This window comes from Hydrogenophaga sp. (assembly GCF_018780385.1).
In the GTDB taxonomy this organism is placed as follows: Bacteria; Pseudomonadota; Gammaproteobacteria; order Burkholderiales; family Burkholderiaceae_C; genus Hydrogenophaga.
On sequence record NZ_JADMJO010000003.1, the window covers coordinates 736,094 to 789,565 of the forward strand.

The following is a 53,472-nucleotide window of genomic DNA, read 5'->3' on the forward strand; positions in this document are numbered from 1 at the left end:
ACGGTTTTCAACAACGAGTACAAGTCTGTGCCGGCAGGCGATGTGTTCAACGCGGCCGCTCGCTCCAGCGCAGAACGTTTCCTGCGCCAGTCGGGCAAGTACGAGGTGAAGCAGATCGAGGTCGACGTTGCGCCCATGGCCAAGAGGCTCAACGGCCGCAGCATGGTGATGTCACAAAACATCGAGCGCATTGACACCGAGATCGTCGAGTTGGCCAAGTCGAATGGGGTGGACGCGGTGATCGTGGTGGGCGAAAACTTTGACGCGGAAAGAGGCGTCTTTGGTCTGGTGATGGGCCTGCGAGCCGGCCTGGGCGACGTGCGATCCGCCGGGGCCATGGCAGGGCTGCAGGTGGCGGGCATCACGGCTCGCAAGGAGATCTTTCTGGGTTGGTACCCGTCGGTGGGTATCGGCAGGGGGGTTTCCCGCCCCGAGGGCAAGCCCTGGGCTTACAAGCTGGAAGACAACCTGGATGAAGCCACTCACCGAGAGGTGATGAGGGTGATGCAGGCCGCCATCGAGAGCGAAGTCGCCGCGGCGCTGGCTGCCACGCCCCTCTGACAGGCTCGATGCCTGGCCATAGCGCATCAGCACCGCAAGCCTGGCTACTGGCAGGGCCGCGGCAACTGATGCCGTATGCGTTGGCGGAGGCTGTTGATGCCGCCGCTCTCAGTGCAGCGTGTTCGCCATGATCTGGTGCACTTCCTGCTCCAGACCCTGCGACGGTATGACCACCATTTGCTTGCCGCCGAATTTTGCCGAGTAGCGCGGCGTTTCGCTGGCATGCTGATAGGCCTCGCCAAGCCGGAAGATCAACTCCCCGACTTCGACTTGCGTTAGGTGGTGTTCCTTGGCCATGTCGTTGAGGCTGGAGACCTTGCCGTCATGAATCCAGGCAATGCCAAAGCTCGCGGGTGGCTTGCCGAGGAAGACAAAGGCTTCATGCTCTGCCGGCACCACTTCCAGGTGGCCAGACACCTTGTGCGCCAGCTCCTCCAGCGGTGCTTTGATTTCATCGAGTTTGCCAATCGCCTCGCTGTCCATCGGCAGCGGCGGATACTCAACTTTGTGGCCGAAAAGCTTGTCGAATAGTCTCATGTTGTTCTCCTTTCAGAAGACAAATAAGAGAGCCTGACAACAACCCACAGGCTGGGTGCGTAGAGAGAAAGGTCGCCAAGCACTTTCACCATAGACCTTCAGAGCGATCTTTTCAAATCGGATCGATGAAGCAGGCGCAGGTCCCAGCTCGGTTGTTCATGAATCTGTTTCTCAAACTTGCCAAAGTTGGTGTTTTGATCAGAATGAGAAACATATGCCCAGCAAACCACCCACTCCGCTTGACCAAAGCACAGCGCAGTTGCAAGCACTGGGCGCGCAACTTCGAGCGCGCCGCAAGGCACTGCGGGTGAGCAGCACGGTGGCGGCAGAGGCGGCAGGCATGTCGCGAGTGACGCTGCACCGCATCGAGAAAGGTGAGCCTTCGGTGGCAGGCGGCGCATGGGCCAATGTCATGGCGGCACTGGGCATGACGCTGCTGGCCCGAAACACAGAGGATGCCGATGCTGCTGGCGGGCGAGCGAGCTCGGCGGATCTTGCCGAGTGGATTCCGGTGCGCGTGCGCTTGGCGGACTACCCGCAGTTGAAGGCCCTGGCCTGGCAGGTGCACGGTATCGACACACTCACTCCCATCGAGGCCTTGAGCATTTACGAACGCAATGCGCGCCACATGGACACCGCGACCATGTCGCCTGCCGAGCAAGCACTGTTGCAGGCGCTGCGCACGGCTCTGGGTGACGGCGCGGCGGTGGTAACCACGCCCGATGTTTGAGCGCCCGCATCACCAGCGCATTGCGCATGTGCTGGTCGCGCTGGCGGCGGAGGCGCGCGCTTCAAGCGGCGTCCGGCACCTTGGCAATCACCTTGATCTCGAACTGAAACCCATACAGCCACGTCACGCCAACACCCGTGAGCGTGGGGTACGGGGCTTCGCCCCAGTGTTCGCCAAACACCTGCCAGATGGTTTCGAAGTTCGACTCCGGGTCGACGATGAAGACGGTCACGTCGACCACGTCCTTGAACGTGCAGCCGGCGGCCGAGAGGATCGCGTTGAGGTTGTCAAACGCGAGCCTGACCTGGGCCTGCAGATCGGCCTCGGGCGAGCCATCGGGGCGGCTGCCCACCTGCCCCGAGACGAACAAAAACCCGTTGGACCGGATCGCTGGCGAGTAGTGGTTCTTGTCATAGAGCGCCTGGCGCCCGGCGGGAAAAACAACATCACGTGCAGACATGGAAAACCTCTTTGATGGATGGGAATGGATCGACTCTAGGCATTCACGGCCTGCGGATAAACGGGCAAGTCGCACAATGACTGTTTGAGATTCCCAAACAATCCAACGAGGTGCGAGGAGCAGCCATGGACCGTTTTGATGCAATGCAGGCCTTTGCCCGCGTGGTGGAAGCCGGCAGCTTCACCAAGGCCGCACAAACGCTGCACATGAGCAAGACCACGGTGACGCAGCTGGTGCAGCAGTTGGAGGCGCGGCTGCGCGTGAAGCTGCTGAACCGCACCACGCGACGGGTGAAGGTCACGGCCGATGGCGCGGCCTACTACGAGCGCGTGGTGCGCCTGCTGGCCGATATGGAAGATGCCGACACCAGCCTTTCCAGTGCTTCGGCCTCGCCCAGGGGGCGCCTGCGTGTGGACGTACCCAGCCCGCTGGCCCGCATGATCCTGATGCCGGCCCTGCCGACGTTTCACGCGCGCTACCCCGAGATCCAACTCCACATGGGCGTGAGTGACCGCATGGTGGACCTGATCGGCGACAACGTGGACTGCGTGCTGCGCGGCGGTGAAATCACCGACCCGTCGTTGATCGCGCGCCGCGTGGGCGACCTGCAGCTCGGTGTGTATGCAGCCCCCAGCTACCTGGCGCTCGCGGGCACACCGCTGCACCCACGCGAGCTGGAAGACACGCACCACCGCACCGTGGGTTTTCTGCGCGCGCGCAGCGGCACGGTGGCGCCCCTGGGCATGGAGCGTGAGGGTGAGCGCATCGAGGTGCAAGGGCGCTATGCGGTGGCCGTGGACGACGGCAACGCTTACCTGGCGGCGGGGCTCGCGGGCATGGGCGTGCTATGGCTGCCGCACTACATGGCGCAAGACCACGCCGCGCGCGGCGAACTGGTGCCGCTGTTCGACGGCTGGCGTTTTGATTCGATGCCGATGTACGTGGCGTTCCCGCCGAACCGACACGTGAGCGCGAAGCTGCGCGCGTTCATTGACTGGGTGGTGGAGTTGATGGCGGTGCATGCGCCGGTGGCTTCGCGTCCGGGGAAACCCAATTCTTGACGAACACCATGGACGCCTCCGAATCCGCAGCGCTGATGACCTTGCTGCGCACGCAACCCGTGGCCTCGCTGGCCACGCTGCACAAGAGCGCACCGGCCGTGTCCATGGTGCCGTTCGCCCTGCTGCCCGATGGCGCGGGCTTCGTCATTCACGTGAGCCAGTTGGCCACCCACACGCAGGACATGCGTCGGAACGCAGCGGTGGCGTTGCTGATCACTGCGTCACTGGCGGCCGGAGATTCACCGCTGGCATTGCCCCGGGTGAGCGTTCAAGGCTCGGCGCGGTCATGTCCACCCGAGTCGCCCAGGTACGAGCAAGCAAGACACGCTTACCTGGCCAAACTGCCCGACGCCGAGCCGCTGTTTTCGTTTGGCGATTTTTTGCTTTTCGTCATAGAGCCCGAATCCCTGCGCTACGTGGCGGGCTTCGGGCGGGCCATGTCGTTGGTGGGCGAGCGAATGCACGAGGTCTTGGGTCAAACGGGTTGAACCGCCGCGTGCGCCTTCAAGTTGCTGGCTGCACTTGAAGAACCCCAAACTGGGTCTCATCGGACCCAATTTGGGTACGAAGGCAAACTACCACCTACCATGCCCCGCCCCCACCACCACGTCTACGTGATCGAGCTGTCCAAAGACGTGCTGCTCGAACCTCGGTTCCGCAAGAACAACCCGGGCTACATCGACGGCAAACCCTGTGTGTATGTGGGCATGACCGGGCTGGACCCGGATGTGCGTTTTGACAAGCACAAGGCGGGCATCCAGTCGAACGCGTATGTGCAGAAGTACGGGCTGCGCTTGTTGCCCGATCTGTACGAGGGCTTCAACCCGATGAAATACGCCGATGCCGTGGACAAGGAAATTGAAGTCGGCATCGACCTGCGTTCGGCCGGATTCGGCGTCTGGCAGGCCTGAACGGCAGCGGTTCAGCTCGTGGCGCCGGCGCCCAACGCGGTGTCGTGTTGCACGACCATGGCGCAGCGCACCGCCACGTGGAGCCCACGCACGATGTCGTCCAGCGCCATGCTGGGTGTGCCCTGCTCCGGCAACCAGGGCACGTGCACGAAGCCACCACGTGTGTGCTTCAACTCTCGCCCCGTGGCCAGCGTATGCATCAATCCGTAGAACACGTGGTTGCAGACAAAGGTGCCCGCGGTTTGAGACACCTCGGCTGCAATCCCCGCTTGCTGCAGCGCGCCCAGCATGGCCTTGATGGGCAGGCTCGTGAAATACGCCACCGGCGCGCCCTGCTTCACGGCCGTGTCCACGGGCTGCGCGCCTGCGTTGTCTTCGATGGGCGCGTCGTTCACGTTGATGGCCACGCGCTCCAGCGACAGCGCGCTGCGCCCACCGGCCTGGCCCACGCACACCACCAGCGCAGGCCGGTGTTTTTTCAACAGCGCGTTCAGCTCACGCAGCGATGCGTCGAACACGGTGGGCAGCTGCGCGGCCACCACCGTGTGCCCAAGCACTTGCCGGCCGTGCAGCGCCTTCACGGCCAGCCAGCTGGGGTTCAGCGTCGCGCCGCCGAAGGCGTCAAAGCCAGTGAGCAGGATCTTTTTGGTCATGGAGGTCAGCCGCGCAGCGCGCCGGGCGCCAGGTCTTGCAACGCGTGCGGCCCGATGGCCGCGCGGATGAGGCGCAGCGTGGGGTGGCCCACGGCGGCGGTCATGCGGCGCACCTGTCGGTTGCGCCCTTCAGAGATCACCAGCTCCAGCCAGCTGGTGGGAATGGACTGGCGAATGCGCACGGGTGGGTCGCGCTCCCAGAGTGGCGAAGGCTCGGGCATACATCGCGCGCGGGCCGGGCGGGTGGGGCCGTCGTTGAGTTGCACGCCCTGCCGCAGCGATGCCAGAGCGGCTTCGTCGGGCACGCCTTCCACCTGCACCCAGTAGGTTTTTTCCATCTTGTGGCGCGGGTCGCTGATGCGGGCCTGCAGTTGGCCGTCGTTGGTCAGGAGCAGCAGGCCTTCGCTGTCGGCATCGAGTCGGCCGGCCACGTACACGCCCGGGATGTCGATGAAATCCTTGAGTCCGCGCCAGCGGCCTTCCGGCGTGAACTGGCTCAGGACGCCATAGGGCTTGTTGAAACAGATCAAACGGGAAACGGGTGCCGGGGCCATGGCGGGCAGCTTAGCACCGGGCAAGAGGCATGCTTGTCGAAATCAGGCCTTCGAGTTCGTCGTTCAGAGGTGGACACAACCGATCTGTTCGCTTCACCATCACCCACCCTTTGAAAGGACTTCACGATGACCACCGGCACCGTCACCCTCCACCGCGTTTTTCCCGCACCGCCCGAGCGTGTGTACCGCGCCTTCATCGATCCCGACGCCATGGTCAAGTGGCTGCCGCCGCACGGCTTCACGGGCCGGGTCTTGCAGATGGATGCGCGCGTGGGTGGCAGCTACCGCATGCAGTTCACCAATTTCAGCAACGGTCAGTCGCACGCCTTCGGCGGCCAATACCTGGAGCTGGTGCCCAACGAGCGCATCGTTCACACCGATGTGTTCGACGACCCGAACCTGCCCGGCGAGATGCGTGTCACGCTCACGTTCAAGGCGGTGTCGGTGGGCACGGAGCTCCACGTGGTTCAAGCCGGCATTCCTGCCGTCATCCCCACGGAGGCGTGTTACCTCGGGTGGCAGGAGTCGTTGCAGTTGCTCATGCTGCTGGTGTCGGCCGAGATCCCCGGCTAAAGCGCCGCCAGCGCGCACAGGCGCTGATGCGCCTCACTCTCGCGGTCGAGCACCACGCTGCGTTTGGCACTGAGGTAGTGCGTGGTGAACACGTCGAGCCAGGCGGCCAAGCTCTCGGCAGCGTGCGTTTCCCCAGCCAGTGCCAGACACAGCGCCGCCACTTCCGAGGTGCAGAAGTGGCTCTCGCGCGCCGAGCGGCGCAGCCGGTAGTTGGACACCTGATCGGGGTGCAGGCTGAGCACGGGCAGGTGGTCCAGGTAGGGGCTCTTGCGAAACATCTTGCGGGCTTCGGACCAAGTGCCGTCGAGCAACACGAACAGCGGTTTGCGGCCGTGTTCTTGCGTCGTGCTTTCCTTTGAAGCGCTCAGATCGATCACCACCCGCTCGGGCTGCACGAACTCGCCCGGAAACACCAGGTAGGGCTGCCACTGCGGGTCGGCCAGCAGGGCGAGCAGGTCAGGGTCCACCGCGGTGCGGGACCAGCCAAAGGCCCAGGTGTCGGCCACCACGTCGGCCACCAGCCAGCCGGTGTTGCTGGGTTTCAGCGCCTCGATGTCGCCCATGACCAGGCACACCCCGGCGCGCGTGGCCACCAGCGGGCGCAGGGCACACAGGCAATGGCTGGCAACGAGGCGGCAATCTGCGCAGCGCCCGCCCCCCGAGCCCCGGGCCACAAACGGTTTGGCGCTGGCGGCCAGGCGCCGCGCGCGCAGGCTGAAAACGGCGTGGCCGGGGCGGGTTTCTGGCGGTGGGGCCACTACAAATTTCATAGGAAGGACTGTAGGCGCAACGCTCAAAGCGCGTTGGGAGGCAAAAGCTGGGCTGCAAACGCCCTGTACTGTTTCCTGCGTGACAAATGTCTCAGGGCATTTGCCTCCAGCCCACCACAATGCGCCGCATGCCTGTATTTGAAATTGCTGTGTGGTCGGCCATGCTGGGAGGCTTGTTGACGTTGTCGGCCGTGGCGCTGGGCGACGCGGTGTCCAACCGCTCCACGGGATCGGTGCGCAACCTGCTCTTTGTGCTGGTCACCGGTGCCAGTTGTGTCGTCATGACCGGCTTGCCCGAGATCTTTTTTCCGGAGCTTCCCGAGCGCTTGATGATGATGCTCAAGGCGAGCCTGGGGCCGCTGGCGGGCGCCATGTCGCTGTACTTTCTGGGCAACTGGCTGGGTGGTGTGCGCGAAGACGCGCTGGTGCACAACCTCACCGCGCTGGGCGGCACGGCCGTCCTTCTGGTGGCACTGGCCCTGGCTGCGGTGTCCTCGCAGGTGGACCCGATGGATTTCCCCCCGCTGCTCATGCTGACGGCCACCGTCAACCTGGTGCCGGTGCTGCTGGGGCTGCTGGCGGTCATCCGCGCGGCCAAGCTGGGCGACCCGCTGGCGCGCTGGATGGGCGTGGGCATGGTGTGCCTGGCGGCCGCCACGGCGGGGCTCTATGCGCGGGGCCTGAATGTGCCGGGGCTGGGTCTGGGCACCTGGCTGGTCACCGCGGTGTTCACCCTGGCCTATTTCCTGATTGCTTCAGCCCTGGGTCTGGTGCGCAACCGGTACAACCGCGAACTGGCACGCCTCTCGCGCCTCGACCATCGCGCCGAGCCCGCCACGGGCCTGCCCACCGGCGCCGCCCTGCTGGCCGAGGTCGAACACGTCTTCTGGCGCACGGCGCGGCGCGGTGGCGTCTGCACCGTGGTGTGCCTGCATGTGAGCAACCTCTACGAACTGACCGACGCTCCCGGACAAGGCACGGAGCACCAGATCCTCACCACGCTGGCGGCCCGGGTGCGCCGAGCGGCGGGTTTTCGGTGCGTGGTGGGTCTCTACCACCCGCGCTGCTTCGTGGTGGTGCTTGCCAACGACAAGCTCAACAAGGCGGCCTTCGAGGCGCTGACCCGCCTTCGCTCCACCGTGGCGCTGCCCCTGTCCGTGATGGACGCGAAGCACACTTACCAGCCCTTCACGCCCCAGCTGGGCATGGGCGTGATCACACTCGAACCCGACGGCTCCTCGCCCATGGAGGTGATCAACCAGGCTGAACGCCGGGCGCTGGCCGAAGTGGGCGAAGCGCGCGATTCACGCCCGATTTCGCAGCACGAGATCGACACCGCGCCGGGGGAGTTGATGTGACGGCCACAATGCGCCATCACCCGTAAGTCCTCAGTGCCGTGGGTGGCTTAAGTCAAAGCGTTTCCTTGTGACCGGCGGGCCGCACGGTCAGCCGGTGACAGGCCTGCTTCGTCGGGCGGTGGCGCCGCTCATCTCTGCTCCAAGGCACCATGTATTGGCATGTCAAAAGAACAAGATCTCTCGCTCAGGACGCCAGCCTCGCCGCGCAAACCCGCCCGGCGCAAGCACGACCCGCTGCTGGTCAACGGGGTGAGCTCCCTGGTGGCGGGCTGTGGCCTGTGGATGCTGTCGCTGGCGATGGGCGACCAGGCCAGATTCGAACTTGCGTCGAGAGCCCTGCTGGCGCCGGCCTGGATGGCGTTGGCGGTGGGCGTGGCGCTCTTGTTGCTCCACGTGGTGATCAAGCGGCGCACCCGCTTTGAAGCCGCGATGCTGCTGCGCCAGCATTCGCGGTTTCTCGAGCCCATGCCACCGGTGCTCAACCTGCCCAAAACCGATGCCAAGCGGCCTGCCGCGCGCAGGAAACGTCCGCGCGCCGTGAGCGCCGAATGAGCGCTCGCCGCCGCTTTACTTCTGCACCGGGTTCGCCGTGAGCAAAGCGGCCGAGTAGGCCCGCATGAACTCGCGCGCCTTCTCCGGGTGGGGCGCGGTCAGCCAGGCGCTGTAGGCGCCCTCGTTCAAGATGGCCGGCATGCGCTTTTCGCTGCCGGGTTGGCCATAGCGGTGCATCAGCGCGTGGCTGTTGGCGTTCACCGTGAGCAGGCAGAAGCTCACGATGACTTCATCTCCAGCTCCCTTCCAGCTTTCCCACAAACCCGCCACCCCCATGGGCTTGCCGTCCACCCGGGTGATGCGCGTGGGCACGGGCTTGCCGCTGCGCAAGTCGTCTTCCTGAAACGACATCATGGGCACGATGCAGCGCCGCGCGCCCAGCCAGGCGTCGCGAAAGTTGTTGGAGGTGGTCACGATCTCGCAGCGCGCATTGACCAGCTTGGTCGAGCGCAGCTTGGCGTCTGAGGCCGACTTGACCCAGGTGGGCACCAGTCCGAACTGGCCCGTGGCGAGCTCCAAGGTGGGTTTTTCGGGCTCAGCGCCCTCGGCCACCGGCTCGGTGGCCACCAGCCGGACGAACACGCCCGGCTTGCGCGGCCACACATCGCGCCCGGCAGGCGTGTCGGGGGCCGGCACATTGAAGGCGTCGGGGTACAGGCTGGCCAGCTGAAGGCTTTCGAATTGGGTGCTCATCGGGCCATGCTAGCTGATGAGAGCAGCGCAGCCGGCCCGCAGGGCGGCCACTTGCCAAGGGGTCATTTTTCGCGCACGCTCCTCCACCTTGGTGAAAACAGGAGGTGCTGCATGAACTACTCGGACGGCTACCTGCGCGAAGCCCTGCCGTTCTACAGCCCACCCGCTTCGCTGGTGCCACCCGAGGTCGAGCGGGCCATCGCCCAAGAAAATGAATCGTCCGGGCTGGACGATGAAGACCTCCTTCACCGCTCCCGACGCTGGACCTACGCCCTGTTCAGCGAGATGCGTCTGGGCCAGTGGGTGTTCCGCCCGCGCACCAACGGGGCCGTTTCGTGGGGTCTGACCACCGCGTTCAACAACCCTTTCGAGCGCTGTGCCATCGGCCTCATGGACCCCGAACACGAAGCGCCGGGTTTTGGTCTGGTGCTGACGTCGCAGGTCCCGATGGAGCGGCCATTCGAACTGGTGGGTGACGCTTTTTTCCCCCGGCTTGAACAGACATTCCCCGTGGGCCTGGGCTCGGCCCGCATCGAACTGCATGCGCTTGCGCACCCGGCGGGCGCAACCTCGGCCTGTTGGGCCCGCAGCCGGAAGACCGCGCTCTGGGGCGTGCTCACCGCGGGCCACGCGGTGCGGCATGTGACGCGTGGGGGGCCGGTGGCGATGTCGCTGGGGCCACAAGGCCAGCTGGGGCGCGCCCGTTACCCACCGATCGATGCCGCCTTTGTGCTGACCACTCCGCCCAGCGGGCCGGTCAGCCCCCTGCCGGTGGCGCCTTTGCCCTGCCCGGCTGCGGGTTTTCGGGTGTGGGTGGACAGCCAGAAGGTTCCTCTACAGCGCCGCGTGATCCGCACCCTGGACACCCTGGGCGTGGTGCGCACCGGCGCGTTCCCCGTGTTGTCGTTTCTGGACCTGCCCTGCGTGCCCGGCGATTCGGGCGCACTGGTGAGTGACGTGAACCGGCAGGCCCTGGGTCTGTACCTGGGCAGCATGAACACCACCCAGGTGTCTGGTGGTGTGGTCGGGCTGGTGCAGAACCTGGAACAGGTGATGCACGTGCTCAAGGTCGATCCCTTCATCTAAACAGGAGAGTGCACATGGCCAGCAAGAAATCGTCCCCTTGGGAAGTTCAGTTGTTCGTGCCGAACGAATTCGATCCGGGGGAGGACATCGATGCCGATGACATGGTGGAGACCCACTCGCTGAAAGGATTTTTCAGCGGTGGCGCCGTCAAGGTGGTGGACGGCGAAGCCATGAAGAAGCAGTGGAAGAAAACCATCGACGACATGCTGGCGCTGACCTCGTCCATGACCGGCGCTCAGAGCGAATGGTCACTGGACGGTATCGAAATCGGGCTCACTCTCAGCGCGAAGGGCGAGTTGCTGTTCATTGCCGAGGCCGGCGCCGAAGCCAGCGTGAAACTCACCCTCAAGCGCAAGCCCCCGGTCTGAGGCAGGCAGGCGCCGGCACTGTCCCACAATGCACCCATGACCACCCTGCCCGCCAGCCCCGCAGCCGACCGCAACAAGCAGCCCATCCTGGAAACCCTGCAGCGGGTGCTGCCGGAACGCGGGGTGGCGCTGGAGATCGCGTCGGGCACCGGCCAGCACGCCACCTGGTTCGCCGCCGGTTTGCCAGGATGGCAATGGCAGCCCACCGACCTGCAACCCAGCGCGATGGTCACCATCGCCGCCTGGACCGACCAATCGGGCGCACGCAATGTGCTGCCACCGATGCGGCTGGACGTGATGTCCGAACAATGGCCCCACGAGGGCGATCTGTTCGGGGAGGCCTTTGGCGAAACCTTTGACGCCGTCTACTGCGCCAACATGCTGCACATCGCCCCCTGGGCCGCGTGTGCCGGGCTCATGCGGGGCGCAGCGCGTGTGCTGGCACCTGGCGGTGTGCTGATCACCTACGGCCCCTACATCGAAGACGGCGTGACCACCTCACCGGGCAACGTGGCGTTTGACGAGAGCCTGCGCAACACACACCCGGAGTGGGGTATCCGCCACCTCACCCAGGTGGAACAGCAAGCGCGGGAGGTCGGTCTGCACCTGCGCGAACGCCACGCCATGCCGGCCAACAACCTGTTGCTGGTGTGGGGCCGGGAACCAACAGCCCCGACCTGAGCTCCATCCCGCTCCTCACGCACTCCGACCACCCGCCCATGCTTCGAAACCTCAAAGACCTGTTCGACAACCTCGCGGCCAGCCTCACCGAGCCGGCCGGCGCCCAACTGCCTGCCGAGCAGGAACACACGCTGCAACTGTCCACCGCCGTGCTGCTGGTGGAGGTGATGCGCGCCGAGCCCGACTTGAAGGCCACCGAGCGCGATGCGGTCATCGCCGCGCTGCGGCGCAAGTTCGCGCTGACCGACGACGAGCTCGAACGCCTGATGGAGCTGGCCCACGAGACGGCACGCACCGCCTACGACTACCAGCGCTTCACCGGCATGATGAACGAGCGCTTCACCCAGGAGCAGAAGATCAGCGTGGTCGAAGCCATGTGGGAAGTCGCGTTTGCCGACAACCACCTGGACGCCAACGAGCACCACGTGATCAGCAAGGTGGCGGGCCTGCTGCATGTGACACACGGCGAGTACATCGCCGCCAAACTGCACGCGCAGGCCGCTGCCCAGGGCTGATGCCCGCGCGGGCCGCACAACCGGCTACGCATCTTTGCCTGCGCGGCGGCGCGCCTTCACCGAGCAGATACATGGGGGGCACAACATGAAGACTCACCAACCCCCAGGAGTCAACTCCATGAAACCCCGAAATCTTGTTGTGTACGCCATCGCTGCCGCCACGTTGAGCGTCAGCTCCCTGTCCTTCGCACAGGGCTATGGCCAGGGCGAGCGCTATGACGCACCCAGGATGCACCGAGTGGATGACCGTCGCGACGACCGCCGTGACGATCGCCGCGATTTCCGCGAAGACCGCCGGGATGATCGACGCGACTTCCGGCAGGAGCGCCGCGAGGACCGCCGTGATTTCCGCGCCGACCGCCGAGACTACCGCCATGGTGCGCATCCCCGCTACTACTACCAGGCCCGTGGCCCGGAGTTCCAGCGCGGTCGCTACATCCCCCACGAATACCGCAGCCGTCAGTACGTGGTGGTGAACCACCATCAACATCGACTGTCCGCACCGCCGCGCGGCCACCAGTGGGTGCAGGTGGGCAGTGACTACGTGCTGATCGCCATCGCCACCGGCCTGATCGCCAACCTGATCCTGAGCAACTGACCTCCTTCGGTCCACTCGCCCACCGGCGCTGTGCACCCCTTCATCCGGGGAGCGCAGCGCCTTTTCCTTGAGGCCTTCGGTCTGCGATGATCCGGATTCGGCCCACTTCGCACCGCCCACCATGAAACTCCGACACGCCGCCCTGCCCTTGCTCGCTTCGCTGGCCCTGCTGTCAGCCTGCTCGAAAGAAGACGCCAGTGCACCAGCAGCCAGCGCATCCCCTGCCAGCGCCACCACCCCGATCGCAGCCTCACAAGCCCTGGACGTGCTCGCAGCGCAAGGCAAAGGTTTTGCGGCCGGCAAGATCCTCAGCGCGAACGCCGTGTATGTCTTGTTCGACCCGCAGTGTCCCCATTGCGCACGCTTGTGGGAGGCCTCGATGCCACTGCACGGCAGCGTGAAGTTCGTCTGGCTCCCGGTGGCCATCATGAACGCGAAGAGCGCACCGCAAGGCGCAGCCATCATGACCTCCACGAATCCCGTGCAGGCGATGGCCGCGCACGAAACATCGCTGCTGGCCGGCAATGGTGGCACCGCGGCCTCGGCCGACATCGCACCCGACGTCCTTGCTGCGATCAAGACCAACACAGACCTGCTTGAACGACTGGGAGCCACCTCGGTGCCCTACATCGTGGCGCGGCACCAGCGCAGCAACGAGGTGGTGATGCAGGCCGGCGCCAATGACACCCAGGCCCTGGCGAATTTCCTTGGCCTCGGACAGCCTTGAAGCGCGGTTTTCTGCCTTACCATCGCGCAGTCAAGCCGCCTTCGCGGCTGTTTAACGGAGGCCCCCATGGGCAAAGAGCAGCGCAACGAAAAACTGGCCAAGAAACCCAAGAAGGACACCTCGGCGCCCAAGGGCCCGGCCACGTCCGACCGGCCCATGCCACCGGTGACGGCGGTGGTGCCGCGCGGCAAGGAAAAGAACAAGTGAGCCTGGCGTGAAGGCCACCTGGAACGGCGCAGTGATCGCCGAGAGCGACGACACAGTGGTGCTGGAAGGCAACCACTACTTTCCTGAAAGCTCGCTCAACCGCGACCACGTGACCTTCAGCAACCACCGCACCAGCTGCCCCTGGAAGGGCCAGGCGAGTTACTACTCGCTGCTGGTCAACGGCGAACTCAACAGCGACGCGGCCTGGTACTACCCGGACCCCAAGCCCGAAGCCGACGAAATCCGCGGGCGTGTCGCCTTCTGGAAAGGCGTGAAGGTCGCGCCCTGAACCACCGGCGCGCCGGGGTCGCAATGACCCCGGCCAGCACTGGGCGACTGCCTTGCTCGCCCACCCCGCGGCGTATCCGAGCGGCACAACAAGCCCTCCAGGAGACACGCCATGACCCCCTCACTGCGCACCGCGCTACTCGGCCTGATGTGATCAGCGCCGGTCGGGCTTGCGCGGCTTGTTGGCGCGCTCTTTTTTCTTGCTCTGGCGCTCCGCATCGGCCTGCTGGCCGGCCGCAAGCCATTGCAGAAACTGCTCGGGGGTTTCCAGCGTGATGCGCCCGAGCACGCCGCTGCGGAAATCGGCAATCAGCAGCTCGGCGGCCTTTTGCCAGTTGATGGTACCGCCCGAGCCGATCGCGCCGCGTTTGCGCGCGATGGCCGCCATCACCTCCTCGTCGGGCAGGCTGGCCACGGTGTCCAGAGGCAGACCGAGCTTGTAGCGGGCTTCGAGCTGCGCGCCGTAGGTGGCCTTGAGTTTGGACAGCAGCTCCAGCGCCACCTCCTGGTCGTCGTAGGCGTTGCGACCCACCGCGCCGCTGGCGGCGAGGTTGTAGCCACTCTCGGGCACCACGATGCGCGGCCACAGCATGCCGGGGGTGTCGAAGAGATAGAAGTCGTCGGCCAGCGCGATGCGCTGCTCGGTGCGCGTGATGCCGGCCTCGTCGCCGGTCTTGGCCGCGCGCTTGCCCATGAAGGTGTTGATCAGCGTGCTCTTGCCCACGTTGGGGATGCCGCAGATGAGCACCCGCATGGGCTTGACCATGCCGCCGCGCAGAGGCGCGAGCTCGAAGCACGACGCGATGATGGCGCGCGCCGGCGCGGTGATGCTGGCGTCGAGCGAAATGGCGCGCGTGTTGGGCTGGGCGTTGTAGTGGGCGAGCCAGAGCGCGGTGCGCTCGGGGTCGGCCATGTCCTGCTTGTTGACCACCTTGAGCGCGGGCCGCCCGGCGGTGAGCTCGGCCAGCAGCGGATTGGCGCTCGACCCCGGCAGGCGCGCGTCGAGCATCTCGATCACGACGTCGATGTCCTTCACCCGCTCGGTGATGGCCTTGCGCGTGAGGTGCATGTGCCCGGGGAACCACTGGATGCTCATGGGAAAACGGTCTGGAAGAGAGATGGGGACCGGGGATTGTGCCTTGGTGTAACTCCCGGGGGCCGCTCGCGACCCGCGTCCCTACAATGAATTTCCACCACAACAACCCCTTGAGGAGCCCCATGGCCATCACCGTGAAAATCGATCTGGGCTACGAATTCGACGTCAAGGCCCCTGCGGCCGAGGTGTTCGAGGTGCTGTCCAACGTGCCCGAATCGGTCAGCCATTTCCCCAAAGTCGAGAAGCTCACCGACCTGGGCGGCGGTGTCTACCAGTGGGAGATGGAGAAGGTCGGCACTGCGCAGGTGAACATCCAGACCATCTACGCCAGCAAATACGTGAACGACAAGGCCAAGGGCACAGTGAAGTGGACACCGGTCAAGGGCATCGGCAACGCGCAGGTGGGGGGCAACTGGAAGATCGTGGACAACAAGAAGTCCACCGGCCTGACCCTGGCCATCCAGGGAGAGATCGAGGTCCCGCTGCCCGGGTTGATGAAGATGGTGGTGGCTCCGGTGGTCGAGGGCGAGTTCGAGAAGCTCGTCGAAAAATACATCGACAACCTGATCAAACGTTTTGGAGGTGAAGCTTGAAGCACCCTCGCCGCGCCCTCACGCGCTCAAGTTTTGCTTGAAGAAGGCCATGGTGCGATTCCACGCCAGCTTCGCTGCGGGCGCATCGAAACGAGGCGTGGTGTCGTTGTTGAAACCGTGCTGCGTGCCCGGGTACTGGTGAGCGGTGTAGCGCACGCCGGCGGCTTTCAATGCGGCTTCGTAGGCGGGCCAGGCGGCGTTGATCCGTTCGTCGACCGCCGCAAAATGCATCAGCAGCGGTGCCTTCACTTTCGCGGCATCTGCCACCGGCGGATGGTTGCCGTAGAACGGCACGGCTGCGGCCAGATCGGGAATCTGCGTCGCCAGCATGTGGGCGATGCCACCGCCATAACAAAACCCCACCACGCCCACACGGCCATTGCTGTCCGCGCGTGCCTTGAGCGTGGCTGCGGCGGCCAGCATGTCCTGTTCGGTCTTGGCCTGGTCGAGTGTGGCGAACAGCGTGCGCGCCTTGTCTTCGTCGCCGGGGTAGCCCCCCAGCGGCGTGAGCGCGTCGGGGGCCAGGGCCAGGTAACCATCGAGCGCGAGGCGGCGGGTGATGTCTTCGATGTGCGGGTTCAGGCCCCGGTTTTCGTGGATGACGAGCACGCTGGGCAACCTGCCAGTGGCATTGGCCGGTTTGGCCACGTAGGCCTTGACGGTGCCGTACCCCGCCGGTGAAGGCACATCCACCATCTCGGTTTTCAGGCGCGCATCGTCCTTGGGCACCATCTGCGCCGCCGCAAAGTTCGGGCTGAGCGCGGCCAGCAGGCCGGCGGCCGTCATGCCACCCACCGCGAACTTGCTCGCGCGGTCCAGAAAGCCCCGGCGATCCAGGTCGCCGTGCACGTACGCGTCAAACAGGATCAGCAGCTCCTGATCAAAGTCGGCAGCGGTCAGACGGGTCATGGTGTCTCCTGTGACAAAGCATGCAGGATAGACGCGACCCGCGCCGAATGAGCATTCACCACCTGGGCGTGCGGGTTTTGCCGCGCCAGGAACAGCGCACCACTACCAGGGCATCAGGCGGTGACGGCCGTGGGCTGAGCCTGGGGCCGGCCGAGGCGGGCCGGGGAGGTGTATTCCTGCCGGTAGATCTCGAAGGGCATGGAGTCTGCGGCTTCGATCGCGCGTTGGTCTTCGACCGACTTGGCCGCCATGGCCTCAAAACGAGCCTGCTGCTTGGCGCTCCAGTCGAGCGAAAGCAGGTGCTGGTGCGTGAGCAACGATTGCGCCCGCGCAAAGCCCACAAAAGAGTCACCATGGTGTGCATGCATGGCCTGCAACACGCGGGCCGAGGGCAGCAACTCGGGCGACTTGAGGTGGGCCATGGCCAATGCCACGGCGCTGGCGTGTTCGATGCTCCCATTCGCCTGGTCGAGTGACTCGGCGATGGGCATGAGTTCGATCAGGATCTCTTCGGCCCACTGCATGAGCGGCACGGACTGGCCTTCGCGCATGAGGTTCAGGCCGGGCTCGCGCCCGCGCGCGGCGGTGAGGTGCTGGTTGTGCGCGAGTTCGCGAATCTCGGCCGGTGTGTCGGGAGGACTCTCCGAGAGCAGGCAGTGCATCAGGAACACGTCGAGGAAACGCAGCGTGGGAGCGCCGATGCCGATGGGCTCGAACGGGTTGAGGTCCATCAGGCGCACCTCGATGTATTCAACACCGCGCTCACGCAGCGCGTGCAGCGGGCGCTCGCCCGGGTAGATCACGCGCTTGGGGCGGATCGTGCCGTAGAACTCGTTCTCGATCTGCAACAGCGTGGTGGCGAGCTGGTTGTAGTCACCGCCCGGGTTGCGGATGCCCACCGCTTCATACGCCGGCCAGGGGCGCGTGAGCGCGTCGTGCAGCGAGGCGGCGTAGCCCTCCAGGCCGTTGTAGCTCACGGCCAGCGTGGCCTGGGCTTCGCTCTGATAGCCAAGGCGGCCCATGCGCAGCGAGGTGCCGTGCGGCATGTACAGCGTGCCGCCATTGCCCAGTTTCTGCAGCTCGTGCTCGCGGCCTTCGACGAACGACGAACACAGGGCCGGTGAGGCGCCGAACAGGGTGAGCAGCAGGAAGGCGTGGCGGCGGAAATTGCGGATGGTGGCGAAGTATTCGTCGCTGGTCACGCCGGGCAGCGACCAGTTGTAGTGAATGCCCGAAATGGTCTGCATGCGTCGGCCATAGCGATGGCCCAGACCCATGCGGTAAACACTCTTGGCGCGGCCCACATTGGACGAGCCGTAACGGCCCAGCGGAATGGTTTCGTCGGTGGGCAGGCCGCAGGGCATGCTGGAGGCCCACATCATCTCGTCGCCCACAGTGCGCAGGCTGCGCACCGTGTACTGGTGGACTTCGGTGAGTTCGGCCAGACACGATTCGACCGATTCGTGCACCCCTGTGATGAGTTCGAGCTGCGACTCGCTGTAGTCGGTGGTGATGTGAGGGTGGGTCAGCGCGCTGCCCAGGGCAGCCGGGTGCGGCGTCAGCGCCAGCTTGCCGTCGGGCTGGGAGCGAAGGCTCTCTTTTTCAAGGCCACGGCGCATGCCGCGCAGGCGCTCGCCCGTGAGAGCGTCCAGCCGGTGATTCAGAGAGGTCATACAGGGGTGGTGTTACAGGTCCGGGGGCGGAAGTTAACACGGCTGCGCCATTTCTGCTGGCGGCCAGGCGCCGGAGGCCTGGCGAGACCGGGCATGAAGCTCAGCCCATGCGCTCCTGCAGGAAATCGAGGAAGCATGCGATGCGGGCCGCCAGTTGCGTGTTGCGGTAGTACACGGCGCTGATCGGCTGGCGCACATCCACTGTGTCTTTCACCAGCACCTGCACGAGGTCGCCGCGCTCGCGGTCGGCGCTGCTCATGAAGTCGGACAGGCAGGCGATGCCCACGCCCTGCAGCGCGAGCTGGCGCAGGGTCTCCCCGCTGGACGCCGTGATGTCGGGCACCACCGGCCATTCGTCGCCATGGGCACCGCGCAGCGGCCAGCGGTTGAGTGACTCGGGCTGGGTGAAGCCCAGCAGGCTGTGCTGCGCGAGGTCGGCCACGCTCTTGGGGCGGCCGTGCGCGGCCAGGTAGGCGGGGCTGGCCAGCACCCGGATTCGGCTGGTGCACAGCGCCCGGGCGTGCAGGGTGGAGTCCCGCAGCGCGCCGATGCGGATCGCCACGTCGGTGCGGCGCTCCAGCAGGTCGATGTTGAGCTCGTCGGTGTCCAGTTCGAGCGTGATCTGCGGATAGGCCCGGCGAAACGCGGGCACCAGCGGCACGATGGCGTGCAGCATGAACGGCGTGGCGGCGTTCACGCGCAGGCGCCCGGCGGGCCGCTGGCGGCGCGCGGCCATGTGCTCTTCGGCGTCGTCGATGGCCGCCAGGATGGCGCGTGTGCGCAGCAAAAAGGCCTGGCCTTCCTCGGTGAGTTCGGTGCGGCGGGTGGTGCGGCGCAGCAGCGTGGTGTCGAGCTTTTTCTCCAGCCGCCCCAGCGCCCGGCTGATGCCCGAGACGGTCTGGCCCAGGTGGTCGGCCGCGGCGGTGATCGAGCCACCATCCACCACGGCGGCAAAGGCCTGCAGTTCTTCCAGTGTGGTTTTCATGGGTTGCGACTGTCCTCCATTGTTGATTCCACGGCAAGTATCTTTGGATCAAAACCCCATTTTTCTGCAAAGCAAAAGCGCCCAGACTCCAGCCCTTCATCTTCAGGAGTTGTTCCATGCCCATTGCCTTGCTCGCGCTGACGCTCAGCGCATTCGCCATCGGTACGACCGAGTTCGTGATCGTCGGCCTGCTGCCCACCGTGGCGGCTGACCTGGCCATCAGCCTGCCTTCGGCGGGCCTGCTGGTCAGCCTGTACGCGCTGGGCGTGGCCATAGGCGCGCCCGTGCTCACCGCCCTCACCGGCCGGCTGCCCCGCAAGCGCCTGCTGCTGGCGCTGATGGCGCTGTTCACTGCCGGCAACCTGCTGGCCTGGCTGGCGCCCACCTACGAATCGCTGGTGGCGGCACGCATCCTCACGGGTCTGGCCCACGGTGTGTTCTTCTCCATCGGCTCGACCATCGCCACCGGTCTGGTGCCGCGCGAGAAAGCGGCCAGCGCCATCGCCGTCATGTTCACCGGCCTCACGGTTGCGCTCGTCACGGGCGTGCCGCTGGGCACCTTCATCGGCCAGCACTTCGGCTGGCGCGAGACCTTCCTGGCCGTCTCGGCGCTCGGGGTGATCGCCTTCATCGGCAGTGCGCTCTTCGTGCCGCGCAACATCGCCCACAAGGCCCCGGCCTCGCTCCTGCAGCAGGCCCGGGTGCTGGGCCAGCCGCGCCTGCTGCTGGTGTACGCCACCACAGCCATCGGCTACGGCGGCACCTTCATTCCCTTCACCTACCTGGCCTCCATCCTCACCGACGTCTCGGGCCTGCAGGCCAGTGCGGTCGGCTGGGTGATGCTGGTCTACGGCATCTCGGTGGCCGTGGGCAACCTCTGGGGCGGGCGTCTGGCCGATCGGCTGGGTCCCATCCCGGCGCTGCGCATCATCTTTGCGTTGCTGGCCGCCGTGTTGCTGCTGCTGCAGTTCACCGCGCCGCACCCCTGGCTGGCAGTGGCCACCGTGCTGCTCTGGGGCGCCGTGGCTTTTGGCAACGTGCCCGGCCTGCAGGTGTATGTTGTGAAGCAGGCCGAGCGCGTGGCGCCCGATTCGGTGGATGTGGCCTCGGGTTTGAACATCGCGGCGTTCAACCTCGGCATTGCCGGTGCGGCCTGGGCCGGTGGCCTGATCGTCACGCACCTCGGCCTGATCCACACGCCCTGGATCGGGGCGCTGGTGGTGCTGGTGTCGCTGGCACTCACACATCTCAGCGGCGTGCTGGACCGCCGCGGCGGCATCCCGGTGCGCGGCCACGGTCCGGTGCCGGTGGGCCACTAGGATGAAACACCCCCTGCGCCGCTTCGCGGCTTCCCCCTCTCTCGCCTGCGGCGGGAGGGGGACGGCATCTTGGGCCGGCGGAGCCGGACCCGTGATGCCCCTGGATGGGCGTTGTTTCATGCGCTACGGGTGGCGCTCCGGCGCCATGAAAAACGGATACATCCTTCCTCTTCCACAACGAAAGAACACCATGCAAAAACCCATCCCCGCCTTCGGCCTGGGCACCTTCCGGCTCAAGGACCAGGTCGTGATCGACTCCGTCAAGAACGGACTTGACCTCGGCTACCGCCTGATCGACACCGCGCAGATCTATGGCAACGAGGCCGAGGTCGGCCGGGCCATCAGCGCGAGGGCTGTGCCGCGAGCCGACCTGTTCATCACCACCAAGATATGGACCGACAACCTGGCGGGCGACAAGCTCGTGGCCAGCCTCAAGGACAGCCTGGTGAAACTGCGCACGGACCACGTGGACCTCACGCTGATCCACTGGCCCTCGCCGGGCGGCAGGGTGCCGGTGGCCGAGTTCATGGGCGCGCTGGCCGAGGCCAAGGCGCAGGGCCTCACGCGACTGATCGGTGTGTCGAACTTCAACATTGCGCTGCTGCGCGAAGCGATCAGCGCGGTGGGCGCAAGCGCAATTGCCACGAACCAGATCGAGCTGCATCCGTATTTGCAGAACCGCGCGCTGGTGGCCTTCGCACGCAGCCAGGGCATCCACACCACCTCGTACATGACGCTGGCCTACGGTGAGGTGCTGAAGGATCCGGTGGTGCAAAACATTGCCCAGGAGCTGAGTGCCACGCCGGCGCAGGTGGCGCTGGCATGGGCCATGCAGCTGGGTTACGCGGTGATTCCTTCATCAACAAAACGCGAGAACCTGCAAAGCAACCTGCTCGCCACCCGGCTGCGCCTGAGTGACGATCAGATGGCACGCATCGCGGCGCTGGACAAAGGTGGCCGGCTGGTCAACCCCGAAGGCCTGGCACCGGCCTGGGACTGAATGGCTTCAAGCCGCGCAGGCTTGCGGGGCGGTTTGCCGTTGCAGCCAGGCCTCAATGTGCGCGGGCTCGTTGAAGAGGCGCAGGTCGTCGTAGGCCTGCTGCGCTTCGGGGTAACGCTTGCGCAGGTAGTTGAGCCATTGTTTGAGGCGCCCGGCGCGGTGGCGGCGCTCCACGCGCGCGCTCACCTGTTGCCAGAAAATCTGGAGCAAGGGCGGCAGCACCTCCCAGGCCACGCCGCCCTGCCCCTTGATGGCGAGCGCAAGACCCGGGTCGGTCACCATGCCGCGCCCGATCATGAGGTGTTCGCAGCCGGTCACTTCGCGGCAACGCACCGCATCGGCCACGGTCCAGATCTCGCCGTTGGCGATCACAGGCAGGCGCAGGTGCGGTGGCAGCGACTGGCGCACCTCGGCCAGCCGGTCCCAATACGCAGGGGGTCGGTAGCCGTGGGCCTTGGTGCGCGCGTGGATCACGAGTTCGTCGGCGCCAGCCTCGGCGATCGCATGCGCGCACTCTTCAGCTCGCGCATCGTCGTTGAAACCCAGCCGCATCTTGGCCGACACCGGCACATGCGCCGGCACCGCGCGGCGCACTGCCGACACGATGCGGCCGATAAGCTCGGGCTCGTCGAGCAGCACGGCGCCGCCGCGACTCTGGTTCACGGTCTTGGCCGGGCAGCCGAAGTTCAAATCAATGCCGTGCGGCCCCAGGCTGGCGAGGCGTTCGGCGTTTTCAGCGAGGCAACTCGGGTCGGAGCCCAGCAGTTGCGCGCGCACTGGCACGCCTGCGCGGGTTCGGCCATCGTTGAGCAGTTCGGGCACCACGCGCACGAACACGCGCTCGGGCAGGAGCATGTCGGTGACGCGGATGAATTCGCTCACGCAACGATCGATGCCACCGGTGCGCGTGAGCACATCGCGCAGGGTGGCGTCGAGCAAACCTTCCATGGGGGCCAACAACAGCATGGGGGTATTGTCCTTTGCTTGGACAATGCGTTTCATGGCTTGCTTTCTTTCTCTTTCTCCGGCGGGTCCGTTCATCGGCGACCGGGCGGAACGCCTCCGCGAATGTCCCCCGGGTCGGCTGCGCCGCCCCTCCTCCTTGATTTCGCTGCGGCGTTCCACCCGATCACCGATGACCTCGTTGGTGCGCGGACGATTGCGTGCCTGCATCACTTCAGGCTCGCGGGCGCATGGCGCTCTGCGCAGCGAAATCAAGGGGGAGGACCGGCGCAGCCGGTCCGGAGGACATTCGCGGAGCAGAGCGCCGTGCGTCCGCGAGCCCGCGAGGTCGTTGTGAGCAATGTCTCCCTGATCCACGAAGACCCACACATCCTCGTGTTGGACAAACCAGAAGGACTGCTGGCAGTACCCGGCAAAGGCCCGGACAAACAGGACTGCCTGAGCACCCGCGCCCAAGCCCGATGGCCCGACGCACTGGTGGTTCACCGGCTCGACATGGCCACCTCTGGCCTGGTGGTCATGGCCAGAGGCATCGAGGCACAACGCCTACTCAGCCTCGCGTTTGAGGAGCGCCGCGTGCACAAACGCTACACCGCCGTCGTGAGCGGGGAGCTGACCAACCCGCAGCCCGACAACGGCTGGAACACCATCGACTTGCCGCTCATGGCCGACTGGCCCCACCGCCCGATGCAGAAGGTGGATCGCGAACAAGGCAAACCCAGCATCACCCGCTGGCGCATCGCCACGCAGCCATCAGCCCCCGGCACCACCCGGCTCGAACTCGAACCCGTGACCGGTCGCACCCACCAGCTGCGCGTGCACCTGCAAGCCCTTGGACACCCCATGGTTGGCGATGCGCTGTACGCTGCGCCCGACCAGCTCGCCATGGCAGACCGGCTGCTGCTGCACGCCCACTGGCTCTCGCTGCCGCACCCCCTTCATGGCCAGACCATCGAATTCCACAGCCCCTGCCCCTTCTGAACACACCATGACGCAACAACACCTCACCATCCTCACCGGCGCCTCACGCGGCATGGGCCTGGCCATGGCCCGCCAGTTGCTCGGCCCAACGCGTCACCTGCTGTGCATCTCGCGTCAGTTCAACGACGAGTTGACCGCCGAGGCCAAGACCCTGGGTGCCACGCTCACGCAGTGGTCGCAAGACCTGGCAGACACCACCGGTGCCGCGAATCGGCTTCAAGCGTTTCTGGAGAGCCAGCCCGCGAGCACCTGGGTCAGCGCCACGCTGATCAACAACGCCGGCGTGATCCCGCGCATCGGCCCGCTGGACCACTGCCCGCCCGAAGACCTGGCCAACGCGTTGCGCGTGGGGCTGGAAGCCCCCATGCAGCTCACCGCCGCCTTTCTGCGCGCCACCACCGCCTGGGTGCAGGGCGGCTGGCGCGGGCCGCGCAAGGTGCTCAACATCTCCTCGGGTCTGGGCCGCAGCGCCATGGCCGCGCAAGCGCCCTACTGCGCCGCCAAGGCCGGCATGGACCACTTCACCCGCTGCAGCGCTCTGGACGAAGCGCAGCGCGAACACGGGGCGCGCCTGGTCTCGCTGGCGCCCGGCGTGATCGACACCGACATGCAGGTGCAGCTGCGCGCGGGCGACCCCGCGGCCTTTCCCGACCGCAGCCGCTTCGTGGAACTCCAGCGCCAGGGCCAACTCACATCCCCAGACGAGGCCGCCTCCCGCGTGCTCGCCTTTCTGAACCGCGCCGATTTCGGCGAACAGCCGGTGGCGGACGTGCGCGGCTGAGTCCTCCCGCCAACCGGAGCACCTCATGAACCGACGCGAATTTGCGCTGACGACCGCCGTGGGAGTGGGCACCACCACCTGGCCCGCCCATGCCCAGGCCCCAGGCTTCTGGACCCTGCTGCGCGAAGGCGGCTGCGTGGTGCTCATGCGCCATGCGCAAACCGAACCGGGCGTCGGCGACCCGCCTGACTTCAAACTGGGCGAGTGCGGCACGCAGCGCAACCTGAGCGAGGCGGGGCGCGAGCAGGCCCGGCGCGTGGGTGCGGCGTTCACGCGCGAACGTGTGAAGCTCGACCAGGTGCGATCGAGCGCCTGGTGCCGCTGCGTGGACACCGCCATGCTGGCCTTCAAGCAGAACACCGTGTGGCCACCCATCAACTCGTTCTTCGGTGGCAGCGGCCAGGACGAGCAGACCCGCGCCGTGCTGGCCGCGGTGGAGGGTTGGCAGGCGCCGCGCAACCTGATGCTGGTCACGCACCAAGTCAATGTCACGGCGCTCACGGGCGAATTCCTCGCCATGGGCGAGGTCTTCGTGACACGCCCGGGCACCCAGGGCAGCCACGCCAACCGTTTGCGCGTGCTCTCCCGCCAGACGTTCTGACGCAGGTCAAGGCGGACGCTGGTACACGGACTACGATGGCGATTGCCCCAACCATCAGGAGACCCCCATGAGCAGAGAAGTTGTTGTCGTCAGCGCCGTGCGCACCGCCATTGGCACCTTTGGCGGCAGCCTGAAGGACCAGCCCCCCACCGACCTCGGCGCGCTCGTGGTGCGCGAATCGCTGGCGCGTGCCGGCGTGGACGGCAAGGACGTGGGCCACGTGGTGTTCGGCCATGTGGTCAACACCGAGCCCAAAGACATGTACCTCTCCCGCGTGGCCGCCATCAACGGCGGCTGTGCCGAAGGCACGCCCGCGTTCAACGTCAACCGGCTGTGCGGCTCTGGCCTGCAGGCCATCGTCTCGGCCTCGCAAAGCATCTTGCTCGGCGACACCGACGTGGCCATCGGCGGCGGCGCGGAAAACATGAGCCGAGCACCCTTTGCCAGCCTCAACATGCGCTGGGGCGCGCGCATGGGCGACACCAAGATGGTGGACATGATGGTCGGCGCGTTGCACGACCCCTTCCACACCATCCACATGGGTGTGACGGCCGAGAACATCGCGGCCAAGTGGGGCATCACCCGTGACGACCAGGACAAGCTGGCGGTGGAAAGCCACAACCGGGCTCAGCGCGCCACTGCAGAAGGCCGCTTCAAGGACCAGATCGTGCCGGTGGTGCTCAAGAGCAAGAAGGGCGACGTGTCCTGGGCGACCGACGAACACTTCCGCCCCGACTGCACGATGGACGACCTGGGCAAGCTCAAGCCGGTGTTCGTGAAAGAAAACGGCACCGTGACCGCCGGCAACGCCTCGGGCATCAACGACGCCGCCGCGGCCGTGGTGCTGATGGAAGCCGGCACCGCGAAAGCGCGCGGCGCGAAACCGCTGGCGCGCCTGGTGTCGTACGCCCACGCCGGCGTGGACCCGAAGTACATGGGCATCGGCCCGGTGCCGGCCACGAAGATCGCGCTGGAGAAGGCTGGCCTGACGGTGAAGGACCTGGACGTCATCGAGGCCAACGAAGCCTTTGCCGCGCAGGCTTGCGCCGTCACGCGAGACCTCGGTCTGGACCCGGCCAAGGTCAACCCCAACGGTTCGGGCATCTCGCTCGGCCACCCGATCGGCGCGACCGGTGCGCTGATCACGGTCAAGGCCATTCACGAGTTGCACCGGGTGCAGGGTCGCTACGCGCTGGTGACCATGTGCATTGGCGGCGGACAGGGGATTGCGGCCATCTTCGAAAGGATATGAGCCCCCAGGGCCGTGGTGGCCTTTCTCGACGAAGTCTTCATGGCCAACTCGGCCATCCTCGACACCCGGCTGGGCCTGTTTCAGAAACGCCAGTTCGACAACCGCAGCCTCACGGCGCTGTATTTTCCGAACGCGATCCGGCGTTGACAGGCGCCAACCCGGGCGAGGGATCAGCCTGCCCATGCACGAGCAGGTCGATGACCGCGAGCACGGCGGGGTCCGCCGCGTGGAAGGTGATGTTGCCGAGCCCGCGCGTGCGCACCACCAGTCGCGGCGCCACCCAGCCATCCAGTGGCTTGAAGCGCAGCAATTTCACTTGCGAGATATCGCTCAGGGGCACGCTGGTTCGCCACAACCAGCCTTGCGACAAGGTGTCGCTGGAGATGGCGGTGGTTGCCAACAGGATGTTGAGATAGCCCCAGACCACGATGGCCAACGCCAGGCCGGCAAGCAACAGCACCTCAGGTCCCGGCGGGAGAGCGGACAACACAGGAAGCGCGCCAACGGCACTGGCCAGCAACCCGACCATGGCCAAGGTGGCGAGCGCCTGGATGGGCCGTGGGAATGAGCGGCCTTGAACCGGCGTGAAAGTGGCCAGCGTCATTTCGCGGGCTCCGGCTCGGTGCTCGGCGGCGCCGCCTGCTTGAACAATTCTTCGGCGTCGACTTCGCTGCTCGGCTCGTCCGCCACCACCGGCATTTCCACTTTGTCCAGATCGAACTCCACCTTCTTGTCGAGAAAGACCGTGACGGTTTGCGGCACGAAGATCACCACCACCACCAGCACCAGTTGCAGGATCACGAAGGGAATGGCGCCGAGGTAGATGTCGCGCGACTCCACCTTGCGCGGCAACACGCCGGCTTTGAACAGCGAGTCCGAGATGCCTCGCAGGTAGAACAGCGCGAAACCAAACGGCGGGTGCATGAAGCTGGTCTGCATGTTCACGCACAGCAGCACGCCGAACCAGATCAGGTCGATGCCCATCTTCTCAGCCACCGGCCCGAGCATCGGCAGGATGATGAAGGCGATCTCGAAGAAGTCGAGGAAGAAGGCCAGGAAGAAGATGAAAACGTTGACGACGATGAGGAAACCGGTCTGTCCGCCCGGCAGGTTGCTCAGCAGGTGCTCGATCCAGATGCCACCGTCCACGCCCTGGAACACCAGCGAGAACACGCGCGAACCGATCAGGATGAACACCACCATGGCGGTGATGCGCATGGTGCCGGTCATGGCCTCGCGCACCAGCGCCCAGGAGAGGCGGCGGTGCAGGGCCGCCAATGCGAACGCACCGGCCGCGCCCATGGCCCCGGCCTCGGTGGGCGTGCAGATGGCGGTGGAGATGCCGGGCAAGCCGCCCATGCTGCCGAGCACCGCGAAGATCAACACGGCCGACGGGATGATGCCGCGCAGGCACTGCTTCCACAGAGCCCAGCCGCTGGCGGTGCGCGCTTCCAGCGGGATGCCGGGCAGCGCATGGGGGCGCAGGCGCGTGAGCACGAAGGTGTAGGTGAGAAAGATCAGCACCTGCAGGATCGACGGACCCCAGGCGCCCTTGTACATGTCACCGACGGAGCGGCCGAGCTGGTCGGCCATGACCACCAGCACCAGCGAGGGCGGCACCAGTTGCGTGATGGTGCCCGAGGCGGCAAGCACACCGGTGGCGTAGCGCATGTCGTAGCCGTGGCGCATCATGATGGGCAGCGCGATCATGGCCATGGCGATCACCTGGCCGGCCACGGTGCCGGTGATGGCGCCGAGGATGAAACCCACCACGATCACCGAGTAGCCCAGGCCACCTCGCCTGGGGCCGAACAGCTGACTCATCGATTCCAGCAGGTCTTCGGCCAGGCCGCATTTTTCGAGGATGGCGCCCATCAGCGTGAAAAATGGAATGGCCAGCAGCAGGTCGTTGGACAGGATGCCGAACAGGTTGAGCGGCAGGTTGCCCATGAACGAGGCCGGGAACCAACCCATCTGGATGGCGTACAGGCCGCAGGTCAGGCCCAGCGCACCCAGCGAAAAAGCCACGGGAAAGCCGATGAGCATGACGACGATCAGGCCCGCGAACATCAGCGGGGCGAAGTTCTCCATGCTCATTGCAGTGGCCTCTCGTAGTGGGTGTCCATGTCGTGAACGTGCATCAACCAGCCCACGCGCTTGATGATTTCAGACACGCCCTGCAGAGCCACCAGGCACATGCCCAGCGGGATGGTCAGCATCGCCGGCCAGCGGATCAGCCCGCCCGCATTGCCCGACATCTCCTGGCTCAGGAACATCTTGGTGAGCACCGGCAATGTCGCCCAGGCGATGAAGAGCGTCATGGGCAACAGGAAGAGCGTGAGGCCCAGCAGATCGATCACGACCTTGGTGCGTGTGGGATACATGCCGTAGAAGATGTCCACACGCACGTGTTCGTTGACGCGCAGGACCTGCGCCGCACCGAACATGACGCAGATGGCGAACAGGTACCACTGGATCTCCAGGAAGGCGTTGGAGCTGTAGTTCAGGGAATAGCGCACCACCGCGTTGGTGGTGCTGATCGCGCAAGCGACCAGGATGGCCCACTTGGCCACGGCGGCGAACCGGTCCGTGACGGCGTCGATCAGCCGGGCCAGTGCCAGCAAGCGTTTCATGTTGTTGTCTCCTCGGGGATGGGGCGCGGCATGTGGCCTGCCAAGTCGCTGCGCAGCGTACCGCTGCGGCCGTAAACGCCGCGTATAAAAGCAGCCGTTGCCCGTCAGGCCCCGGTGCTGGTGGCGAGCAGCCGGTAGCCCACGCCCATCTCGGTGAGCAGGAAGCACGGCGCGGTGGGGTCGGCCTCCAGCTTCTGGCGCAACTGGCGCACGTAGATGCGCAGGTAGTGGCCTTGTTCACCGTGACCAGGCCCCCAGACCTCGCGCAGCAGTTGCCGCCCGGTCACCACGCGGCCGGCATGGCGGGCCAGCACCTCCAGCAAGCGCCACTGGGTCGCGGTCAGCTTGATGGGTTGACCCGCCCGGCTCACGCTGCGCGCCAGCAGATCGATGGATACCTCACCCAGCGCCAGGGCCTGCCCCGCGGCTGGCGATGTGCCAGCGTGTCGCAGTGCCACGCGGATGCGTGCATGCAACTCGGCCACCCCGAAGGGCTTGCTCACGAAATCGTCGGCACCCGCGTCCAGCGCATCCACCTTCTGGCTTTCCTGCGTGCGCGCGGACAACACCAGGATCGGCCGTTGCGTCCAGCCGCGGATTTCGCGGATGAGCGCCACGCCGTCCCCGTCGGGCAACCCCAGGTCGATGAGGAACAGATCAATGCGGCGGTTTGCCGCCAGCGTGGCACCCTCGCGCGCGGTCGCGGCCTCGACCACGCCATAGCCCTCGGCCACCAAGGTGGTGCGCAACAGGTCGCGGATGGCGGGCTCGTCGTCAACGATGAGCACTTGCAGCGTCGAAGGTGGGTTCATTCGTGGAGGTCCAGGGGTCTGGGCTCGTTGGCCGGCCAGGGAATGCGCATCTCGAACACTGCGCCACCGTCGCTGCGGACGTGTATGTGACCGCCGTGCAGCCGCGCCACCACTTCACAGATCGCCAGCCCGAGCCCGGTGCCTGCTGCAGAGCCGGCCGCGGGGTCGCGGTAGAACTTGCGAAAGACCTCGGACTCCTGGCCGGGCAGCAGGCCGGGTCCCTGATCTCGCACCGACAGCGTCCAGTCGTCGGGGCTGAGCCGTACGGCCACCACGATGCGCCCCTGCGGTGGTGAGTGCTGCACCGCATTGATGAGCAGATTGGTCATGGCCTGCGTGACCAGTCGCGGGTCGCACCACACGATGTCGTCCTCGGCGGCCTGCACATCGACGCGGCGCTCGGCCATGTCGCCGCCCGCCATGGCCAGCGCATCGCGCACCAGCTCACCCACCGGACACCATTCGCAGTCCGGCCGCACAGCGCCATCCTGCAGTCGCGCGAGGTCGAGCAGGTCGCTGGTCAGTGACTGCAGGCGCTGCGCCTGGTCGAGCATGTTGTGCAGCAAGGCGTCGTGCTGCCCTGGCGTGATCTGGTGCCCCTGCGTGAGCACGGTGGTGGCCGCGCCGATGATGGCGGTCAGTGGTGTGCGGAAGTCGTGCGAGATGCCCGCCAGCAAGGTATTTCGCACGCGCTCGGTCTCGGCCTGAATCGCCGTCTGCTGGCTGCGCAAGTCGGCGTTGCAGCGGTCCAGCGCAATCGCGGCCTGGTTGCTCAGCGCCTGCAGGAGGTGCAGATCCTCGGCGGTCTGGCGTTCGACCGGCAGGTGATCCACCTGCAGCACGCCCAGCGGCTGGTCGGCGGCGTTGAGGCCGAAGCGGTACACGCCGTCGGGCGATGGCACGAGCGGATGCAACGGTGCGTCCGGTGGCAGCACCTCGCCCAGAAGGATCCGGCCCTGTGCGCCCACACCACGCTCGACCGCCTGCAACAGCGTGCGCCCGATGTCTGCGGGTGTGCGCGCAGTCGACAGACTTTGCGCCAGCAGGCTGAGCGACTGGGCACGGTCGGCCAGCGCCAGGGCCGCCACCGCGGCAGCTCGCGCGCGCACCGCCAGACGGCTGACCGCCAACCCCACGCACAGGGTGATGGCAAAGGTGAAGAAGTACTCCGGATCCGTGGGCTTGAGCGACCAGCGCGGCGCGACGAAGATCCAGTCGAAGATCAGGATGGCGCCCAGCACCGTGACCACCGACGCGACGAGGTCGCGCATGAGGGCCACGTACAACACGCCCACGAGGTAGATCAGGATCAGGTTGATGGGGTGCAAATGACTGGCGATCACGGCGCACAGCGCCGTGCAGGCCATCAACACGGCCAGCGGCAGGCGCCAATACCGCAACGACCAACGCGTCGGGCTTTGCGCGACCCATCGACCGCTCACGCTCGGGGCGCTGTGTTCCGAGCGCTGCGCCACCAGAACGTGCACCTGCGCGCTGGGCACGGTGGTGCCCAGCAGTTCGGTGAAATCGCTCAGGCGCTCGCCAAAACCAGGCCAGTAGACGGTGCCGGTGGCCTGGTCACCCAGCAACACATCAGAGACCATGCCACCCTGCGCCTGCTGCGCGATTTGCTTCATCAGGTGGCCGCCGGCGTTCATGTTGAGACTGGAGTGCACGATCTGAGCCCCCCCGGCGCGGGCCAATTGCAGGGCCTGCTCCAGATCCTGTCTCACGGCCTGGCTGGCGTAACGGGCGGACACCGTGTCCAGGTGCAACACCCGCCACGGGCTCGATCTCCCCTGCTGGAGCTGGTGGCCGTGGCGCACCAGTTGCAGGGCCTGGCCATCCGCCATGACGCATACCAACAGCATGCCCGGCGTCATGCACGGTTCACCAGGCGCGCCGCCGCTTCGGCACAAAGCCCTTGGCGCAACAGGTCGATCAGGACCGGGTTCATGTGGGGATCGCGAATGCGTTCGAGCAACGCGTGATCGGCGGGGGAAGGTGGATAGCGTACCAGCAGGGTCAACGCGTCGCGCACCGGTTCGTGGTCCGGCGTGTCCATGTCGATGGCGGTCTGCAAGCGCACGTAGATCAACCGGGCACTCCGCAACCTGCGCACCGCAGCATGGGGCACCACCACCCCCCGGCCCAGCGCGGTGCCGCCGCGCGCCTGGCGCACCGCGAGTTGTCGTGCCACTGCGCCGTTGCGGATGCGCTTGCCGTCCGCCACGATGTCGTCCACGAAGTCAAACAAGGTCGCGGCGTTGATGGCGCTCACGCCCAGGTGCGCTTCCACATCAAGGTGCGTTGTGATTTGTTCGTCCACGTTGGGGGCTCGCAAGGATCACCTGCCCACCGCAGCGGTGGGCCCAGGGTGCTCAATTGGACCAAGTCACGCGTAAAAAGCGCGTAACAAAGCGCCCCTCAATCGCCCTGAAAACCACCGGCGCGGCAGGTCACCACCAGCGTGTCGCGCCAGCCCAGGGCGTCGCCCTCCAGCGGCTGGATGGGTGTGCTCTCGTGGATCACGCGCGCATCGTCCAGCAGCAGCAACGACCACGGCTCGCGCAGCGTGAAACGCTGGCCACCCGGGCCATTGGCTTCAAACACCCGGCTCTCGCCGCCCTTGATGCCGTGGCGGCCCACCATGAACACGGCCACCAGGTCCACGCCGTCGCGGTGCGCGCCTTCTGGCGTGGGACGGCCAATGCCGTCCGTGGTGTCGATGCGAAACGGATGCGCCTCCACGAACCAGGGCTGCGCACCGCGCAGCGCGCTGGCCACCTCGCCCAGGCGCGTGATCAAACGGCTCCAGACCGGCTGCCCGACCACTGCCGGCTCCATGGGTTCAAACCAGCGCTGCATGCCACCGTGCAAGGCGTTGTATTCCAGCGGCTGCCAGTGCGCCCGGTGTGGTGACTGCTGCACCTGTTCCCGGTCCACCACAAAGCAGCTGTGGCGCCGGCTGCGGTAGCGCCCGCCGTCCTTCAGGTAGGCGTCGGCCGGCAGTTGGTCCCAGCCGGCGTGCAAGGCCCGCAGTTCATCGGCACTGGCGGGCAACCAGTCGGCCACGCTGGTGGCGCTGAGCAGTGCGAATCCTGTGGTCTTGAGGGATGCATCGAGCTGGTGGAGGGGGACGTAGGGTGGCTGGAATTCGCTGGTCATGGAGCGGCAGTTTACCGGCGTCACCGAGCGCGGCGACGCGGCTTGACTCGCTTTCATGCGCTGGATCAAAGCGCCGTCGTCCGACCGGGCGCAAGCTCCGCGCAGGCTGGGTGGATCCCGGCCAAGGAGGCAAACATGCAGGCTTTGAAATGGACCCCCGCGTTGTGGCTGGGCTTTGAACCCATGGACGGGATGAACCGCGAATTCATGGAACGGCTGGGAAGCGCGCAAGCCGCGCCAGACGACCGACTGGTCGAGACCTGGCAGGCGCTGGTGCAGCACGCCGTGGTGCATTTCGGTACCGAGGATGCCTGGATGCGCCGGGAGGCCTTTGCCACGGCAGATCAGCACACCCTGGAACACCGCGTGGTGCTCAATCTGCTGCGCGAAGGCCTGGGCCAGGCGCAGGGCGGTGACCTCGCGCCGGCCCGGCAGATGGCGGCCGAGCTGTCCGCGTGGTTCAGCCGGCACACGCAGTCGCTCGATGCTGCCCTGGCCCTGCACATGCGCCGCGTCACCTCCGAAACGGTCTGAATCGCCGGTTGGTGGTCCAATCGTCGGCCACAGAGGAGCACTTCATGACCGAAGCCACGCCCGCCACCGAGAGCCCATCCGAACCACCGCGACCACCGTCGGTGTTCGACCTGGCAGTGACCGACCTGCGCGCAGGCGATCCGCTGCAATGGCTTCGTCTGGGCTGGGCCGACTTCATGCGCTGCCCACGCATCGGCCTCTTCTACGGCTTGTGCTTTTTCCTCATGGGCCATGCACTGCTGGCGGTCTTTCGCGCAGCACCGGCCTACGTGCTGGCCTTGAGCGCGGGCTTCCTGCTCATGGGCCCGTTTCTCTGCCTGGGCCTGTACGACGTCAGCCGTGCGCTGCAGAACGGTCAACGTCCGTCGCTGCGGGCCTCGCTGCTGGCGTGGCGGCCAACGCAGGGCACCATGGCGATCTTCGCGGGCGTGCTGCTGATCCTGGAGATGCTGTGGGGCCGCGCCTCGCTGGTGGTGTTTGCCGTGACCTTCAACACCATGCCATCCACCACCAACCTCCTGGCCCAGCTGATCAACCCGGAGAACCTGTCGTTCCTGATCACCTACACCGTGGTCGGTGGCCTCTTTGCCGCCCTCATCTTCGTGACCAGCGTGATCTCCATACCGATGATCATGGACCGCCAGGTGGACGCGATCTCCGCGGGCCTCACCAGCATCCGCGCTTGTCTGCAAAACCCGGGCGTGATGCTGCAGTGGGGCGCGCTGATCACGCTGCTGGTGGGACTGGCGATGCTGCCGCTGTTTGCGGGCCTGTTCGTGATCGGGCCGGTGGTGGGCCATGCCACCTGGCACGCCTACCAGGGCACGGTGAGCGACCCGGCCTGAGGGAACTCAGCGACCGGGTGGTGTGTCGCCGCGCTGGCCGCTGCCGCGTCGGCCAGGGCGTTTGCCCAGCAACGCGGGCTCGATGCTGTCTTCAAAGAGTGGCCACAGGGCCTGAACGCGCTCGAGCGCCACCTCTTCACCCATGGATCGGCACAGCCGCTGGTGCAGCTCCACCCGCATGAACCACAGGCTTTTCGGATCCACCGCCACCAGCAAGCGGTGGCGCAGGCGCTCGTCTTCCCAGCTGGGTTCGTTGGGCAGCAGCTCCAGCATGGCGCGGCGGATGCGGGACAACGCGGCGGGATCGTGGCGAACCGGATCGCTCACAAGGCGTTGCGTGACGGTGTCCAGGATGGTGGTGAAGATGCGCATCGGGTAGCAATCTTTTTTGTTTGAGCCATGAACCAACACAACGCATGCAGGGGGGTGCGTATTACCGCGCTTCCACCCCGCTTTGTAACACGCGTGACGGTATGTATCAACGATCTGCGCTCGAGACAGGGGCGCCGGCGGGCCGGTTCGGGTCGGTCTCGCGCCACAGACGCACGGTCAGCCACCAGCCGATGAGCGAATTGGTGAGTGCAAACACGCTCACGACGAGCCGGATGCCCATGGGTGGATCGTTCAGTTGCAGGAAACCGACCATGAAACTGGAAAGTGCGTTGAATCCCAACATGAGCCAGAACAGGCCGCGCCGGGGCTGCCAGAGGCGGTGAACGATGTGAGCGATGGAGGGCATGCCGTCATTGTGCCGGTGGGGCCTTGCGGGCCTCCTGCTCCTGAAGCAGCCGCCACATCACCTTGCCACTGCCGCTCTTGGGCAGGGCGGCGAGGAACTCCACCGTGCGCGGGCATTTGTAAACCGCCATGTGCTCGCGGCACCAGTCCAGGATGTCCTGCTCGCTCGTGGTCGCACGGTGCGATTCGCGCAGCACCACCACGGCCTTCACGCTCTCGCCGCGGTAGGCGTCGGTGGTGGCGATCACGCAGGCTTCGGCGATGGCAGGGTGCTTGAACATCAGCACCTCCACCTCGGCCGGCCAGACCTTGAAGCCGCTGGCATTGATCATGCGTTTGAGCCGGTCGGTGATGAAGTAGTAGCCGTCTTCATCGATGCGGCCGAGGTCGCCCGAGCGGAAGAAACGTTTGCCCTCGACGGTAATGAAGGCGGCCTCGGTGGCCTCCGGCCGTTTCCAGTAGCCATCGAACACCTCGGGCCCGCAGATGATGATCTCGCCGGCTTCGCCCTGCGGCATCTCCTGGAGCGTGATCGGATCGACCACGCGCGCTTCGGTGCTCAGGAACGGAATGCCCAGGCACTGCTGCTTCGGGTGGTCGGGTGGGTTGTTGTGCGACGGCGCGGCCGTCTCGGTGAGGCCATAGCCCTCCGAATAGCGCAGGCCGTACTGCTCGAGCAGGCGCTGCGCCACCGCCTGCGGCATGGCCGCGCCGCCACCGCCGACCAGCACCAGGCTGGAAAGGTCGTATTGGTCGAAGCGCGGGCTGGCCAGCAAGTCGATGACCATGGTGGGGATGTTGGTCCAGTGCGTGACGCGCCAACGCGAGATGAGCTGGCCAGCGAGTTCGCGGTCCCAGCGGGGCATCACCACCAGGGTCGCGCCGTTGTAGATGGACGCATGCATGCCCGCCACCATGCCGGTGATGTGGAACATGGGCACCACGAGCAGGCCCACGTTCTCCGAGGTGCTGTTCGTCCACAGGCCCACGGCCACGGCGTTGTGCATGAGCGTGCGGTGCGGGTGCATGCAACCCTTGGGCAGCCCGGTGGTGCCACTGGTGTAGGGCAGCACGGCGAGGTCGTCCGGGCCGCGGTTGTGGGCGGGCGCGGTGCCGCTGCAGGCCAGGGCCTCGGCCCAGTCGCTCACCGTGCCGCCCGGCAGCGTGGGCACAGCATGGTGCGTGCCCAGCCACTCGGCCCAGGCAGGCGGTATCTCGGCCTGCGGACCGAAAGCGTCGCTGTAGTGCGAGACAACCAGGTGGCGCAGGCGACCACTCTCGGGCACCTCGGCATTGGCCTTGATCAACTCGCCGGCCAGGTCGGCCGCGGCAATCGCCACGCGCGCGTCGGGGTCGGTGATGTAGTGCTGCAGCTCGTCCGACCGGTTCATCGGATTGACCGGCACCACCACCGCATTGGCCCGCAGGATGGCGAAGTGCGCCACGATCCACTGTGGGCAGTTCTGCATCAGCAAGATCACGCGATCACCGTCTTGCACACCTTGTGCGCGCAGGTGGGCCGCCAGCCGCTCGGCCTGTTCCAGCAACTGCCGGTACGTCAGCACCTGGTCGAAGAAAACCAGCGCGGTCTTGTCGGGGTAGCGCTGCGCACTGACTGCCAGGTTGTGCCACAGCGAAGTGGCTGGCGGGTTGATCCGGTGCGGCAGGCGCTTGGGCCAGAAGCGGTGGTGAGGCGCGGAAGGGCCCGCTTCCCCCGTGGTGATGTTGTTCATGCGCTGGTCTCCGTTGTTCTGCGTTTGGGCCGAAGGATACGGGTCACCCTCTACGAAAGAAAACACGACTTGTCGCGGGAGAGACCGCGACCACCATTCCCTCAATGGCACAGAACCTGCGTACCCAAGTTCACGGGCGAGCGCGTGCTGCCATCGCGATGTTGTCATGTGCTATTTGCATGGCTTTCACACGTAAACCCCGATCCCGGGCCCAAAACCCGGGGGATACATTCGGTTGCGGTCGCGATGCGCACCCAATAGGTGCGCTTCCAGCGCCGACGGACATTCTTTCAAACACCTTGGAGAGACCTGATGACGATGACGACCCTGAAACTCGCAGCCCTGGGCCTGAGCGCCGCGGCCACCCTGGCCAGCATGCCCGCACACGCGGGCAAGGACCTCGATGCCATCAAGAAGCGTGGCGAGCTGATCTGTGGGGTCAACACCGCACTGCCCGGCTTCTCGGCGGCCGACAGCCAGGGCAAGTGGAGTGGCATGGATGTGGATGTGTGCCGTTCGGTGGCAGCAGCGGTGCTCAGCAGCCCGGACAAGGTGCGCTACGTCCCCCTGACCGCCCAGCAACGCTTCACCGCCTTGCAGTCCGGCGAGATCGACATGCTGGCGCGCAACACCACCTGGACCCTGACCCGTGACGCGTCGTTGGGCCTGACCTTCACCGGCGTGAACTTCTATGACGGCCAGGGTTTCATGGTGCCCAAGAAGCTCAACGTGAAAAGCGCCAAGCAGCTCAAAGGCGCGACGGTGTGCGTGCAGTCCGGCACCACGACCGAACTCAACCTGACCGACTACTCGCGCGCCAACAAGCTCAACATCAAACCGGTGGTGTTTGAAAAGCTCGAAGCCGCGCTGGCCGCTTACTCGTCCGGGCGCTGCCAGGCCTACACCACCGACGCCTCGGGCCTGGCCTCCAGCCGCGCCAAGGACATGGCAAAGCCCGACGACCACGTGATCCTGCCCGAGCTGATCTCCAAGGAACCCCTGGGCCCGGCCGTGCGCCGGGGTGACGACGAGTGGGCCGCCATCGTCCGGTGGGTCGGCTTTGCGCTGCTGGAAGCCGAGGAGTACGAAGTGACCCAGGCCAATGCCGACCAGATGAAGACGGGCAGCACCAATCCGGGCGTGATGCGCCTGCTGGGCGCGGGCACCGAAGACACCGGCAAGCTGCTGGGCCTGGACAAGGAATGGGCGCTTCGCGCCGTCAAGGCCACCGGCAACTACGGTGAAATCTTCGAGCGCCATGTCGGCCCCAAGACCGCCATCGGCCTGCCCCGCGGCAGCAACAACCTCTGGAGCAAGGGCGGTCTGATGTACGCACCACCGGTGCGCTGAACCCACGTGCCGCTGCACAGCAGCACGACCGCATGACAGTCAAGAGCACCGGGGCGAAAGCTCCGGTGCTTCTTTTAAGTCTCTCTCTGGTTCACCCACATCCGAGGCTGTCTTGAAATCCCCCTCACCTCCACCCCGACAGCGCCAGTGGTCACTCAACAGTCGAGCCACGCGTGGCCTGCTGTTCCAGTTGGTCGCACTGGTCCTGATCGCACTCGGCATCTGGTTCCTCGCGCACAACACGCAACGCAACATGCAGGTGCGTGGCATCCAGAGCGGTTTCGATTTCCTGAGCTCCGCGGCCGGCTTCGACATCGGCGAAACCCTCATCGCCTACGACCCGAGCGAGAGCTACGGCAAGGCCATCTGGGTCGGCGTGCTCAACACCCTGAAGGTGGCCGCACTCGGCATCTTCTTCACCACCATCCTGGGTGTTCTGCTGGGTGTGGGCCGCTTCTCGCGCAACGGGCTGGTGCGGGGCATCTGCTATGGCTACGTGGAGCTGTTCCGCAACGTGCCCATCCTGCTGCAGCTGCTGATGTGGTACCTGATCTTCATCGAGATCCTGCCGGCCTCCAACGAGGCCTGGAGCATCTCTGGCCTGTTTTTTCTGAGCAAGGGCGGGTTCGCCTTTCCCTACCCCACCGCCGGTCTGGGCGGCGTCACCGCTGGGGTGGCCGTGGGGCTGCTGGCCGTGTGGCTGTGGCTGCGCAGGGTTCAGCAGCGTTTTGAAGCCACCGGGCAAGATGGCGACCGACTGTGGACCCCCATCGCACTGGTCATCGCGTGCGCCGTCGCTGGCTGGGCGATCTCCGGCATGCCGACCGAGTGGAACGTGCCCGAGCAATTGGTGTTCATGGTCGACGGCGGCGTGTCGGCCACACCCGAGTTCATGACCGTCCTCCTGGGACTGGTCATGTACACCTCGGCCTTCGTGGCCGAAGTGGTGCGCAGCGGCATCCAGTCGGTGAGCCGCGGCCAGGACGAAGCGGCCGCCGCGCTGGGCCTGGACCCACGCCAGAAGATGAAGCTGGTGGTGCTGCCGCAAGCCATGCGGGTGATCGTGCCGCCCCTGACCAACCAGTACCTCAACCTGACCAAGAACTCTTCGCTGGCGGTGGCCATCGGCTACCCGGACGTGGTGTCGATCGCCAACACCACCATCAACCAGAGCGGCCGCGCGGTGGAGTGCATCGCCATCATCATGCTGGTCTACCTCACCACATCGCTCAGCACATCGCTGCTGATGAACTGGTACAACCAGCGCGTGGCGATCAAGGAGCGATGAACATGTCCGACACGTTCATGCCCATCGCCCCCCGCCCTTCCCCGGTCAAAAACTCGGGCCTCGTGCCCTGGATACGGCGCAACCTGTTTGCCGACTGGCGCAGCACCATCGTCACGCTGTTCGTGCTCGGCCTGCTGGCCTGGGTGCTGCCCGGCTTCATCCGCTGGGTGCTGATCGACGCCGTGATGCGCGCCGACTCCGAAGCCTGCCAGGCCGCGCGAGGCGTGGGTGCCTGCTGGGGTGTGGTGGCCGAGAAGTACCGCATCATCCTGTTCGGCCGTTACCCGTTCGACGAGCAGTGGCGCCCGCTGGTGGCCACCTCGCTCATGATGGGTGGCCTCGTCCTGAGTTGTGTGCGCTTCTTCTGGAAACCCTGGCTGGCGCTCATGTGGGTGGGCATCCTCGCGCTGTTCTTCATCCTCATGGGGGGCGGCGTGTTCGGCTTGTCGAACGTGCGCACCGACCTTTGGGGCGGTCTGCCCCTCACCGTGATGCTGGCCACACTGTCCATCTTCTTCGCCTTCCCGCTGGCGGTGGTGGTGGCGCTGGGGCGGCGCGGGCGGCTGCCCGCGATCCGCACCGCCTGCATCATCTACATCGAGCTCATCCGGGGCGTGCCGCTGATCTCGGTGCTGTTCATGGCGTCGTTCATGTTTCCGCTCTTCATGCCGCAAGGCGTGACGCTGGACGTGCTGGTGCGCGTGATCGCCGGCATCACGCTGTTTGCCGCCGCCTACATGGCCGAGATCATCCGCGGCGGCCTGCAGGCCATCCCCAAGGGCCAGCTTGAGGCGGCCGACACGCTGGGTCTGACCTACTGGCAGACGCAACGCAAGATCGTGTTGCCGCAGGCGCTGGCGATGGTGGTGCCCAGCATCATGAACACCTTCATCTCGCTGTTCAAGGACACCTCTCTGGTCACCATCGTCTCGCTCTACGAGCTCACCGGCGCGCTGGCGCTGGCACTGAATGCGGACGTGAACTGGCGCCCGTTCAAGCTGGAGGCCTACCTCTTCATCACCCTCATCTACTTCACGGTGTGCTTCGCGATGTCGCGCTACAGCCTGTGGGTCGAGAAACAACTGAGCGCCAGCAAGGCCCGCTGAAGGAACAAGAACATGTCAGATCCCATCATCCGTTTCGACAAAGTCAACAAGTGGTACGGCAACGACTTCCACGTGCTGCGCGACATCGACCTCGATGTGGCCAGGGGCGAACGCATCGTGGTGTGTGGACCGTCCGGCTCGGGCAAATCCACGCTGATCCGCTGCATCAACCGGCTCGAGGAACACCAGCAGGGCCACCTCTTCGTTGACGGTATCGAACTCACCGACGACATCAAGGCGATCGACCAGGTGCGCAGGAACGTGGGCATGGTGTTCCAGCAGTTCAACCTGTTCCCCCACCTGACCGTGCTGGAAAACCTCACGCTCTCACCCATGTGGGTGGGCAAGATGCCGAAAAAGGAGGCCGAGGAAAAGGCCATGGTGCAGTTGCAGAGGGTGCAGATTGCCGAGCAGGCCGGCAAGTACCCCTTGCAGCTCTCGGGCGGGCAGCAGCAGCGTGTGGCGATTGCCCGCGCGCTGTGCCTCACGCCCAAGATCATGCTGTTCGACGAGCCCACCTCGGCGCTCGACCCGGAGATGATCAAGGAGGTGCTCGACGTGATGGTGGAGCTGGCCAACCTGGGCATCACCATGATCTGCGTGACGCACGAAATGGGCTTTGCCAAAGCCGTGGCCGATCGCGTGATCTTCATGGACCAGGGCCAGATCGTCGAGCAGAACACGCCCACCGAATTCTTCAACCATCCGCAGAACGAACGCAGCCGGGACTTCCTCTCCAAGATCCTCGGACATTGATTCGTAACGCTTCTTTTCAGGGCAGGGTTTTTGACTTGTGAGGGTCATGTGGCGCTGACACAATGCGCGGGTTCTCAAGGAGGCCCGCATGACCACACAACCCCCGTTCACCGTTCAACGACTTTCCTGGCTGCGCTGGAGTTGCACCACCGCCTTGGGACTGTCGGTGTGGTGCGCAGGCGCGGCGCTGGCCTTTGACGCACAGGGTCACCGGGGCGCGCGGGGCCTGGCACCCGAGAACACGCTTGCGAGCATCGAGCAAGCCCTCGCCATTGGTGTGACCACGATCGAATTCGACGTTGTGCTCAGCTCTGAGGGCGTGCCCGTGATCTCGCACGACACCACGCCCAACCCCGACATCACGCGCGACGCCAGCGGCAAATGGTTGCAGTCGCGCGGCAAGCCATTCAACCAGCTGAGCCTGGAGCAGATCGCCAGCCTGGACGTCGGGCGCATCAACCCGTCGAGCCGCTACGCACGCGACTTCCAGAACCAGGCGCCGCAAGACGGTGAGCGCATCCCCACACTGGCGTCCGTGTTCGAGCGGGTCAAGCGGCTGGGCGCGGGCCATGTGCGCTTCAACATCGAGCTCAAGATGCATCCCCTTCGCCCAGAGGAGTCGCCCGAGCCCGAGGCGTTCGTGCGCGCCGTCGCCGCCGTCATCAACAGCCACGGCATGGCCTCGCGCACGACCCTTCAAAGCTTCGACTGGCGGGTACTCAAGGCCAGTGAGGCCATCGCACCCGCCCTGCCGCGCTCGTTCCTGTCGGCCCAGATGCCACGCTTCAACACCTTGGCCGATGGAGCATGGACCTCGGGTATGAAGCTGGCCGATTTTGAAGATGCACCTGCCATGGTGGCCGCCGCAGGCGGCAAGCTCTGGTCACCCCAATTCAACGACCTCAGCCAGGCCACGCTGGCGCGCGCGCGCACGCTCAACCTGCGCGTGATTCCCTGGACGGTGAATGAGGTCAGCGACATGGCGCGGCTGATCGATTGGGGCGTGGACGGACTGATCACCGACTACCCCGACCGATTGCGCACGGTGATGCAGCAACGCGGCATGGTGCTGCCACCGACCGTGGTCACCCCGACGGCCAACGCGAAGCTGACGCTGCCCGCCGCCACCCCGGAGCCAGTGCGCTTCGGTGTGGCCCCCGACCTGCGCTGAGCCGAGTGGCTACCGACCTCCGGTCGGCTCGGGTGTAAGCGGGCGGCCGAGCGGCCGACCAACCGCCATTCCCCACCTGGAGATGGCCATGACCCACACCTCACGCGCACTGCCCTGCATCACGGCCCTCGCAGCCACCCTCGGGGCCGCGGGGGCAGCCGCGCAGACCTGCGAGGTCCGCTCCGGCCCGAGGCCGCCCGCGGTGGTGGAGCTCTACACGTCCGAAGGCTGCAGCTCGTGCCCGCCGGCCGACCGCTGGCTGTCCACCCTCAAGGCCAAGGACAACGTGCTGGCGCTCTCCTTCCATGTGAACTACTGGAACCACCTGGGCTGGCGCGACCCGTTCGCCACACCGGAGACCACCGCCCGCCAGTACCGGCTGAAAGAGGCACTGGGTGGCAAATACGTCTACACGCCACAGATCGTGCTCAATGGTCGCGACCACCGCAGCTGGAGCGGCCAAAGCGCCAGCAGCCTGATCGGTTTGCCCGCTGCGGCCGCGCCGGCCTTGCACCTGCGCCGCCAAGGCAACGTGGTCACAGCGCAGATCGCGTCTGCCCCGGGCACCGAGCTCGCAGGCTATTGGGCTGTGCTGCAGGACGGCCTGATCAGCAAGGTCACGCGCGGCGAGAACGCGGGAGAAGACCTCCGACACGACCATGTGGTGAGCCGGTACCTGCCGGTGCCACCCTGGGACGCCGCCCAAGGCGGCAGCACCCAGCTCACACTGCCCTCGGGCGCGCCCCAGCGCGTGGCTTTCGTGGTGACGAACCCCGGCCTGACGCAGCCAGTGCAGGCACTGGTGCTGCAATGCCCCACCTGAAAGACGCGACTTCCAGCACCGTGGATGGAACCAACACCGGCTGATCCGTATCATTTCCACCCATGCGCCACCGGTTCCTCGTCCTCATGATCGCCCTGCTGCCCCTGCGCGGCTGGGTGGGTGGGTGACGCCATGGCGGTGGCCGAGCGCTTTGCCAGTCAACCTGGGTCAGGTGCTGCCCAAAGCTTGACCCAACAGGAGACCACCATGCAACGACGTTCCCTCTTCAGCACCGCGGCGGCATTGATCGCCGGCGCAGCCCTGCCCGCCTGGGCGCAAACACCACCCGCCCTGCCCGTGCTGCAGGTCTGGAAAGACCCCAACTGCGGCTGCTGCCAGGACTGGGTGAGTTACCTCCAGGCCGACGGCTTTCAGGTGCAGGTGTTCGACACCGGCAACGCGGCCGTCCGCAAGCGCCTGGGCCTGCCCGAGAAGTTCGGCTCGTGCCACACCGGCCTGATCGGTGGCTACGTGATCGAAGGCCACGTGAACGCGCGCGAGATCCGCCGCCTGCTGGCCGAGAAGCCCAAGGCCATCGGTCTGGCCGTGCCAGGCATGCCGGTGGGCAGCCCGGGCATGGACGGTGCCGTGTACGGCGAGCGCCGCGACGCCTACGACGTGGTGCTGGTGCAGCCCGACGGCACGGGTCGCGTGTACCAGCACTACGCCGGCAACGCGGCGGGCTTCAAACGCACGGCCACCGCAGGCGAGACCTTGCCCATGGTGGAAGCCGAGGTCCGCCGCGTGGACACCGCCACCGGCAAGATCTCGCTCAAGCACGGCGAGATCAAAAACCTGGACATGCCGCCCATGACCATGGTGTTCCAGGTGAAAGACACCGCGCTGCTGGGCAAGATCAAGGCCGGCGACAGGGTGCGTTTCACAGCGATGCAGGTCAATGGCGCCTACACCGTGATGAGCATCGAGCCGATGCCCTGAGCCGATCTCAAAGGTCCGCGACAACAGCTCCTTGCAGGGTGCCGTGCTAATGTCGCGGCATGCCAAAAACCCTTCGCTACACGCTCATCTCATTGCGCGAGATGGTCGTGTCATTCGGCCCCTTTGCCCTGCTCACCATCGCGCTGCTGGGCGTGGCCTATTGGTGGCTCAACCCCACGCCGCCCAAGCGGGTGGTGCTGGCCACCGGCCCGGAACAAAGCGCTTACGCCGAGTTCGGCAAGCGCTACGCCGAGGCGCTGGCGCGCTACGGCATCACGGTCGAGCTGCTGTCATCCGAAGGGTCTTCCGCCAACCTCGAACTGCTGCGCACCGGCAAGGCCGATCTCGGCTTTGTGCAGGGTGGCACGGCCGACATCGGCTACGACGAGGAAGACAGCATCACCTCGCTGGGCAGCCTGTTCGTGGAACCGCTGTGGCTCTTCTACCGCGAAGACTCGGCCAGGCGACTGCGCAAATCCCCCACCGTGAACCACCTCGCCGAGCTCAGCGGCTGGCGGGTGAACGTGGGCACCGGTGGCAGTGGCGTGCCACGCCTGTTCTCCACACTCCTCGACGTGAACCGCGTCGACCCGAAGCAGATGCGCCTGAGCAAACTGGAGCAGACCCCGGCCACGGTGGCCTTTCTGGGTGGTGAAATCGACGCCGTGGTGTTCGCCTCGGCGCCCGAGTCGCTGATGGTGCAGATGCTGCTGCAGACGCCGGGCGTGAAGTTGCTGGACTTCGCGCAAAGCGAAGCCTATTCACGGCGCTTTGGTTACCTCACGCCGGTGGTCATGCCGCAGGGCGTGGTGGACCTGGCGCGCAACATACCGAGTCGCGACGTGCGACTGGTCGCCTCCACCACCAGCTTGCTGGCGCACAGCGACACCCACCCCGCCATCCTGCAGCTCTTCGCGCAAACGGCCACCGGGCTGCACGGTGGCTCGGGCTGGTTCAGCAAAGCGAGCGAATACCCCAGCCTGGAGCACAGCGAGGTGCCGATTTCCCCTGAGGCCTCTCGCGCCATCAAGAACGGTGCACCGTTCCTGCAGCGCTACCTGCCTTTCTGGCTGGCCAACCTGATCGAACGCATGTGGCTGGCCATGGGCCTGATCCTGGCGCTGGCGCTGCCGCTCTCGCGCATCGTGCCCCCGCTCTACACCTTCCGCATCCGCAAGCGGGTGTTCCGCTGGTACGCCGAACTGCGCGACGTGGAGCAGCGCTTCGAGACCGCGCCCGACAAGGCGCCCGAACTCGTCGAGCAGCTCGACGCGATGGAGTCGAAGGTGGAGAAGGTGGTGATGCCGCTGTCGTACACCGACGAACTCTATGCGCTGCGCAACAACATCCATCTGGTGCGCAAGAAACTGCTTAGAAAGGTCTGAGCACGTTTCGCCGCAGGGCCGCCCCAAGGCAAAACAGCCCCCTCGGGGGGCAGCGACCCGCGCAGCGGCGGAGCGTGGGGGGAGGTTTAAAGGCCGTCGGCCTTGATACTGTTCAGCCAGGCTTGACGTGTGACTTCGTCCAGCGCTTCATCGACCACGCCGTGGTCCGCCACCACACGCAGTTTGTCCTGCTCGATCAGCCGATCGAGGCCGCGGCGGGTCATGGACAGCGATCGACCATTGACGCCCGCGAACAGGAACAGCGTGCCGTGCGGGCTGGCCCAGGTGATCTGGCACCGCAGGGCCTGACCGTCCTGCCACACGTCCACCCAGGTGCCCACGCTGAGTTGTGACGGCGATTGCGCCGCCATCTCCGCCTTCAAGTCCACCCAGTCGCGCTGCAGGGGCTGGGTGTCCACGAAGGACGGTTGGGTGTCGGGCAAGGAGTCGTCCATGAAGCAGGTGTCGCGCGCCTCGGCGGGCTGCATCCACGGCTCCATGTCGTCCTCGAACTGCTCACTGGGCTGTACATCCTGGGGCGGCTCGGCGCGCTGGGTCTTGTAGGCCGCTTCGTGCAAACCCATGAGGGCCTGAAAGAAAGCTTCGGCCTGTTCGCGCGGGTAGTCGATCGAGTCCAGACCTTCGCGCAGGGTGCGCAGCACGGTCGGGATCACCTTGACCAGACGCGGGCGGTTCAGACTCGCCACCGCCAGCTGACTCGACCACAGCAGGTCGGGAAGGATGTCCGTGTAACGCATCGCCGGCACTTCGGAGGTGCCCAGGCCAGTGGCGTTGGAGACCTCCAGTCGTGCCTGCGCCACCACCTGCGCCCATGGGCCGGTGAGGAAGCGCCTGACCACCCCGGGGGACCGGTCAAAGTCGTTGCGCGACCGGAATTCCGCGGCCACCCGCTCGGCCAGCAGGTTGCGCTGCTCCACACGCACCAGGGTCTTCACAGCCAGGCCGCGCGCCTTCACCTGCTCGGGGGCCATGGCCTCGGTCTGCGAGCGGTTGAAGTGCTGCAGCAAGCCTGGAAACCGATCAGCGAGATCCGGGCCGGGCTTCTGCAACGTGTCGATGATGCCGCGCACCTGGCGCGAAAATGCGGCGTAGCCACGGTCCTGCTCGTTCGTGTAGGCCAGGCTGTGTTCGGTGATGGCGTCCAGCAAGCGGCGCGCGGGGTTCTGTCGGTCGGCGAAAAAGCGCGGGTCGGTGCGGGCCACTTGCAGCAAGGCGGGCTTCATGCCCTGCAGCATCTCGCGCACCGGTCGCAACAAGCGTTCGTCGGCAGAGATCTGCTTGAGCATGAGCGAGACCACCTCGCTGGCGAGCGTGCGCACCATGGCATTGCTCGCCCCAGCGGTGCCGGGCTGGCGCAGGGGCTCTTCGTCGGGCTGCTCCAGGTTGCCCACCAGCAGTTGGTGCAAATGATCGAGCGTGAGCAGGGCATCTGTTCCCAGGCCGGTCTCTTCCGGCACACCACCGGCCCGTCGGCCCATGGGGGCGTCGGCCGTGGCGGTGCGGGCATCGGGCAACTGGATCACGGCATAGCCGGCCGCCTGCACGCCCATGCGGTCCAGCAAGGCGCTCAGGCGTGTGTACAGACCTTGCAGTTCGTGGCCCAGGGAAATGGCGCCGGTTTGCAGCCAGCGCGAACGCACGGCCGGCGCGACGCTCAATCCTTTGAGTGCTTTCATCAAGGCGCTCACCACCACATCGGCGCGCAACGGGTTGGCTTCCGCATTCACACTGTGCATGCCCTGTGCGGTGCACAGGCGAGCGGTGAGCTCAACGACTTCATGATCGACCGTCATGCTGACAATCTGCTGCACGCGGGCCAGCTCGACCGTCTCCTGAACCTGGTCGTCGCCCATGAGTTCGAGTTCGTCAAAGCTCACCGACCTGGCCCGGCGCGGCTGCGCGTCGGTGCCCGGCAAGGCGTTGCCCACCGAATCGCCAAGTGCTGCGAGAAACCGGGTCGCGATCAGGTCGCGATGCGACTCCAGCGCGGTGCGCGCATCGACAAAAACCTGCTTGTCGCCCAACTGGCGGGCCGACAGTTCCTTTTCCTTGAGCGCGGCGTGCAGATGGTCCAGCCAACGCGGCACCCACTCGCGCGTCTGGGCGAGCGCCTCCTTGAGGCAGGCGTCAAAAGCCTGGAGATGGGTATCCATGCGGGCGGGTTCCTTCAGTCGTGTGGCCAAGGTCGGGGGGTTGAAACATTGTGACCAGCAGCCACCCCGCGCACAACCGGGAAAAGAAACCGAATGTCCCGGCTGTTCACTCTTTAGCCATGAGGGCTCGCCAGCCGTCGGTGCCCAGCTCGCGCAGGGTTTGCAGGTTGCGTTCGACGATGGCGTCGGCGTCACCACCTTCGCTGGCCACGGCGCGTTCCACGCTCTCCTCGCGCAGCAGGTGCAGGGTGGGATACGGTGCCCGGTTGGTGCAGTTGGTCACGTCGTCGGGCTCGGTGCCCTCGAACTGGAACAAGGGGTGAAAAGGCGCCACCTGGATCACACCCTCAAGCTCGTGCTCGACCACCACGTCATCCACCACATTGAGGAAGTCGTTGAACACCTCGAAGTCGGGAAACAGCGTGGCGTGCACCAGCAAGGTGGTGTCGATCTCCTCGGCCGGCGTGTTCACCAACAAGGCCAGCTCGCGGTCGAGGTCGTCCAGAAACGCATCCAGATGACGCGCCTGGCTGACCACGATGCGCACCTGGTTCTTCACGTACACCGCCCGTGCGAACGGGCACAGGTTCAGGCCGATGACGGCCTTTTCCAGCCAGTGCCGTGTTGCGGCTTCGACGTCCAGCATCACTTCAAGGCTTTGAAGCGCATGCGCTTGGGCTTGGCGCCCTCTTCACCCAAACGCTTCTTCTTGTCGGCTTCGTATTCCTGGTAGTTGCCGTTGAAGAACACCCACTGGCTGTCGCCTTCGGCGGCCAGGATGTGGGTGGCAATGCGGTCGAGGAACCAGCGATCGTGGCTGATGACCAGCGCACAACCGGCGAACTCGAGCAACGCGTCTTCGAGCGCGCGCAGGGTTTCCACGTCCAGGTCGTTCGAGGGTTCATCGAGCAGCAACACGTTGCCGCCTTCGGCCAGGGTCTTGGCCAGGTGCAGGCGTCCGCGTTCACCGCCCGAGAGGCTGCCCACGCGTTTTTGCTGGTCGCCGCCGGAGAAGTTGAAGCGACCGCAATAGGCGCGGCTGGGCATCTGGAACTTGCCCACAGTGATCATGTCCAGACCGCCCGAGACGTCCTCCCACACCGTCTTTTCGTTCTGTAGATCGTCGCGACTCTGGTCCACCACGGCCATGCGCACCGTCTGGCCGATCTTCACCTCGCCGCTGTCGGGCTGCTCCTTGCCGGAGATCAACTTGAACAGCGTGGACTTGCCCGCGCCGTTGGGGCCGATGATGCCGACGATGGCGCCTGCCGGAATCTGGAAGCTGAGGTTGTCGATCAGCAGGCGGTCACCGAAGCTCTTGCTCACGTTCTTGAACTCGAACACTTCATTGCCCAGGCGCTCGGCCACAGGAATGAAGATCTCGTTGGTCTCGTTGCGCTTCTGGTAGTCGACGTCGCTCAGTTCTTCAAAGCGCGCCAGACGCGCCTTGCTCTTGGCCTGACGGCCCTTGGGGTTCTGGCGCACCCACTCCAGTTCTTTCTTCATGGCTTTGGTGCGCGCATCTTCGGTGCGCTGCTCCTGCTCCAGACGGGCTTCCTTCTGCTCCAGCCAGGTCGAGTAGTTGCCCTTGTACGGAATGCCGTGGCCACGATCGAGTTCCAGAATCCACTCGGCCGCGTTGTCCAGGAAATAGCGATCGTGGGTGATGGCCACCACGGTGCCGGGGAAGCGCTTCAAGAACTGCTCCAGCCAGTCCACCGACTCGGCGTCAAGGTGGTTGGTGGGTTCGTCGAGCAACAGCATGTCGGGCTTGGACAGCAACATGCAGCACAACGCCACGCGGCGTTTCTCACCGCCGGAGAGCACGCCGACCTTGGCGTCCCACGGGGGCAGGCGCAGTGCATCGGCCGCGATTTCCAGCTGGTGTTCACCGTCGGTGCCCGAGGTGGAGATGACGGCTTCGAGCTGGGCCTGCTCGGCGGCCAGGGCGTCGAAATCCGCGTCTTCCTCAGCGTAGGCGGCGTACACCTCTTCGAGGCGCTTCTGCGCGGCGCGCACGCCGCTCATGCTGTTTTCCACCGCTTCACGCACGGTCTGCTCGGGGTCGAGCTGTGGTTCTTGCGGCAGGTAGCCGATTCGGATGCCCGGCATCGGGATGGCTTCGCCCTCGATTTCCTTGTCGATGCCGGCCATGATCTTGAGCAGCGTGGACTTGCCCGAACCGTTGGTGCCGAGCACGCCGATCTTGGCGCCGGGGAAGAAGGAGAGCGAAATGTCCTTGAGGATCTGACGCTTCGGGGGCACGATCTTGCCGACCCGATTCATGGAAAAGACGTATTGAGCCATTGCTGTGTGTGCCTGAGGAATCTGCAGCCAGGACGGCCGCGCAACCTCTGATTATCCCAGCATGCGACAATACGGCTCGTTGGGCACTTCAGTTGGCTCAACACCAGCCCTTCGCTGGGGTGCTCGCCAATCACTGGTCGGCACCAAACCCCTGAATCCATCTGCCCCAGACTGGCCGGGTGCCGCTTCCAACACCGAAGCGGCTCACGGAGTGGCCGATGCCCCCAGCGCCCTGGACGGGCGCCTCCAAAAAAATGACCTTTGACGATCTGAATCTGGCTCCGGCCATCGTGCAAGCCGTGCGTGAGCACGGTTACGAAACCCCCACCCCCATTCAAGTGGAAGCGATCCCCGCCGTGCTGGCGGGTCGCGATCTGCTCGGTGGCGCCCAGACGGGCACCGGCAAGACCGCTGCCTTCACCCTGCCTCTGCTGCAACGCCTGGCCGACGGCGAACGCGCCAAGAACCGCTTCGGTGGCGTGGCCATCCGCGCGCTGGTGCTCACCCCCACCCGCGAACTCGCCGCGCAGGTCGAGGAATCTGTGCGCACCTACGGCAAACACCTCACCCTGACATCCACCGTCGTCTTCGGCGGCGTGGGCATGAACCCGCAGATCAACGCCATGAAACGCGGCGTGGACATTCTGGTGGCCACCCCCGGCCGCCTGCTCGATCTGCAACAGCAAGGTTTCCTGGACCTCTCCGGCGTGCAGATGCTCGTGCTCGACGAAGCCGACCGCATGCTCGACATGGGCTTCATCCACGACGTGAAGAAGATCCTGGCGCTGGTGCCCAAGGACAAGCAGAGCCTGCTGTTCTCGGCCACCTTCAGCGACGAGATCCGTGACCTGGCCAGCGCCCTGCTCAAAGACCCGCTGCACATCCAGGTGACCCCGCGCAACACCACGGTGCAGCGCATCACCCAGGTGATCCACCCGGTGGGCCGCGGCAAGAAGAAGGCCCTGCTGGTGCACATCATCAACCAGCACAACTGGAGCCAGGTGCTGGTGTTCACCCGCACCAAGTTCGGCGCCAACAACGTGGCCGAGTACCTCACCAAGAACGGCATCCAGGCCATGGCGCTGCACGGCAACAAGAGCCAGGGTGCCCGCACCCAGGCGCTGGCCGGCTTCAAGAGCGGCGACATCCGCGCCCTGGTGGCCACCGACATCGCGGCGCGCGGCATCGACATCGATGAACTGCCGCACGTCGTGAACTACGAAATTCCCAACGTCAGCGAAGACTACGTGCACCGCATCGGCCGCACCGGCCGCGCGGGCAACGACGGCGCCGCGGTCAACCTGGTGAGCCTGGACGAAGAAGGCTTCATGATGGAGATCGAGCGCTTCACCAAGCAGCGCATCCCCGTGCAGATGTTCCCCGATTTCATGCCCGAGCCGGGTGAGAAGGCCGAACCCATCGCCATGGGCCGCCAGACCATCTGGGGCGGCGCCGGCAAGCCGCCGAGCCGCGACGTGATGGCCGCGGCCGCCAAGGCCGCGCGCACGGAAATGATGCAGCGCGTGCGCGAGAAGAAAGCCGGTGAGCCCCAGCAGGCTCGCGGCAATGGTGGCGGCGGCGGTGGCCAGCGCCAGCGTCCTGCCGGTGATGGCGCCCAGATCGACGGCCCGCGCGGCGAAGGCCGTCGCGGTGGTGGTGGCAACGGTGGCGGTCAGCGCGCGAATGGCAACGGGGGCAACGGTGGTGGCAATGGCCAACCACGTGGCAACAACGGCCCACGCAACGGCGGCGGCCAGGGCCAGCGCCCTCCGCGTCAGCAGGCCGACCGTGGTGACCGCATGGACCGCGCACCGCGCGAAGACCGTGGCCCGCGTGAAGACCGCGAACCCGGCGCCGAGCGCCAGCCCGGACCCAACGCCCACCTGGGCAGCCTGCGCATCAAGGAACCGCGCCCACGCGCGGCCAACCCCGGTGGCCAGCCCGATCCGCTGCGCACCAGCATCGACGCCATGCGCACCGGCAACCGCGGTGGCAAGGGTGGTGGTGGTGGCGGCCGCGGCGGCCCGCGCAATGCGGGTGGCGGCGGTGGTGGTGGCGGCAACGCCGATCCCCTGCGCACCAACTACGGCCGGATCCGCTGAACGCATCTGCTGAACTACAGTGCGGTCATGCAAAACGACCGCGCCAATCCTTCTCCCGACGCCCCGTCTGCCTTCATCGGCAACGGGGCGTCGCCACGTTGGGCCACGCTCATGGTGGCCACCTGCAACGTGCTCAACCTCGCGCAGCCCGGGCGCCATTTCTACGACGGGCAGGACCCCTACAGCCAGACCGAGTTCGAGCGCAAGGTGGACTGGCTGGGCAACCGCTTCAGGGCGCTCAACGCCGATGTGATCGCGGTGCAGGAAGTGTGGGACGAACTCGCCCTGCGCGCGGCCGTGGCGCGAAGCGGATTGCAATACAGCTCGGTGGTGGTGCCTGGCGCCGAGAACGGCCCGGGACAAATCGGCGCACAGGGCACGCCGCGCGTGGGCATCGTCACCCGGTTGAAGCTGGAGTCGGTCGAGTCCCTCATCAACTTCCCCGCCGCCGCCATGGTGCAGGTGCCCGGCATCGGCGCCCACACCCGCTTCGAGCGCCCGCCGCTGGTGGCCACGCTGCGCCTGAAGCACGGCCAACCTGTGTGCGTGATCACCGCACACCTCAAGAGCAAGCGGCCGAAGTACCTGGAAGACGCCAGTGGCAAGACCATCGAAGACACCGCCGACCCTGCCGTGCAGGCGCTGGGGTCCCTGCGTTCCTTGATCATGCGGGCCGGTGAAGCGCTGGCGCTGCGACTGAAGGTGGTGGAACTGCTGCACCGCACGCGCCTGCCATTGGTGTTCATGGGTGATCTCAACGACAGCCCGCACAGCGTGACCACCCAGCTCATTGCCGCCACCTCGCAGGTGGCCTACGACAAGGGCGCGCGCGACAACGCGCTGTTCAGCGCGTGGGATGTGCAGGGCGAGGCCGCGCTGCGCCGCGACGTGGCCTATTCACACATCCACCAGGGCTACCCAGAGGTGCTCGACCAGGTGCTGGTGAGCGAGGAGTTCGTGGCCACCAGCCGCAGTGCCATCGGCGATGTGCGGCGGGTGGAGGTGTTCAACGACCACCTGTTCGAAGGCCGTGACCGCAGCCGCAGCGACCATGGCTTTGTGCGCGCACTGCTCAGGCTGCGCCTGCCCGATCCGGTGTGAGCGTCAGACCTTGACGAAAGCGGTCACCAGCGGGTCGTCACCCACCTGCCGGCTCCAGTGGCCGTGCAACGCCGCATCGAACGTGGCACCCGCGGGCAGTGTGTCGGCCGAATAAAAGTGGTCGCCCGCGCCGAAGACGCGCGAACTGCCGTCCTGCAAGCCGATTTCCATCTGCCCCTGGAGCACGAACAGCCACTGCGGTGCGTCGGTGCAATGGAACTGGCTGCGAAAACCCACCGGGCTCTGGCGCAACTGCAAGCCCTTCGCAGGCAACACCGGCGACAAGCGGGCCGCAGGCGTGCCCTCGGTGAGGTCGACCGGGTCCTCGCGGAATCGCGCGCGGCCATCGGTGTCGGTGAACAGCACGACCTTGTTGAACGGGATCATGAGCGGCTCCTGAAAACGGTGCCCGGTTGTACCAGACGGCAAAACGCCCGACATCCTGTGGAGGACACCGGGCGTTGGCATCGC

61 protein-coding genes (1 of these 61 running past the window's edge) are annotated in these 53,472 nt (G+C 65.9%); 36 read left to right on the forward strand and 25 right to left on the reverse strand.

The features are described 5' to 3' along the window. On the forward strand, positions 1-561 hold the 3' portion of the coding sequence (locus tag IV113_RS03980) for a hypothetical protein (protein ID WP_291081017.1). 147 nt of this gene lie to the left of the window's left edge; 561 of the gene's 708 nt are visible here — the last part of the coding sequence; its start codon lies off the left edge, out of view; it ends in the stop codon at positions 559-561. Positions 562-669: 108 nt separating this feature from the next. Here the strand turns inward: IV113_RS03980 and IV113_RS03985 are convergent, their stop codons facing one another. Continuing rightward, positions 670-1,098 (reverse strand): hypothetical protein, encoded by a 429-nt coding sequence (locus tag IV113_RS03985; RefSeq protein WP_291081019.1) that lies wholly within the window; start codon positions 1,096-1,098, stop codon positions 670-672. A 214-nt stretch (positions 1,099-1,312) separates the two neighbouring features. Here IV113_RS03985 and IV113_RS03990 point away from each other — a divergent pair, with 214 nt between their 5' ends. Next, a complete protein-coding gene (locus tag IV113_RS03990) occupies positions 1,313-1,828 on the forward strand; it encodes a helix-turn-helix transcriptional regulator (RefSeq protein WP_291081021.1) in 516 nt (171 codons plus the stop codon). 61 nt (positions 1,829-1,889) lie between these two features. On the opposite strand, the gene IV113_RS03995 is transcribed toward IV113_RS03990, so the two are convergent. Further along, positions 1,890-2,288: a RidA family protein gene (locus tag IV113_RS03995; protein WP_291081023.1), complete on the reverse strand. Its 399-nt coding sequence runs from the start codon at positions 2,286-2,288 to the stop codon at positions 1,890-1,892. A 125-nt stretch (positions 2,289-2,413) separates the two neighbouring features. Between IV113_RS03995 and IV113_RS04000 the strand changes: the two genes are divergently transcribed. The 3 genes from IV113_RS04000 to IV113_RS04010 all read left to right on the forward strand — a co-directional run bounded on the left by IV113_RS04000 (position 2,414) and on the right by IV113_RS04010 (position 4,260). After that, entirely contained in the window at positions 2,414-3,349 is a 936-nt protein-coding gene (locus IV113_RS04000; RefSeq protein ID WP_291081025.1) for a LysR family transcriptional regulator, read from the forward strand. An 8-nt stretch (positions 3,350-3,357) separates the two neighbouring features. Beyond that, entirely contained in the window at positions 3,358-3,837 is a 480-nt protein-coding gene (locus IV113_RS04005) for a pyridoxamine 5'-phosphate oxidase family protein (RefSeq protein WP_291081027.1), read from the forward strand. Between the two features lie 99 nt (positions 3,838-3,936). Beyond that, on the forward strand, positions 3,937-4,260 hold the full coding sequence (locus IV113_RS04010; RefSeq protein ID WP_291081029.1) for a hypothetical protein: 324 nt from the start codon (positions 3,937-3,939) through the stop codon (positions 4,258-4,260). A gap of 11 nt (positions 4,261-4,271) precedes the next feature. Here the strand turns inward: IV113_RS04010 and pcp are convergent, their stop codons facing one another. Then, positions 4,272-4,913: a pyroglutamyl-peptidase I gene (pcp, locus tag IV113_RS04015; protein ID WP_291081031.1), complete on the reverse strand. Its 642-nt coding sequence runs from the start codon at positions 4,911-4,913 to the stop codon at positions 4,272-4,274. A 5-nt stretch (positions 4,914-4,918) separates the two neighbouring features. Beyond that, positions 4,919-5,467 (reverse strand): pseudouridine synthase, encoded by a 549-nt coding sequence (locus IV113_RS04020; RefSeq protein ID WP_291081033.1) that lies wholly within the window; start codon positions 5,465-5,467, stop codon positions 4,919-4,921. Between the two features lie 126 nt (positions 5,468-5,593). Here IV113_RS04020 and IV113_RS04025 point away from each other — a divergent pair, with 126 nt between their 5' ends. Beyond that, positions 5,594-6,040, forward strand: coding sequence for an SRPBCC family protein (locus IV113_RS04025; RefSeq protein ID WP_291081035.1), 447 nt, complete (start codon positions 5,594-5,596; stop codon positions 6,038-6,040). Here the strand turns inward: IV113_RS04025 and IV113_RS04030 are convergent. Next, positions 6,037-6,810: a tRNA-uridine aminocarboxypropyltransferase gene (locus tag IV113_RS04030; RefSeq protein WP_291081037.1), complete on the reverse strand. Its 774-nt coding sequence runs from the start codon at positions 6,808-6,810 to the stop codon at positions 6,037-6,039. The two genes, IV113_RS04025 and IV113_RS04030, sit on opposite strands and share 4 nt — an antisense overlap. A gap of 128 nt (positions 6,811-6,938) precedes the next feature. Between IV113_RS04030 and IV113_RS04035 the strand changes: the two genes are divergently transcribed. Together IV113_RS04035 and IV113_RS04040 are read left to right on the forward strand one after the other, a co-directional pair. Next, positions 6,939-8,168, forward strand: a complete 1,230-nt coding sequence (locus IV113_RS04035) for a diguanylate cyclase (protein ID WP_291081039.1) — start codon at positions 6,939-6,941, stop codon at positions 8,166-8,168. Between the two features lie 159 nt (positions 8,169-8,327). Next, the gene (locus IV113_RS04040; RefSeq protein WP_291081041.1) at positions 8,328-8,720 is read left to right on the forward strand and encodes a hypothetical protein; all 393 of its coding nucleotides are present in this window, start codon (positions 8,328-8,330) and stop codon (positions 8,718-8,720) included. Positions 8,721-8,735: 15 nt separating this feature from the next. On the opposite strand, the gene IV113_RS04045 is transcribed toward IV113_RS04040, so the two are convergent. After that, the gene (locus tag IV113_RS04045) at positions 8,736-9,413 is read right to left on the reverse strand and encodes an SOS response-associated peptidase family protein (RefSeq protein ID WP_291081044.1); all 678 of its coding nucleotides are present in this window, start codon (positions 9,411-9,413) and stop codon (positions 8,736-8,738) included. Positions 9,414-9,524: 111 nt separating this feature from the next. Here IV113_RS04045 and IV113_RS04050 point away from each other — a divergent pair, with 111 nt between their 5' ends. From IV113_RS04050 to IV113_RS04085, 8 genes are all read left to right on the forward strand, one after another. Then, positions 9,525-10,499, forward strand: a complete 975-nt coding sequence (locus tag IV113_RS04050) for a hypothetical protein (RefSeq protein ID WP_291081046.1) — start codon at positions 9,525-9,527, stop codon at positions 10,497-10,499. A 14-nt stretch (positions 10,500-10,513) separates the two neighbouring features. Further along, positions 10,514-10,867 carry a hypothetical protein gene (locus IV113_RS04055; protein ID WP_291081048.1) on the forward strand — a complete coding sequence of 118 codons (354 nt, stop codon included), beginning with the start codon at positions 10,514-10,516 and terminating at the stop codon, positions 10,865-10,867. Between the two features lie 36 nt (positions 10,868-10,903). After that, positions 10,904-11,548: a DUF938 domain-containing protein gene (locus IV113_RS04060; protein ID WP_291081050.1), complete on the forward strand. Its 645-nt coding sequence runs from the start codon at positions 10,904-10,906 to the stop codon at positions 11,546-11,548. Positions 11,549-11,586: 38 nt separating this feature from the next. Then, positions 11,587-12,063, forward strand: a complete 477-nt coding sequence (locus IV113_RS04065) for a TerB family tellurite resistance protein (protein ID WP_291081052.1) — start codon at positions 11,587-11,589, stop codon at positions 12,061-12,063. A 118-nt stretch (positions 12,064-12,181) separates the two neighbouring features. After that, entirely contained in the window at positions 12,182-12,661 is a 480-nt protein-coding gene (locus IV113_RS04070; RefSeq protein WP_291081054.1) for an RcnB family protein, read from the forward strand. Positions 12,662-12,782: 121 nt separating this feature from the next. Next, positions 12,783-13,388: a thioredoxin fold domain-containing protein gene (locus IV113_RS04075; RefSeq protein ID WP_291081056.1), complete on the forward strand. Its 606-nt coding sequence runs from the start codon at positions 12,783-12,785 to the stop codon at positions 13,386-13,388. 66 nt (positions 13,389-13,454) lie between these two features. Then, the gene (locus IV113_RS04080) at positions 13,455-13,595 is read left to right on the forward strand and encodes a hypothetical protein (protein ID WP_291081058.1); all 141 of its coding nucleotides are present in this window, start codon (positions 13,455-13,457) and stop codon (positions 13,593-13,595) included. Between the two features lie 7 nt (positions 13,596-13,602). Further along, positions 13,603-13,884, forward strand: a complete 282-nt coding sequence (locus IV113_RS04085; RefSeq protein ID WP_291081060.1) for a DUF427 domain-containing protein — start codon at positions 13,603-13,605, stop codon at positions 13,882-13,884. A 153-nt stretch (positions 13,885-14,037) separates the two neighbouring features. Here the strand turns inward: IV113_RS04085 and ylqF are convergent, their stop codons facing one another. Then, positions 14,038-14,979 (reverse strand): ribosome biogenesis GTPase YlqF, encoded by a 942-nt coding sequence (gene ylqF / locus IV113_RS04090; protein ID WP_291081062.1) that lies wholly within the window; start codon positions 14,977-14,979, stop codon positions 14,038-14,040. A 122-nt stretch (positions 14,980-15,101) separates the two neighbouring features. On the opposite strand from ylqF, the gene IV113_RS04095 reads away from it, so the two are divergent. Further along, complete coding sequence (locus tag IV113_RS04095) at positions 15,102-15,572, forward strand: SRPBCC family protein (RefSeq protein ID WP_291081064.1); 471 nt, start codon at positions 15,102-15,104, stop codon at positions 15,570-15,572. An 18-nt stretch (positions 15,573-15,590) separates the two neighbouring features. Here the strand turns inward: IV113_RS04095 and IV113_RS04100 are convergent, their stop codons facing one another. The 3 genes from IV113_RS04100 to IV113_RS04110 all read right to left on the reverse strand — a co-directional run bounded on the left by IV113_RS04100 (position 15,591) and on the right by IV113_RS04110 (position 19,139). Continuing rightward, the gene (locus IV113_RS04100; protein ID WP_291081066.1) at positions 15,591-16,481 is read right to left on the reverse strand and encodes a dienelactone hydrolase family protein; all 891 of its coding nucleotides are present in this window, start codon (positions 16,479-16,481) and stop codon (positions 15,591-15,593) included. 113 nt (positions 16,482-16,594) lie between these two features. Further along, positions 16,595-18,154, reverse strand: coding sequence for a glutamate--cysteine ligase (gshA, locus tag IV113_RS04105; protein WP_291081068.1), 1,560 nt, complete (start codon positions 18,152-18,154; stop codon positions 16,595-16,597). Positions 18,155-18,254: 100 nt separating this feature from the next. Then, positions 18,255-19,139, reverse strand: coding sequence for a LysR family transcriptional regulator (locus IV113_RS04110; protein ID WP_291081070.1), 885 nt, complete (start codon positions 19,137-19,139; stop codon positions 18,255-18,257). 116 nt (positions 19,140-19,255) lie between these two features. Between IV113_RS04110 and IV113_RS04115 the strand changes: the two genes are divergently transcribed. Then, positions 19,256-20,458 carry an MFS transporter gene (locus IV113_RS04115; protein WP_291081072.1) on the forward strand — a complete coding sequence of 401 codons (1,203 nt, stop codon included), beginning with the start codon at positions 19,256-19,258 and terminating at the stop codon, positions 20,456-20,458. Between the two features lie 190 nt (positions 20,459-20,648). After that, a complete protein-coding gene (dkgB, locus tag IV113_RS04120; RefSeq protein ID WP_291081074.1) occupies positions 20,649-21,458 on the forward strand; it encodes a 2,5-didehydrogluconate reductase DkgB in 810 nt (269 codons plus the stop codon). 6 nt (positions 21,459-21,464) lie between these two features. Here the strand turns inward: dkgB and IV113_RS04125 are convergent, their stop codons facing one another. Beyond that, positions 21,465-22,424, reverse strand: a complete 960-nt coding sequence (locus IV113_RS04125) for a tRNA-dihydrouridine synthase (RefSeq protein WP_291081076.1) — start codon at positions 22,422-22,424, stop codon at positions 21,465-21,467. A gap of 330 nt (positions 22,425-22,754) precedes the next feature. Here IV113_RS04125 and IV113_RS04130 point away from each other — a divergent pair, with 330 nt between their 5' ends. The 5 genes from IV113_RS04130 to IV113_RS04150 all read left to right on the forward strand — a co-directional run bounded on the left by IV113_RS04130 (position 22,755) and on the right by IV113_RS04150 (position 26,183). Continuing rightward, positions 22,755-23,402: an RluA family pseudouridine synthase gene (locus IV113_RS04130; protein WP_363318577.1), complete on the forward strand. Its 648-nt coding sequence runs from the start codon at positions 22,755-22,757 to the stop codon at positions 23,400-23,402. Positions 23,403-23,409: 7 nt separating this feature from the next. Beyond that, on the forward strand, positions 23,410-24,183 hold the full coding sequence (locus tag IV113_RS04135) for an SDR family NAD(P)-dependent oxidoreductase (protein WP_291081080.1): 774 nt from the start codon (positions 23,410-23,412) through the stop codon (positions 24,181-24,183). A gap of 25 nt (positions 24,184-24,208) precedes the next feature. Continuing rightward, the gene (locus tag IV113_RS04140; RefSeq protein ID WP_291081082.1) at positions 24,209-24,784 is read left to right on the forward strand and encodes a histidine phosphatase family protein; all 576 of its coding nucleotides are present in this window, start codon (positions 24,209-24,211) and stop codon (positions 24,782-24,784) included. Between the two features lie 67 nt (positions 24,785-24,851). Then, positions 24,852-26,036 (forward strand): beta-ketothiolase BktB, encoded by a 1,185-nt coding sequence (gene bktB / locus IV113_RS04145; protein ID WP_291081084.1) that lies wholly within the window; start codon positions 24,852-24,854, stop codon positions 26,034-26,036. Between the two features lie 12 nt (positions 26,037-26,048). Continuing rightward, positions 26,049-26,183 carry a hypothetical protein gene (locus IV113_RS04150; protein ID WP_291081086.1) on the forward strand — a complete coding sequence of 45 codons (135 nt, stop codon included), beginning with the start codon at positions 26,049-26,051 and terminating at the stop codon, positions 26,181-26,183. Here the strand turns inward: IV113_RS04150 and IV113_RS04155 are convergent. The 7 genes from IV113_RS04155 to IV113_RS04185 all read right to left on the reverse strand — a co-directional run bounded on the left by IV113_RS04155 (position 26,146) and on the right by IV113_RS04185 (position 32,649). Further along, a complete protein-coding gene (locus IV113_RS04155; protein ID WP_291081088.1) occupies positions 26,146-26,640 on the reverse strand; it encodes a hypothetical protein in 495 nt (164 codons plus the stop codon). The genes IV113_RS04150 and IV113_RS04155 overlap by 38 nt on opposite strands. Then, positions 26,637-28,133, reverse strand: coding sequence for a TRAP transporter large permease subunit (locus IV113_RS04160; RefSeq protein WP_291081090.1), 1,497 nt, complete (start codon positions 28,131-28,133; stop codon positions 26,637-26,639). Before IV113_RS04160 ends, IV113_RS04155 begins: the two co-directional genes overlap by 4 nt. Then, positions 28,130-28,669, reverse strand: a complete 540-nt coding sequence (locus tag IV113_RS04165; protein ID WP_291081091.1) for a TRAP transporter small permease subunit — start codon at positions 28,667-28,669, stop codon at positions 28,130-28,132. The genes IV113_RS04160 and IV113_RS04165 overlap by 4 nt, the downstream gene beginning before the upstream one ends. Before the next feature lie 104 nt (positions 28,670-28,773). Next, on the reverse strand, positions 28,774-29,481 hold the full coding sequence (locus IV113_RS04170) for a response regulator (RefSeq protein ID WP_291081092.1): 708 nt from the start codon (positions 29,479-29,481) through the stop codon (positions 28,774-28,776). Next, positions 29,478-31,364, reverse strand: coding sequence for an ATP-binding protein (locus IV113_RS04175; protein ID WP_291081093.1), 1,887 nt, complete (start codon positions 31,362-31,364; stop codon positions 29,478-29,480). Before IV113_RS04175 ends, IV113_RS04170 begins: the two co-directional genes overlap by 4 nt. Next, positions 31,361-31,810 carry a PTS sugar transporter subunit IIA gene (locus tag IV113_RS04180; RefSeq protein WP_291081094.1) on the reverse strand — a complete coding sequence of 150 codons (450 nt, stop codon included), beginning with the start codon at positions 31,808-31,810 and terminating at the stop codon, positions 31,361-31,363. The genes IV113_RS04175 and IV113_RS04180 overlap by 4 nt, the downstream gene beginning before the upstream one ends. A 98-nt stretch (positions 31,811-31,908) precedes the next feature. Further along, positions 31,909-32,649: a 2OG-Fe dioxygenase family protein gene (locus IV113_RS04185; protein ID WP_291081096.1), complete on the reverse strand. Its 741-nt coding sequence runs from the start codon at positions 32,647-32,649 to the stop codon at positions 31,909-31,911. 135 nt (positions 32,650-32,784) lie between these two features. Between IV113_RS04185 and IV113_RS04190 the strand changes: the two genes are divergently transcribed. Both IV113_RS04190 and IV113_RS04195 read left to right on the forward strand, forming a co-directional pair. Continuing rightward, complete coding sequence (locus IV113_RS04190; protein ID WP_291081098.1) at positions 32,785-33,183, forward strand: hemerythrin domain-containing protein; 399 nt, start codon at positions 32,785-32,787, stop codon at positions 33,181-33,183. A 44-nt stretch (positions 33,184-33,227) separates the two neighbouring features. Next, the gene (locus IV113_RS04195; protein ID WP_291081099.1) at positions 33,228-34,028 is read left to right on the forward strand and encodes a DUF2189 domain-containing protein; all 801 of its coding nucleotides are present in this window, start codon (positions 33,228-33,230) and stop codon (positions 34,026-34,028) included. A 6-nt stretch (positions 34,029-34,034) separates the two neighbouring features. On the opposite strand, the gene IV113_RS04200 is transcribed toward IV113_RS04195, so the two are convergent. From IV113_RS04200 to IV113_RS04210, 3 genes are all read right to left on the reverse strand, one after another. Beyond that, positions 34,035-34,400 carry a hypothetical protein gene (locus IV113_RS04200; protein ID WP_291081101.1) on the reverse strand — a complete coding sequence of 122 codons (366 nt, stop codon included), beginning with the start codon at positions 34,398-34,400 and terminating at the stop codon, positions 34,035-34,037. 106 nt (positions 34,401-34,506) lie between these two features. Then, the gene (locus IV113_RS04205) at positions 34,507-34,767 is read right to left on the reverse strand and encodes a hypothetical protein (RefSeq protein ID WP_291081103.1); all 261 of its coding nucleotides are present in this window, start codon (positions 34,765-34,767) and stop codon (positions 34,507-34,509) included. Between the two features lie 4 nt (positions 34,768-34,771). Then, on the reverse strand, positions 34,772-36,499 hold the full coding sequence (locus IV113_RS04210; RefSeq protein WP_291081105.1) for a long-chain fatty acid--CoA ligase: 1,728 nt from the start codon (positions 36,497-36,499) through the stop codon (positions 34,772-34,774). Positions 36,500-36,811: 312 nt separating this feature from the next. Between IV113_RS04210 and IV113_RS04215 the strand changes: the two genes are divergently transcribed. The 8 genes from IV113_RS04215 to IV113_RS04255 all read left to right on the forward strand — a co-directional run bounded on the left by IV113_RS04215 (position 36,812) and on the right by IV113_RS04255 (position 45,317). Beyond that, complete coding sequence (locus IV113_RS04215; protein ID WP_291081107.1) at positions 36,812-37,849, forward strand: amino acid ABC transporter substrate-binding protein; 1,038 nt, start codon at positions 36,812-36,814, stop codon at positions 37,847-37,849. 112 nt (positions 37,850-37,961) lie between these two features. Then, positions 37,962-39,137: an ABC transporter permease subunit gene (locus IV113_RS04220; RefSeq protein WP_291081109.1), complete on the forward strand. Its 1,176-nt coding sequence runs from the start codon at positions 37,962-37,964 to the stop codon at positions 39,135-39,137. 2 nt (positions 39,138-39,139) lie between these two features. Continuing rightward, complete coding sequence (locus tag IV113_RS04225) at positions 39,140-40,243, forward strand: amino acid ABC transporter permease (protein ID WP_291081111.1); 1,104 nt, start codon at positions 39,140-39,142, stop codon at positions 40,241-40,243. A gap of 12 nt (positions 40,244-40,255) precedes the next feature. Continuing rightward, the gene (locus IV113_RS04230; RefSeq protein WP_291081113.1) at positions 40,256-40,999 is read left to right on the forward strand and encodes an amino acid ABC transporter ATP-binding protein; all 744 of its coding nucleotides are present in this window, start codon (positions 40,256-40,258) and stop codon (positions 40,997-40,999) included. Positions 41,000-41,087: 88 nt separating this feature from the next. After that, positions 41,088-42,170, forward strand: a complete 1,083-nt coding sequence (locus IV113_RS04235; RefSeq protein ID WP_291081115.1) for a glycerophosphodiester phosphodiesterase — start codon at positions 41,088-41,090, stop codon at positions 42,168-42,170. 88 nt (positions 42,171-42,258) lie between these two features. Further along, positions 42,259-42,993 (forward strand): DUF1223 domain-containing protein, encoded by a 735-nt coding sequence (locus tag IV113_RS04240; protein WP_291081117.1) that lies wholly within the window; start codon positions 42,259-42,261, stop codon positions 42,991-42,993. Positions 42,994-43,200: 207 nt separating this feature from the next. Next, positions 43,201-43,932 carry a DUF411 domain-containing protein gene (locus IV113_RS26200; RefSeq protein WP_363318579.1) on the forward strand — a complete coding sequence of 244 codons (732 nt, stop codon included), beginning with the start codon at positions 43,201-43,203 and terminating at the stop codon, positions 43,930-43,932. Positions 43,933-43,991: 59 nt separating this feature from the next. After that, positions 43,992-45,317, forward strand: coding sequence for a TAXI family TRAP transporter solute-binding subunit (locus tag IV113_RS04255; protein ID WP_291081119.1), 1,326 nt, complete (start codon positions 43,992-43,994; stop codon positions 45,315-45,317). An 86-nt stretch (positions 45,318-45,403) separates the two neighbouring features. Here the strand turns inward: IV113_RS04255 and IV113_RS04260 are convergent, their stop codons facing one another. The 3 genes from IV113_RS04260 to ettA form a co-directional block, all read right to left on the reverse strand. Then, a complete protein-coding gene (locus IV113_RS04260; RefSeq protein WP_291081121.1) occupies positions 45,404-47,491 on the reverse strand; it encodes a DUF1631 family protein in 2,088 nt (695 codons plus the stop codon). 106 nt (positions 47,492-47,597) lie between these two features. Then, positions 47,598-48,137 (reverse strand): DUF1415 domain-containing protein, encoded by a 540-nt coding sequence (locus IV113_RS04265; protein ID WP_291081123.1) that lies wholly within the window; start codon positions 48,135-48,137, stop codon positions 47,598-47,600. Continuing rightward, a complete protein-coding gene (ettA, locus tag IV113_RS04270) occupies positions 48,137-49,798 on the reverse strand; it encodes an energy-dependent translational throttle protein EttA (RefSeq protein WP_291081126.1) in 1,662 nt (553 codons plus the stop codon). The genes IV113_RS04265 and ettA overlap by 1 nt, the downstream gene beginning before the upstream one ends. Positions 49,799-50,052: 254 nt before the next feature. Here ettA and IV113_RS04275 point away from each other — a divergent pair, with 254 nt between their 5' ends. Further along, on the forward strand, positions 50,053-51,900 hold the full coding sequence (locus tag IV113_RS04275; protein ID WP_291081189.1) for a DEAD/DEAH box helicase: 1,848 nt from the start codon (positions 50,053-50,055) through the stop codon (positions 51,898-51,900). Positions 51,901-52,011: 111 nt separating this feature from the next. Continuing rightward, a complete protein-coding gene (locus IV113_RS04280; RefSeq protein WP_291081191.1) occupies positions 52,012-53,001 on the forward strand; it encodes an endonuclease/exonuclease/phosphatase family protein in 990 nt (329 codons plus the stop codon). A gap of 3 nt (positions 53,002-53,004) precedes the next feature. On the opposite strand, the gene IV113_RS04285 is transcribed toward IV113_RS04280, so the two are convergent. Beyond that, positions 53,005-53,388, reverse strand: a complete 384-nt coding sequence (locus IV113_RS04285) for a hypothetical protein (protein WP_291081128.1) — start codon at positions 53,386-53,388, stop codon at positions 53,005-53,007. Positions 53,389-53,472: the final 84 nt, after the last annotated feature.

Excerpts from the sequence above, each read along its gene's own strand:
- ettA (WP_291081126.1), bottom strand. The coding sequence starts at position 49,798 with ATGGCTCAATACGTCTTTTCCATGAATCGGGTCGGCAAGATCGTGCCC.
- IV113_RS04115 (WP_291081072.1), top strand. The coding sequence starts at position 19,256 with ATGCCCATTGCCTTGCTCGCGCTGACGCTCAGCGCATTCGCCATCGGT.
- IV113_RS04175 (WP_291081093.1), bottom strand. The coding sequence starts at position 31,364 with ATGACGCCGGGCATGCTGTTGGTATGCGTCATGGCGGATGGCCAGGCC.
- IV113_RS04230 (WP_291081113.1), top strand. The coding sequence starts at position 40,256 with ATGTCAGATCCCATCATCCGTTTCGACAAAGTCAACAAGTGGTACGGC.
- IV113_RS04065 (WP_291081052.1), top strand. The coding sequence starts at position 11,587 with ATGCTTCGAAACCTCAAAGACCTGTTCGACAACCTCGCGGCCAGCCTC.
- IV113_RS04205 (WP_291081103.1), bottom strand. The coding sequence starts at position 34,767 with ATGCCCTCCATCGCTCACATCGTTCACCGCCTCTGGCAGCCCCGGCGC.
- IV113_RS04095 (WP_291081064.1), top strand. The coding sequence starts at position 15,102 with ATGGCCATCACCGTGAAAATCGATCTGGGCTACGAATTCGACGTCAAG.
- IV113_RS04285 (WP_291081128.1), bottom strand. The coding sequence starts at position 53,388 with ATGATCCCGTTCAACAAGGTCGTGCTGTTCACCGACACCGATGGCCGC.
- IV113_RS04055 (WP_291081048.1), top strand. The coding sequence starts at position 10,514 with ATGGCCAGCAAGAAATCGTCCCCTTGGGAAGTTCAGTTGTTCGTGCCG.
- IV113_RS04125 (WP_291081076.1), bottom strand. The coding sequence starts at position 22,424 with ATGCTGTTGTTGGCCCCCATGGAAGGTTTGCTCGACGCCACCCTGCGC.
- IV113_RS04265 (WP_291081123.1), bottom strand. The coding sequence starts at position 48,137 with ATGCTGGACGTCGAAGCCGCAACACGGCACTGGCTGGAAAAGGCCGTC.
- IV113_RS04255 (WP_291081119.1), top strand. The coding sequence starts at position 43,992 with ATGCCAAAAACCCTTCGCTACACGCTCATCTCATTGCGCGAGATGGTC.
- IV113_RS03990 (WP_291081021.1), top strand. The coding sequence starts at position 1,313 with ATGCCCAGCAAACCACCCACTCCGCTTGACCAAAGCACAGCGCAGTTG.
- IV113_RS04210 (WP_291081105.1), bottom strand. The coding sequence starts at position 36,499 with ATGAACAACATCACCACGGGGGAAGCGGGCCCTTCCGCGCCTCACCAC.
- IV113_RS04190 (WP_291081098.1), top strand. The coding sequence starts at position 32,785 with ATGCAGGCTTTGAAATGGACCCCCGCGTTGTGGCTGGGCTTTGAACCC.
- IV113_RS04080 (WP_291081058.1), top strand. The coding sequence starts at position 13,455 with ATGGGCAAAGAGCAGCGCAACGAAAAACTGGCCAAGAAACCCAAGAAG.
- IV113_RS04005 (WP_291081027.1), top strand. The coding sequence starts at position 3,358 with ATGGACGCCTCCGAATCCGCAGCGCTGATGACCTTGCTGCGCACGCAA.
- IV113_RS04010 (WP_291081029.1), top strand. The coding sequence starts at position 3,937 with ATGCCCCGCCCCCACCACCACGTCTACGTGATCGAGCTGTCCAAAGAC.
- IV113_RS04075 (WP_291081056.1), top strand. The coding sequence starts at position 12,783 with ATGAAACTCCGACACGCCGCCCTGCCCTTGCTCGCTTCGCTGGCCCTG.
- IV113_RS04060 (WP_291081050.1), top strand. The coding sequence starts at position 10,904 with ATGACCACCCTGCCCGCCAGCCCCGCAGCCGACCGCAACAAGCAGCCC.
- IV113_RS04225 (WP_291081111.1), top strand. The coding sequence starts at position 39,140 with ATGTCCGACACGTTCATGCCCATCGCCCCCCGCCCTTCCCCGGTCAAA.
- IV113_RS04200 (WP_291081101.1), bottom strand. The coding sequence starts at position 34,400 with ATGCGCATCTTCACCACCATCCTGGACACCGTCACGCAACGCCTTGTG.
- IV113_RS03995 (WP_291081023.1), bottom strand. The coding sequence starts at position 2,288 with ATGTCTGCACGTGATGTTGTTTTTCCCGCCGGGCGCCAGGCGCTCTAT.
- IV113_RS04235 (WP_291081115.1), top strand. The coding sequence starts at position 41,088 with ATGACCACACAACCCCCGTTCACCGTTCAACGACTTTCCTGGCTGCGC.
- IV113_RS04140 (WP_291081082.1), top strand. The coding sequence starts at position 24,209 with ATGAACCGACGCGAATTTGCGCTGACGACCGCCGTGGGAGTGGGCACC.
- IV113_RS04110 (WP_291081070.1), bottom strand. The coding sequence starts at position 19,139 with ATGAAAACCACACTGGAAGAACTGCAGGCCTTTGCCGCCGTGGTGGAT.
- IV113_RS04070 (WP_291081054.1), top strand. The coding sequence starts at position 12,182 with ATGAAACCCCGAAATCTTGTTGTGTACGCCATCGCTGCCGCCACGTTG.
- IV113_RS04160 (WP_291081090.1), bottom strand. The coding sequence starts at position 28,133 with ATGAGCATGGAGAACTTCGCCCCGCTGATGTTCGCGGGCCTGATCGTC.
- IV113_RS04100 (WP_291081066.1), bottom strand. The coding sequence starts at position 16,481 with ATGACCCGTCTGACCGCTGCCGACTTTGATCAGGAGCTGCTGATCCTG.
- IV113_RS04135 (WP_291081080.1), top strand. The coding sequence starts at position 23,410 with ATGACGCAACAACACCTCACCATCCTCACCGGCGCCTCACGCGGCATG.
- IV113_RS04040 (WP_291081041.1), top strand. The coding sequence starts at position 8,328 with ATGTCAAAAGAACAAGATCTCTCGCTCAGGACGCCAGCCTCGCCGCGC.
- IV113_RS04185 (WP_291081096.1), bottom strand. The coding sequence starts at position 32,649 with ATGACCAGCGAATTCCAGCCACCCTACGTCCCCCTCCACCAGCTCGAT.
- IV113_RS04240 (WP_291081117.1), top strand. The coding sequence starts at position 42,259 with ATGACCCACACCTCACGCGCACTGCCCTGCATCACGGCCCTCGCAGCC.
- bktB (WP_291081084.1), top strand. The coding sequence starts at position 24,852 with ATGAGCAGAGAAGTTGTTGTCGTCAGCGCCGTGCGCACCGCCATTGGC.
- IV113_RS04020 (WP_291081033.1), bottom strand. The coding sequence starts at position 5,467 with ATGGCCCCGGCACCCGTTTCCCGTTTGATCTGTTTCAACAAGCCCTAT.
- ylqF (WP_291081062.1), bottom strand. The coding sequence starts at position 14,979 with ATGAGCATCCAGTGGTTCCCCGGGCACATGCACCTCACGCGCAAGGCC.
- IV113_RS04275 (WP_291081189.1), top strand. The coding sequence starts at position 50,053 with ATGACCTTTGACGATCTGAATCTGGCTCCGGCCATCGTGCAAGCCGTG.
- dkgB (WP_291081074.1), top strand. The coding sequence starts at position 20,649 with ATGCAAAAACCCATCCCCGCCTTCGGCCTGGGCACCTTCCGGCTCAAG.
- pcp (WP_291081031.1), bottom strand. The coding sequence starts at position 4,913 with ATGACCAAAAAGATCCTGCTCACTGGCTTTGACGCCTTCGGCGGCGCG.
- IV113_RS03985 (WP_291081019.1), bottom strand. The coding sequence starts at position 1,098 with ATGAGACTATTCGACAAGCTTTTCGGCCACAAAGTTGAGTATCCGCCG.
- IV113_RS04045 (WP_291081044.1), bottom strand. The coding sequence starts at position 9,413 with ATGAGCACCCAATTCGAAAGCCTTCAGCTGGCCAGCCTGTACCCCGAC.
- IV113_RS04215 (WP_291081107.1), top strand. The coding sequence starts at position 36,812 with ATGACGATGACGACCCTGAAACTCGCAGCCCTGGGCCTGAGCGCCGCG.
- gshA (WP_291081068.1), bottom strand. The coding sequence starts at position 18,154 with ATGACCTCTCTGAATCACCGGCTGGACGCTCTCACGGGCGAGCGCCTG.
- IV113_RS26200 (WP_363318579.1), top strand. The coding sequence starts at position 43,201 with ATGCAACGACGTTCCCTCTTCAGCACCGCGGCGGCATTGATCGCCGGC.
- IV113_RS04030 (WP_291081037.1), bottom strand. The coding sequence starts at position 6,810 with ATGAAATTTGTAGTGGCCCCACCGCCAGAAACCCGCCCCGGCCACGCC.
- IV113_RS04050 (WP_291081046.1), top strand. The coding sequence starts at position 9,525 with ATGAACTACTCGGACGGCTACCTGCGCGAAGCCCTGCCGTTCTACAGC.
- IV113_RS04025 (WP_291081035.1), top strand. The coding sequence starts at position 5,594 with ATGACCACCGGCACCGTCACCCTCCACCGCGTTTTTCCCGCACCGCCC.
- IV113_RS04000 (WP_291081025.1), top strand. The coding sequence starts at position 2,414 with ATGGACCGTTTTGATGCAATGCAGGCCTTTGCCCGCGTGGTGGAAGCC.
- IV113_RS04170 (WP_291081092.1), bottom strand. The coding sequence starts at position 29,481 with ATGAACCCACCTTCGACGCTGCAAGTGCTCATCGTTGACGACGAGCCC.
- IV113_RS04260 (WP_291081121.1), bottom strand. The coding sequence starts at position 47,491 with ATGGATACCCATCTCCAGGCTTTTGACGCCTGCCTCAAGGAGGCGCTC.
- IV113_RS04195 (WP_291081099.1), top strand. The coding sequence starts at position 33,228 with ATGACCGAAGCCACGCCCGCCACCGAGAGCCCATCCGAACCACCGCGA.
- IV113_RS04155 (WP_291081088.1), bottom strand. The coding sequence starts at position 26,640 with ATGACGCTGGCCACTTTCACGCCGGTTCAAGGCCGCTCATTCCCACGG.
- IV113_RS04035 (WP_291081039.1), top strand. The coding sequence starts at position 6,939 with ATGCCTGTATTTGAAATTGCTGTGTGGTCGGCCATGCTGGGAGGCTTG.
- IV113_RS04280 (WP_291081191.1), top strand. The coding sequence starts at position 52,012 with ATGGTGGCCACCTGCAACGTGCTCAACCTCGCGCAGCCCGGGCGCCAT.
- IV113_RS04165 (WP_291081091.1), bottom strand. The coding sequence starts at position 28,669 with ATGAAACGCTTGCTGGCACTGGCCCGGCTGATCGACGCCGTCACGGAC.